Genomic DNA, 57671 nt, shown 5'->3' with positions numbered 1-57671 from the left:
TGATGGTAGATGACTAACTAATGTTTTATGGATAAATGTCAGGTAGATGAAATAAACGATGATAACGATAGGAAGATTAAAAGTTACAAATCCGACAAATGTATGACCAATTTCACCAGACGGCATTCCCCTAATAAAATACTCGAAATCAGGTGACATACTACCTAATACCATCGCTAAAAAGTTAATATATATGCTATTCCTCGAAAAAGGTAAAACTGCTGCTGGGTGAGCAAAAGTCAACGGCATGTATGTTCACTCCTAAAAAGATAAATTCCAAAAAGCACCTCTTCTTACACTTATCGTAACACATTAATCAGTTAGCTGAATTCATAAAGATTGTTGCTTTTTAATAAAAAGGGAAGCTGCTATCCATCTTACGTTACAATTGAGTGGGGAGTACCTTCTTGAACAAAAGGGGTAGTTTAGTTCAAAAAGAAAAGAAGCAACTATGCCTTTGGTTTATATGTTGGTGTTATTATGGTGCTTGAACTAATTCTGTAGAAAAGTTAAAATTAGTTATTGTAATATTCAGGTATTTCGGTGGATGTAATTTATTCCAAAAAGAAAAGGAGGGGAAAAATAAAATGAAGAAAATTATATATCTAGTGATGGCAATTATTATAGTTTCATTATCTTCTATCTTTATTTACACTAATTTTATATATTATAATATTTCTTATAATCCTATTGAGGAATATAAGTCTGAGAGCTATGTTGAATTTATAATCACCAAAAACCTTCCGGAAGGTGAAGAAGCTAATGCAAAATGCCAAGATCCAAACGCTTGTAAGAAAGTTTTGGAGTATCTCAGCAGCTTAAACTTAAAACCTTTAAAAGATAAGACTGCAATTGAAATGAAAAACAATGAAAGTAATACGTATTACACTGGAATGTTACAGTTCGGAGAATCTGTTGCATCTGATCAAATATTACTTTCTAATATAACTATAGATACGCCTAATGTAATTAGAATTGATTCCGACATTCCTGGTTTCAAAAGTGGATATTATAAGATTGAAGATTCAACTTTTGACTATAACTATATTTTGGATTTAATCGGGGAATCAGAAGAATAAACTGGGAATATAAATATCTTCAAACTTCTTTAACTACACTTTCAACATATAAAAACCCACTTGCACAGTAAGTTAAATGATATTGCGGATATTGGAAAGATTGTGAAATGATGTTCTTTTACTATCGGGGGCTTTAGTTAAACAACTGAGACAGCAAAAAAAGCTGTCTCTTTTTTATGGCATTAGCAACAATCCTTACGAAAACAGCCTTTTATAAAAAGGTATTATAAAAAACCATCTGAAGTGAGTTAAAAATCTCTCTTCAGATGGTTTCCAATAATAACACATTCTGCTGCTCGTTTTAGAAGAAAGGCACGCTCCTGTTCATTCTGTGTAAGCGATGCGGCTCGAGTGAACTCAACTCTCGCTTCCTCCCCTCGCTCTAGCTTTGTAAGCAAGTCCCCACGAACAGCTGGAAATAAATAATAATTTTTCAAGGACGGCTCCTCTTCCAATGCATCCACCATTTCCAATCCAGTTGCTGGCCCATAAGCCATCGAATACGCAACAGCGCGATTCAATTCCACTATAGGAGAAGGTACTACCTGTGCGAGGGCATCGTATAATGCGGATATTTCTTCCCAATCCGTTTCTTCTGAGGTTTTTGCTCTAGCATGACATGCAGCGATAGCAGCCTGTAGAGAATATGGGCCATAACCAGCCCCGATTTCCTCTACCCTCTTAAGGCTCGATAATCCACGTTGAATGAAAAGGTGATCCCATAGCGCTCTATTCTGGTCTTGAAGTAATATTGGCTCTCCCGATGGTCCAACCCGTGCTTTGAAGCGAGAGACCTGGATTTCCATCAGTGCAAGGAGACCATGCACTTCCGGTTCATCAGGCATAAGCTCTGCCAATATCCTACCAAGACGAATTGCTTCATTGCACAGTATTGGTTTAATCAAGTTCTGACCGGCTTTTGCAGCGTATCCTTCATTGAACAATAAATAAATGACATCCAGAACTGCTGACAACCTTTCCGAAAGCTCATGTCCGCCTGGGATTTCAAAAGGTATCTTAGAAACAGAAAGTGTACGCTTTGTCCTCACTATTCGTTGTGCAATTGTGGATTCTGAGACAAGGAATGCTCGTGCAATTTCATCAGTCTTTAATCCACAAAGCACCTTAAGCGTTAGAGCTACTCGAGCTTCTCGGGAAAGAACCGGATGACAAGTGGTAAAGATAAGGCGAAGGAGATCATCATCAATCTCCTCCTCACTACTTTCAAAGTCAGAACTCCAAGTGGGGTCCATGCTCAAACCGAGTACCTCATATTTCTGATTTCGCAATTTATTTCGACGCAGAAAATCAATCGCCCGTCTTTTGGCCACAGTCATTAGCCAGGCTCCTGGTTTGTCCGGAATGCCTGACTTTGGCCATTTTTCAAGCGCAACGATTAATGCTTCGTGTGCCAAATCCTCCGCAATCCCGATATCCTGAACAATACGTGCAACACTAGCTATAATTCTTGTCGCTTCAATTGTCCAGATTCCTTCAATCGTACGATGGGTTTCAGAGGTTGTCACTATAGCTTCTCTTGATGAGATTTCTCACGTAATTTAGCTGTCTCTTTTGCAAAACTCTCCATGTCTTCAACCACCTGACGTACTTCAATTTGCCCTTCTCCGAATCCTTGAGGGTCTGGCATCCTCATTGCCCACTCAATGGCTTCCTCCCTCGATTTCACATCAATTAATATGAATCCGGCAATTATTTCTTTCGTTTCGGTAAATGGACCATCCATCACGACGGGCTTTTCACCTGGTTTCGGAAATGAAATACGAATCCCATTCGCACTTGGATATAGCCCTTTCGCCGTAACCCGAACCCCTGCCTTTACTAAGTCCTCATTAAATTTACTCATCGCCTCGTTAAGCTCCAGTGGCGGGAGATTCCCGCCTTCAGAATTCTGTGAAGCTTTCACAATTAGCATAAATAGCATAATAATTCCTCCCTATTCCTTATTAGAAACCTTTCATGCTCGGTCTCTATATACATACGACGAATTGGAAAAGACAAAATCGACAGACGAAAAAAATTTTATTTCCATGTTAAATATGCCAATTAAAACTCCACATAAAAAGGGTGTTTGCTACTATCTAGACAGTACTCGACTCTTTTTCTAAAGTTTTCAATGGTGATCATCTGTAAAGCCTGTTCAACAGGGAAAAAGCCCACTTCCATACTTTCAGGTGAAGTGGTTAATTCGCCACCAATGGGCTTCGCTAAAAAAAGCGTATTACAGATGGATTTATTCACATTTTGAAACACCCCGCAGAATTTAAGAACCTCAATATCGATACCAGACTCCTCTTTGGTCTCCCTTATTGCTGCATCTTTCAGCGATTCCCCTACTTCTACGATTCCACCTGGCATTTCCCAGCCTCTGTCAGGACCTTTAATTAATAAAAGTTCATTTTGATCGTTGAGTACAATAGTAGCCGCAGAAACAAAATGCTTAGGAGGTGTATATGTTTGTTGTATATTAGCTCCCAAAGTATTCTCCTCATTCCCTTTTGTATTTAATAACTCTGCTAATCCTTTAATGTAGTAATACTTTTAAAATAGTTCCCCCAATGTGGTCTTGTCCCATCTATGTCATAGAAACCATATAATTCGGATAGCTCCCACGTACTTAAAACTTCACCATTTTTAGTCGCTATTGAAGGATCTAAGGCAAGGTTTTTTACGGCTTCACCAATATAATACGGAGATTCAGATGCAATGAAATGCGGATCAACCTTTGCTCCCTCTTTCCAATTTTCCTCGGTCACACCAAAAAGATCGAGCATAGCCTCAGAACGTAGAAAGCCAGGAGTAACTGCAATAGAAGTGATATCATACTCCTTTAAATCCTGAGCCATTGCTTGTGCCATATGAATGGCAGATATCTTTGCAAGACTATAATAAAAGCTGCCACGAGGCTGATAATCTACCCCATCCGTGATTTCAATGATAAGCCCACCTTTATTTGCTCGCAGCAATGGCACACTATAATGTGTAGTAATGATATGTGAATGAACGGCTTGTTTTTGCATCTGAAGCCCCTTATGTAAATCATGCTCGCCAATCGGCTTCCCCCATTCCGTAAGTGGATCACCGCCCCATATATCATTTACTAAAATATCAAGCCGACCTTGCTCCTTTTTTATTTGTTCAAATAAATGAATGACCTCTGATTCAACAGTATGGTCTACTTTTACAGGTATCCCTTTTCCACCAGCTCTTGTTACCATTTCTGCTGTCTCTTCGATTGTTTCCTTCCGTCCCATTGGTGACTGATTATTCCTGGTAGTTCTGCCGGTCACATAAATTACTGCACCAGCCTCTCCTAGCTTCACTGCAATACCTCGACCAGCTCCACGAGTTCCTCCTGCTACTACTGCGATTTTTCCCTTTAACGATGACATTTTGTCAATTCCTTTCGACACGCTTCTTAAACTTCATTCTATTAATATTCTCTATATTCCCCAGACTTCCTCTGTATTTATGAAACCATCTCGTGTTTAGTTAAAAATTAGAAGATGGGCCATCTTAAGTTCGCCAAATATACTATAAATAAAAGAGAAAGAAATGATGTCAGAGCAAGAGGTCGCGTATAAACGCAAAAAGACAGAACAAACGAAGAGACAAAGAGATGAAAAAAGAGTTAAAAAAAGTTGAGATAAATATAAGAAAAAATAGACAGAGGGGTATCCACTTCTCTGTCTTCATTTGTATACAGTTCTTCTAAGATATATATGATTGATCCACGACATTTTTCACATAATAGATTGTGAAAGCTATATATCAATTCACTCCAACAACTTGTTGATCAAAACGTTTTCTTAATCCTTCATGTACACACCAGCCTACTGATGAATAAATTGTTGCTGGAATTAAAAAGTACCAATCAAAAGCCTTAAAATCAATGAAAATAAATCTGGATTCAGTAATGAAAATAAATATGACAACGAAACTGATAGCGAAAAACAAATGGGTTACGAATGAAGCATATAATCTTTTCTTGCCCATTAATCTATTATTTATTTTATCGGATAATATTGTTACAGGGATTCCAAAGAATAAAACAACTGGAGCAGCAAAAATAAGGACGAATAACGTTAAGCCTGGTACCTCTTTTAAGTTACTCTGTTCTACCAGCATATAACAAAAACCAATAATGGGCGTGGAAATGAGGATCGTCCAAATAAATGAAAATACTTTCCTTTTAAACATGTTAGCAGCCCTCCTTTTTATTTTAATCCCTTTGCTACCAATGCAAATTTAATCACTATTACTCTCCAGGTACATACCCTATTACTTCTAACGTTTCAGGATCTACATAAATTGTGGGGGAAGCAACTGCATCCTCCATATGAACTTCATATATCTCTTTTCCTATATAAGTTTCGTCTACGAATTTATAACTGGCATCAACCGTTAACATTTCCACCCTTGCATGTTCCCAATCCTGTATAGTTGGATAATGTTGCTGACCCCAACCCTTTTGTTCTATATAGTCGATTACCACATTTCTTACCTCTGTGTAACTATCATTCTTTATGACTTTATCCTCTTCGACCTCATTATTTGCACACCCCATCACAAAGAATGACAAGAATAGAAGTAGGTTAACCAAAGTAAGTTTCAATTTCACTAGGACCCTCCTTTACATTAAGTCGGTTTAAGCTATTCCCTTCCACAGAAAAAGAGCTGTCAACGGACTTGGACAGCTTCTATTCCTTGAAAATCATGGTGTCTGCTATAAAAAACTCTTTGGTTTGCTTTTCTTTTTTTACTTCCCACTCCACCGTAATGCGTGCATCTTTGAATAACTCTTTCAATTCCATTTCATTAAGTCCTTTTGAATAAAAGATAAATTCCCTATGATAAGTAGCAAAATTTTCACTTTCATTATCCTGCGCGGATCCGCTCCCACCCCAATATCGATCCGGTCCATCATAACCATTGATTAAAAGAACCCAGTCATCAAACATTTCAATATTTCTTTTCACCCCAGAACCATGATCCATCGAAAAATCAAAGGTAAGCTTTTGAAAGTCCCTTTGGTCTGATTCACCGTATTGATTTGTTCCTCCTAATCGCGAAAATTCCTCAGCGGTAACATTGGAAATAATCGTATTCACTTGGATATCAACCTCTTTATTACTGCAAGCCGTTAATATGCTAATAAGACCTATTATTAACAATAAAATTCTTCTCATAAAATCCCCTTTGATGAATTAAATTTGACTAGCAAAATACTAATCAAGGCATAAAATGAATTTTTCGTAGTTTCTCGGCGGCTTCTGAATAAATTTGATTTTCCTCTTGATTGATTAATTGCTCTGTATTGATTTCTTTGAACACATCGTGAAAGAATAGTAATCGGTCCATCTGCTCAGCTGTTGGTTGGTCATAAACCATGTCACTGAGTATATCGATTATGTTTTCTAAAGTTACATGTAACGTTGGATTTAATTCTATCACCGTCCTCAATATCCCTTGAGCCTCATAAAAATCCGCTAAAATCGGTGCCACAGCCAGACTAATCTCCTCAGGACCCTTCTTTTCTTGAACTATTGGCATATTTGTTGTAAGAGTCATGTTCATCAAATTAAATGCATCCTGAAAGAAGGCATACGATACAGGCTGGTTATATTCATCATACATAGTTTCTTTTTTATAAAAGGTATTTTTTTGATATCCGTTTTCCTTTTTATCGTAGATGAACTTCTGTATTATTTTATCGGAATGGGATGTCCGAACCATCACAATCGCCGGTTTATTTTCCATTGTGGTCGTAGTAAAGCGAATGGAACCTAACTGAACATAATCATGAAAAAGTGGATACGTATTTTCTCCATCTTTCACTACCAACAACCAGGTCTGCCCATCATCCCAAGCAAATAATCCATTTTCTGATTTACCGGCATTTACATACAGTTCGATTAATTCCTCTTCACCATCCTTATCCAAGTCCCATGTCGCTTTCTTAAAAAGCGTCGTTGGGTATTCCCCAATGTCTTTGGCTAGAATCATCGAATTATCCAAACTCACTTCTTGAGCTATCTCTAACTCGCGTGCTTCTCTTTCCTCTTCTAAAGTCTTTAAAAGAATATCCTTTTCTTCGGTAAGCTGCTCAATTTGTTTTTCAAGCTCATCCATTTCGCCCGACTGGTCAGCTTTTGACTCATCTGTGCAACCGACAAGTATGACGGCTAAGCATACAATCCCAATTACGAACTTTTTCAATCTCTTTCCCCCTACAAGATTTTATTACCTAAAAATGTTAATAATAATTTTATTCAACAATATCTGTTTAAATCCTTTATTTTTCCAGTAACAAAAAAGCTGTAGAAGCGTGATAATCGCCCCTACAGCTTATTAAATATTATGCAGTTTTAAATGTATGCGTTCCCCTATCTAATAAAGGCTTCATACGTTTGAACAGTACAATCATGACCGTAGTCACAAGAATACCTTTAATAAGATTAAACGGCAGTAACTGAAGTAAGGAACAATATTTTGTGATGTCTTCTACTCAATAGCAAAATAACCATCAGTTAAGAAAGTAAAAATAATCATATTACTAACAATTTTCTTTGACATTTTAATCAAATCTGTTAAATAAGTAACATCTAAAAGAGTTTTGTACATTGATGAAATGAATTTCTATCTTTAAACTGAAGGTGTAGTAAATTATTAGATTCACAAAGAATCAACATACAAATTTAGGGGGAACCTATAATGACACGTTTACAAGGGAAAGTTGCCATTATTACTGGTGGCGCAGGAGGAATGGGTGCAAGTCATGCAAAGCGATTTATTCAAGAAGGTGCAAAAGTTGTGATTGCAGACTTAGCTACTTCAAATGCTGAGGAGTTCGTAAAAGAACTTGGTGAAAATGCAATTTTTGTAGTTACAGATGTAGCTAACGAAGCATCTTGGGAAAACTTAGTTGCTAAAACAATTGAAACATTTGGCAAAGTAGATATTTTAGTAAATAATGCTGGTATCTCTACTTCAGGGCTAATTGAAGATACAACATTAGAATCATTTCAAAAAGTTATAAATATCAATCAAGTAGGCGTATTTTTAGGGATGAAACACGTTGTACCTCATATGAAAGAAAATAAATCAGGTTCGATTATTAATATTTCTTCCATCTCCGGTTTACGAGGCACAAAAGCAGGAATTTCTTACGGTGCATCTAAATTCGCTGTTACAGGGATGACAAAGACCGTTGCACTTGAAGTTGCTGAATATGGCGTTCGAGTAAATTCTGTTCACCCAGGTGTAATCAAAACGAAAATGACTGATCCAGCATATTTAGATGAAGATACAGCAAAAGTCATCCAAACTTTTATCGATAAAATTCCGGTAAAACGAATGGCTGAGCAATCGGAAGTTACGAACTTAGTACTTTATTTAGCATCAGACGAATCAAGCTATTCAAACGGCGCTGAATTTGTTGTTGATGGTGGAACCACAGCACAATAATTTCAGCATTTCTTAAAACATTATTCTAAATAGAATTCTCTAAATATCATAAGGGCTGCCAGATACGTGAATCTACAGCCCTTATGTTGTCTATTTATACAGTAATCCTAGTCCCACAACACTATTTAATTTGAATTTTCCCTAGTGAATATTGAAAGACTTTCACAAGTTCATTCGAAAATTCTTCTGGTTCTTTAGGGAAATCGTCCATAATCCACTCAATAATCAACCCCATTAATCCATATGCATAATATCTATTTAACATATCATTAATAGTTTTATCTTCACTTGGCAGATCCATTTTAAAGTCCTTTAAATAGGTAGTTATCATCTCATTCGTTAATTGAATGCTGAACGGACCTTTTATATTTTCTCTTAATAGAATTTGATAATACTCCCCATATTCCTTGAAATGAGTCAGCATATATATTGGTTCATTTACTAGCTCTTTAATGTTAATACTATCCGTATTTTCATACGGGATTCTTTGTGCTTTTTTCGCTTCATGAAATAGGTGATCTATAATTTCATCTAATAGCTCTTCTTTATGTTTATAATGTGTATAAAACACTCCCCTACTATAACCAGCAAGCTCGACTATGTCTTTGACTGTTATTTGTTCATATTTTCGTTGCTTTAACAATTCAAAAAATGCATTATATAAATCTGATCTTGTTCTTTGGACTCTCTTATCTAAAAATTTAAATTCAAACATAGTAATTCCTCACAAATTTCTTTTAACGTTTGCTTAATTAGTGGACTTCTGTTCTTTTTAACCCGTAATTTCATTGTACTAACATGCAAATATTTTAACAATAAAATATAAGAAAGATCTAAAGAGACCAATATCAGAGTAGTTGCTGAGTCTACCTTATATACTCATGAAAAAACGAAAATATCGTTCCCACTATTACTCCGACCGGTTCTATTACTTGAGTGTGGATGATTGAATAATCCTTGCTTAACTGCTGATTTGTCTCTAACTCAAATGCTTCCCTTTCTCCCTCTAGCATATTTATTAATTCATCTCTTTCTAGTGAAAGCTGATCAAGTTGACTTATAGGTCAACCCCAGCTTTTTGGTGATGAACGATATATATACATAATTTAATCATAAAGACATCATTCAAAATAATTCATATACTGATGTATTAAAGAAAAAGCAATAATATAAAAATTGCTAAATAAAAAAGCTGTAGAAGCGTAATAATCGCCCCTACAGCTTATTAAATATTATGCAGTTTTAAATGTATGCGTTACCCTATCTAATAAAGGCTTCATACGCTTAAACAGTACAATCATGACCGTAGTCACAAGAATACCTTTTATAAGATTAAACGGCAGAATACCGAAAATGATTGTATTAAATAATGCTGTCCCTGTTTCCATCGGGAAATTTAAGAAGTACGTATACATTGGTAAGAACACTAAATAATTAAGCAAGCTCATTCCAATTGCCATTGTAATTGTTCCTGCCACCAGTCCATAAGCAATTCCTTTAGAGGAAGCAACCTTACGGTAAATTAAATATACTGGTGTAACAAATAGAATACTAGTGACAAAGTTTGCAATGTGTCCTACTGGTACTCCTGTTGGACTGCCAGAAAACAGCCAATCCAGGACGTTTTTCAAAAACGCTACTACTATTCCTGCTACAGGTCCCATCGTAATAGCTGCAATTAATGCAGGAATGTCACTAAAGTCTACCTTTAAGTATGCAGGTAACACTGGTAACGGAAATGCAAGTAGCATTAAAACAAAGGACAAGCTACTTAGCATGGCGATTGCAATAAGCATTCGCGTCTTGTTCTTCTTCATAAATCCTCTCTCCTTTTGCGATTCACTCCACAAGAAGAAAGGTTCAGCACGTTTAGTATTTCCTCACGAAAAATCCCTTAAGTAACGAGCACTTAAGGGAGTTAAAAGGTACACTTAAATAAGCGTATCCGTATGAGTAAAATACGAAAAACGACTGCACCTTCACCTTCTCCCATCCAGACTATACTGTCGGCTTTGGAATTTGACCAAATCCTGCCATTTACGGCTCGCGGGCTCAAGAAGTTTCCTTCTACTACCGCCGATCGGGAATTTCACCCTGCCCCGAAGATGAATCATATTATTTTGTTGTCGATTCATACTTGAATCATGAATATTTTAACAAAATTTTAACCTTATTGCAATAGAACTAGCTTACGACTTATTGTATGGACCTATTTCTATTTCAACTAGTGAAACCGTTTAGACGGATTGTTAAGTTTGGTTAAGCGCATGCCCAGTACATCGCCTGTCTTGGATCGAGTATCGTATGTAACCACCGGCTAACTGGAAGAAAATTCTGTAGGTATGCAAGTATTATCCATACAGCTCTCGTATTTAACGTGTGACTTCGATTTTTTCCATTTACTTCCGTTTTGCAACTAACTAGTGGGCTACCGCAACTAAATTATCTAAAAGTGCAACTAAATCACTCATAATCGCAACTAACCTCTGAGTCTATCGCAAATATTTCCTTCTAACCGGGGCCAATAAATTCCTTTTAGTGATTAAATGGGCGATAAAAGTGACTAACCACCTCACGAAAGCGACTAAATGGATGGTGAAAGCGACTAAACTACCCTCGAGGGCGACTATTCCATCAGTGAGCGTGACTAAGATCATCACCAGCGCACGTATTCCTATTTCTCTTCCAATTTCAAGTCATTCTTTGTTATCCACCTTCAAACTAAAACCAATTATTCCCTTTATTTAACAAATAAAATGTATTTATCACCAATAAATTCCACTTATTAATTGCCACCGCAAGTAAACTGACCAAAATCGCAAGTAACGAAGCCGCTATCGCATGTAAGTAGCGTCCCAGCGCAAGTAACAGCATCACAACCGCAAGTAATGACGAGATTACCGCAAGTACTTCCTTTAAATTCCCAATTAGAAGCCCCTTGTTCTATTTATCGCTATCTTCGCGTCTCCAACCCTCCCCCTACCTACCACCCAACCAAAAAAAGCCGAATTCGAGCGGACTCGAATTCGACTTTTTTAATTTTCCATCATATAACCGTTTGGGCCAACAGGTCTGGGAAGGACATCTGTGAAATCGTATTGATCCCAAGAGGTTTGCACTACGTTCTCTAGCTTTATATTTAACCCAAAGCTACCGGCAGTAAGTGTTAGAGCATCGATTAATCTATTTGCTTCTCCCTCGTCCATTTTACTGAGGTCAAGCGGCTTATCAAAAGTTATAATTCCATTGGTTTTTTGCTCTGTATACTGAAAGGTAACGTCATTTGGTATAGGTGAGCTGTATAAATTTCCTTGAGGCTCGTTCAAAGCGAAAAGTGCTTGCTCCGCATTTTCATAAAAATTCACAGTTGGAGCTAGATAAGTTTCGCCGTTTGTCGCTTCATATACGTAGTATGCTTGTCTTGGATACTGTCCCGTTAAAGGGGTTGGTTCGCTGAGCAGACCCACTTGGTCCCACTCGATAGGAGTCCCATCTTCATTCACTCTTTTTAGCTGAGCAAAATCAACAAATATTTCATTGATGGAAGACAGGTATGGAACCGTTGTACCTGAAGCCATATCGTAGCCATGGTCAGCAGGTAAGTGATGCACTAGCGTATCACCTTCTGCGAAAAAATAACCTTTGTAAGGATGATAGTCATCAAAGGCCAACGCAGCTTCGTCTATTCTTCCTGCATATTGGTTATATAAGTCTAGGCTGCTTGGCTCCATGCTTGGGAAGTCTGCCACTATCTGATCCTGTGGAATAATGATGGTCACCGGAACAGACATCGCATTTTCTAAAAAGGAAAAATGAAAGGCAGTACCACCATTTAAATCTTCCTCATATATAGCACTAGAACTCTCTAGCTTATAGAGATTCAAGGTTTCATCAAATCCCATCATCTTCGTTTGGTCCTCTGGTGGAACTGATGTAATACTAATTTCAGATTCCCCCGAAGGATCTTGTTGCATTTCTTTATTCTCCAAGGCTGGAGAATCCTTTACCAAGTCCGAAGATGACTCCTGTTGCGCATTGTCCATAAAGGATGGAACCAATACGGCTAATAGGAAAACGGAGGCAATGGAAACGAGTATAGGCATCCACCTTGCTGTCCCGCGTGGCATTCCTTTACCTACGTCTTTAGCTTTCTCATCAGCTTCCAAATCCTGAAGGAGACGATGAAGCACTTCCTCTTTCGAGCGAATGTCGTAAAATTTGGGCATGCTACGTAGCAGTTCATCCAACTCAGTATTCTCTTTATCTTTGGTCATGGTTGAATATACCCCTCCTTTTCTTTGACAGTTAATCGTTCGCGAAGTGCTTTAATTGCACGGTGCTGGGTGGTTTTCACCTTACCCTCCGACCACTCTAGCACTTGTGCTGTTTCTGAGATGGATAAATCTTGAAAGTATCTCATGATTACCACAAGCTTTTGATCTCCCGTGCAAGTATCTAATGCTTTTAGCATAGCTCTCATCTCATCGCTTAACACGACTAAATCCTCTGGAAGCATATCTGGAGAGCTCAGCTGCATCGTTTCCCAATCAAATGAATCAAATGCCCTTTTTTTCCGAACGCTTTGCTTCCGGAAATGATCAATCGCCACATTTTTAGCGATAGAGAAAAGCCAGGTTTTTTCTGAGCTTTTCCCTTCAAATTTGCTATAAGCTTTTAGAACACGAACATACACTTCTTGAACCAAGTCTTCCGCAGTTTGTCTGTTTTTTACCAAGTAAATCAGAAACTGAAATACATCTTGATGATAATGATCATACAAGTGATGGAAAACGGAGTCATTCATATGCTCCCCCCGTTCAATATATTAGTCGTTCTATCTACTGATTTGTTACATTAGTTAAGGGTAGCTTTATAAAAAATGTAGTACCCTCTCCAACTGTGCTTTCCACTGACAGATGTCCTTCATGTCGCTCCACAATATTCTTGGCAATCGCAAGACCTAGTCCTGTACCACCTTTTCCTCTAGTTCGAGCTTTGTCTGCTTTATAAAAGCGTTCAAATACATACGGAAGGTCTTCCTTAGGAATTCCATAGCCCGTATCTGCAACCGATATGGTTAAATGCTTTTCTAGCTGTTCCACATGCACTGTGACAGACCCATGCTCAGGCGTATGTCTTAGTGCATTATCAATTAAGTTAGTCAATACCTGCTCCATCCGATCTTCATCTATCTTTAGCAACAGACTTGGATTGGTGGAATATTGCAAACTTAGTTGAATCTGTTTTTCTTTTGCAATTTTTTCGAATTTTTGCGTGATGCGTTCAATTGTCGGGATAATGAAAACATCTTCTTTGTAGATGCTTAAATAGCCCGACTCAAGTCTAGCTAAATCTAGAAGCTCTGTTACGAGTCTTCCCATACGATTTGATTCATCGTTAATAATACGGATCATTTCGTTTTTCTCTTCCTCTGATGTCACCATATCATCCAGAATTGCTTCGCTATATCCCTGCAGTAAGGATATCGGAGTTCTTAGCTCATGAGAGACGTTGGCAATGAAATCCGACCGCATTTTATCCAGCCTGTGCTGTTCTGTCATATCTCGCATTACGACCACCGCACCGCGAATCGACTCGTTACTGTATAGCAAACTAATAGATACAGAGAAATAATAGCCTTTAATTTCTACCTCTTCCTCTATTTCTTCTTCTTCATGGAATACATGCTCTAATAGATGCTGTAATTCCGCTGGGATATCTGAATCGCCAGTTAGCTTTTTGTTTTCGTACCATTTTTGTAGCAGTTCATCCGCTTGCGGGTTACTCACCAATACTTGGTAGTCCTTATTGAATGTGAGTACAGCATCCGTCATCGAGGTGAGAATATTCGATAACTGCTCTTTTTCTTGATTAATAAGCTCTACATGGTGCTTTAGGTGTCTACCCATCCTGTTAAACGCTGCTCCAAGCTCGCCAATCTCGTCTCTTTGAACAATCGGTACCTTTGTTTCAAAGTTGCCCTTTGCAAGCTCTAAAGCCGCTAGACGCATAGATCTCAGAGGAGACGTAATTCTTGAGGAAAGGAAGAACGTCAGCAAGGTTGTAAGTAACAAGGCAATAAAACCAGATAAAAATACAATTTTAGCCGTGCTATTGGATGTTTTGTCCACGACATCTAAGCTTTGATAAATGAAGACAGCTCCATGGTTTTCTTTGTCCGATTCTAGAGGAAATGCGAGAATAATATAATTCTCCATCCGTTCCTCCTCCATCATCGAGGGCATCAGCATTTTCCTAATAATTGTATCATTAGATGTGTAAATTTTGGAAAGTTCTTTGTCATTTAGAATTTTTTCTGTTATGACTTCCTTATGAAGTCCATCGTGTACAGAAAGAAAGACTGAATCGGCATTCCGGACGATTAGTGTATTTGTTTCTGTACCTAATATATCTTCAATAATATCAATAGATGACTCTACGTCGTCGTGCTGTTCCACAATTTTACCGATAGTGGCAGCCTCCTGACGTAGAATTTCTTCTGCTTGCTCGGTATGGAAATCCTCTAAAAACTCTAACATTAAAACAGTCACAATGAACAGTACAAATAAAACGAGAAGCAAAATGGTTCCCCACAGCTTCCCGACTACACTATTCCAGATTCTATTCATTGGCTACCTCAAATTTATAGCCAACGCCCCATACGGTGACAATCATCTTTGCAGCCTTCTCTGAGACTCTGTTAAGCTTTTCTCGTAACCGTTTGACATGCGTATCCACTGTACGTAAATCACCAAAGAAATCATAATGCCAAACCTCTTTTAGTAAGTGTTCACGATCGAATACCTTATCTGGAGATTTTGCAAGGAAATATAAAAGCTCATACTCTTTAGGTGTTAAGCTTACCTCAATCCCATCAGCAGTTACTCTATGTGCATCATGATCAATCGTCAAATGTGGAAACACCACAATATCCTTCGAAATCGACACTCCTTGAGCAGCTGAATAAGCAGAGGATCGTTTTAATAACGCCTTCACACGAAGGACAACCTCTCTAGGACTGAACGGTTTTACGATATAATCGTCCGCACCAAGCTCAAATCCTTCTACCCTATTTGACTCTTCTCCCTTTGCAGTTAGAAGAATCACTGGCGTATCTTTATGCTCACGTAATTCTGTTATTACTTCTATACCATCTTTTTCGGGCATCATAATATCTAAGAGGATACAGTTATATTCATTTTCTAATGCAAGCTGTAAGGCAATCTTCCCATTCTCAGCTTCTTCGACAATATATCCTTCTCGCTCTAAATACATTTTTAATAATCGACGGATACGTTCTTCATCATCTACTACTAAAAGCTTTATCATATCTGACATTTTATTATCATACCCTTCTATCTACTTACTTATCATTCATATTGTACAATTACTAGATGCAAATTGGAAGAAAAGCATCAAACTAACATCTTATTTTGATAATCGTTTTTGATGGTTTGCCTTTTATTCTATCGCTATATTATCGCATAACCTAGACTCTAAGTTTAATTGTTCCAAGTTCATCACAGTTTCTCTTCCGCCTTATTGCAGCAAAACAGTGACAATGATGGATTATTAGCTCTAAAACTTTCTAACAGAGTAGCAAGTTTCGATATATATCGCCATATAACTAGCGTACTCCCCTTTATTCTTCCTTCTACAAACTAGCTGATATTTATGTATATATTTTTTATATCATAATTCTTTTTTATCGTATATGTATTCGAACAAATTTTATCCTATAAAAATAGCCGAAGTCATCATTGACCTCGGCTATTTAACCAGCAGTTATTTACGCATAAGAATGTAAGCCAGCAATTATTAGGTTTACTGCAATTAGGTTAAACATAATGATAATAAAACCGATCAATGCAAGCCATGCTGATTTTTCTCCATCCCAGCCCTTTGTGAGGCGAAGGTGTAAGAAGACAGCGTAGAATAACCAAGTGATTAATGCCCATACCTCTTTTGGATCCCAGCCCCAGAAGCGTGCCCACGCCTCGTGTGCCCAGATCATCGCAAAAATCAGCGCTCCTAATGTAAAAACAGGGAAGCCGATTAATACGGAACGATAGCCTATCTCATCCATTAGCTGAGAATTAGATTTTTTCGCAAGAGGCTGTAAGACAGCAGCCACACGTTTACGAAGGATTAATCGTAAAGCGATATAAATGATTGTACCAAAGATTAAAGACCAAACAACCGTTGTCAGCTTTTTAGCGTTCACAATCGGTGGTGTTTCCACGAATGGTTCCATGACACCCTCTGTGATAGCCTCCGACTCATTCATACCAAAAAGCGGTGGCATATGGTAAACGATTGTTTCTTGCGTCTCTTCCTTACTAATATAAGAGAACTCTGCCTCATAACCGACAATAGCAAAGGTAATAGTGGAAACGACAAACCCTACTACTACAATTAGTAGATACATAACCGCTTCTATCCAAAAGCGTTGTTTAGATGGCTTTGTTAAATCGATGTTTTTTAATAGCCATACAAGTCCTGCAACCGCACTAATCGCTAAAATAGCCTCGCCCATTGCAGCTGTGATAACATGGATTGTTAGCCAATGACTATTTAACGCTGGAATAAGCGGTGAGATTTCTGTTGGGAACATCGTTGCATAAGCAATAATGAGCACTGCGATTGGCAACGCAAACAGCCCAAGTGCAGGTGTTTTATAAATAAAGTAAATAAGTATAAATGCTCCTACAATCATCATGCCGAAAGCAGTTGTAAATTCAAATAGATTACTAACAGGAGCATGCCCAGCTGCTATCCAACGAGTAATAAAATAACCTAAATTACTTATAAATCCGATGATTGTAATTGTTATAGCAGCTTTGCCCCATCTATCAAAGGACTTATTGTCAGAGGAGCTAGAGCTTTTAACAGCTCCCCCGAATAATATGGTTCCCAATAGATAAGCAACGAATGCCACGAATAATAAGGAACTACTTAAAGATACCATTGTCATTTTTCATTTTCCCCTTCCATTTTTTCCTCTTTAGCATCTTCATCCTGTTGGTCTTCATATGGTGGAAGTTCCGTAACCTTGGAAACCTCATCTATATCTCTCTTCACGCTTAGCCAGTTTTTATTGGTATGAGCTGCAATCGCAATTTGACCATTTTCTAAAACCTGAAGCCAGATACGTCGGTGGTTCCAATAAGAGCCTTGTACTACCCCAATCATGAAGATTAAACCACCTAAAGCAAGGATCGGAAGTGTTAAATCTTTACGAATCGTAAGACCCGAAACATCTCGTGTTTCTACGCTTTGGAATGCAATCTTATGCTTATTTTCTCCAAGGGGCTCTAGCGTTTCTTGAATCATGACAAAGCTAGTCTCTCCTTTTGGGAATTCAGGTGTATACATTTTGACCAAAAATGCTGGATTGTTCGGTACAGGAGATTGTGATTGTGGCTCTCCATCTTCGAATCCTGTGAAGTCAGCATAATAATCTACAATTTCCACCTTATAGCCTTCTTCTAGCTCATACATTGGCTGTGGATTTGCAAGGTCAATTGTAAATTCCCCATAGGACTGAGCAGTTTCTTTATCTTGTAGCTGGAATGTCATAGACTTTAATTCATCTAGACGGAAATCCATTTGAAAGACAGAGAAGTTATCAAATTTTAGTGGTTTATTTACTTGTATAGAGTACTCTTTTTCAAATGTAAGCTCTTTCGAATTGCTAGGAAGGGAATCTTCTGGTCCCTTGTAAAGGATAGCATCTGTTTGATAGTTAGAGGCAATCGTACCTACTCGGTCAATAGCTTCTCCAAACACCTCGGAAGATTCGTCCTTTGAATACGTCTCATAAATAAAACCCTTATTTTCTAGATAATATCCATCCGTTTCAGGAATATAGAGTGTTTCCCCTTCTCTAATCCACATACTTTCATCCACATAAAAGCCAGGAAAAGCTCTAAGCATAACTCCTCCTAAGAATATGATCAAACCTAGGTGGTTCACGTATGGACCCCAACGTGAGAATCGGCCCTTCTCCGCTAAGATAGCAGTGCCTTCTCGCTTCACTTTATAACGCATGGATTTTAGCTTTTCTTCTGCTTTTGATAGAGAATTTTCTGGATTTTCAATTGCTCCGATTCCATAAATACGTTGGCGCTTCAAGAAGCTTATATGGCGTTTAGTTTTTTGTTTCTTTAAAGATTTATATAAAGGAATCACACGGTCTAAACTAGCAATTACTAAAGAGATTCCAAGCATTCCAACTAAAATCTGGAACCACCAAGAGCTATATAAATCTGACAAGCCAAGCTCATAATAGATCGTTCCAAATATCCCATAAACTCTTTCATAGTAAGCAGCAATGTCTGCTTCGTTTGTTGCAGGGACATAGAATACCTGTGGCAGGATCGTACCAATGGCAGCTGCAATTAAAATAGCTACAATAATCCACATACCAACCTTAACGCTAGAGAAAAAGTTCCAAATCTTATCGATAATTGTTTTATTGTAAGTTTGGGAACGTCGTGCAGACCCTTCATATCTCATATCCACAAGCTTTTTTTGCTTCGTTTCCTGACTTAAAGGACGTCCGCAGCTTTCACATAGCTCTGTGCCGACTGGATTGATATGCCCGCATTCACATTGTATCTTTTCCATTTAAAAGAACTCCTTCATGAAGGTTTAATTTCTTCCATAAAATTCGCGATATCTTCTTCCGTCATTTCCCCTTTAATAATCTTCACAATTTTCCCTTCTGGGTTTATGAGAAAAGTTGTAGGAAGAGGGTCGATATTATAGGATTCCTTCACGCTTTTATTGTGATCGATTGCAATTGGAAAAGATAAATCATATCTTTTTGCAAAGCTATTAACCTTCAAATCAGATTCTGCAATGTTCACCGCAAGGGTTTGTACCCCTTGGTCTTTATAAATTTTGTATTGGTTGTCCATCGCAGGCATTTCTTTCGCACATGGCTTACACCATGTGCCCCAGAAATTTAAGAAAATACCTTGTCCTTTATAATCTGACAGACGGTGCTGCTCTCCGTTCATATCTGTTAACACAAAATCAGGAGCTTGATCTCCAACCTTTAAAACAGCATTCTTTTCTTTCGTTACATTCGTAACAACTGTAAATATAATGGCAGATGCTAAAAGCACTAAAATAACTGTTCGTATATAAAAGCGTTGTTTTTTTGATTGAGCCATACTAATTACCCCCCCTTTTTAAACATACCGTCAATATTATACCAAATAATTCTATGGAAATTGAGATATACATATGAAGGGTTTGTGAACTTTTTAGCCTATTTCCCTATTTTTCCCGTTTCCGCTAATACACGAAGCTGTTTTACTTCATGAGTCGTTAACTCTCTCCATTCACCAGCATTCAAGCCATGAAGCGTTAAGAAACCAAATTTTTCGCGTTTTAGCTTTTGTACAGGGTGTCCAATTGCATCAAACATTCTTCTAACTTGCCTGTTTCGTCCCTCATGTATGGTAATTTCCACAATGGCCTTATCTGTCTTCTTTTCGCTAGATAATAGTTTCACTCTTGCAGGCGCAGTCTTCCCATCCTCTAGCATGATCCCTCTTTCCAGCTTTCTCAGCTGCTCCTTTAAAGGAATTCCTTTTACACGCGCAACGTACGTCTTATCCACTTTAAACTTTGGGTGTGTTAGTGCATAAGAAAAATCTCCATCGTTTGTAAGCAATAAAAGTCCAGAAGTATCGTAATCGAGCCTTCCTACTGGGTATAAGCGCTCAGTCACGTGAGGAAGAAGATCCGTTACCGTTTTTCTCCCCTTGTCATCACTGACAGCAGAAATAACTCCTCTAGGCTTGTAGAGTAAATAGTATACCTTCTGCTCTTTCTCCAATTTTACCCCTTCTACCTCCACGATATCAGAGTTTGACACCTTTGTACCTAGCTCCGTTACTACTTTCCCGTTAACTGACACTTTACCTTGTAAAATTAGCTCCTCTGCTTTTCTGCGTGATGCCACTCCAGCATGTGCTAATACTTTTTGTAATCTTTCCAAGTAATTCACCTCGTCCATTCTTTCCAATCATCCTGAGTGAATTATGTCACACTTCCCGAAAAAATAAAAGAAGACAGTCTTTTATAAAAACTGTCTCCTACCTATTTTACTTGATTTTTTTTACATTAAATTGGAGTGCCGGCTCATTGTCAATCATTATCTTCCAGAGATATGGACGGCTTTCCTTACCCTTTCTTGGAATAATCAGCACATTCTTCAGCTTTTCTTTTTCCTCTTTATTGATTAATAAATAATGGTCTTGCTCTACCTTGATGACATCCTTCTGGAAAAGGCGGTATTTCCCCTTGCTCACAACCTTTACAGTCTCATATGTATCAAACACTTGCTCAGCCAATGAAACATGCGTAGCCCAATCATTCGAGTGGTTCAGGGTCACCACAATTACTTCCTTATCCTTTTCCTTCAAGTAGGTGACAAGGGTCCTGCCTGCTCTCTTCGTGTAACCTGTCTTGCCCGCTATGGTATTTTGGTTAAAATGCATAAGCTTATGCTTATTTCTCCATTTCACGGACCTTTCTTTCGGCACATAGGTTTTCGCAGAAGAAATCTTCACAAAATCCTCATTTTTTAGCGCTAATCGAAACATATTCGCCATGTCCTTCGCCGAAGCATAATGATCATCGTGATGTAATCCAGAAGGATTTGTAAAATGGGATTTCTCCAGATTGGCGATTTCCATTTTTTCATTCATCAGTTGAACGAACCCTTCTATTGACCCGCCAGTATGCTCTGCGAGTGCATAAGCTGCATCATTGCCGGATTGCAGCATCAGTCCATGCAATAAAGAACCGACTGTCCATTGCTCTCCTGGCTTCAAATAGAGGGAGGACCCCTCCTGCACAGAGGCTGCTTGAGAAATGGTGACTAACTCGTCTAATTCTGCGTTGTCCAGTACAGTTAGTGCTGTCCAAACCTTTGTTAGGCTTGCGATTGGAAGCTCTTGCTCGGCGTTGCTACCAATAAGCAGTCTGCCGGTTTTTGCATCAATCACTGCATAGGAGCTAGAAGCTTCCGCAGGCTGAATGTTCCAGACCAACAAAAATAAGATGAATAAGATAAAAGACTTTTTATAAATTGCCAATACTCCTTTGTAATTTATTTCATCCCTCAAAGGTTTCTTGAAACTTCGTCATAAATAAATCCGTGTCATCCATCTCGTCTACCTCAATATCCTCTGGAAGTGGAGGTAATGAGTGTAAATCCTTCAGACCAAAATACTGAAGAAATTCGTTTGTCGTACCGTATAAAATAGCTCTCCCTGTTCCCTCTGCGCGTCCAACCTCTTGAACCAGTCCCTTCGCTGAAAGTGTATGGATCGGACGTTCAGACTTCACTCCTCGAATGTCCTCTATCTCTACCCTTGTAATAGGCTGCTTATATGCAATGATGGCCAAGACTTCCAGAGACGCCTGGGATAATGATTGTACTGTCGGATTCTCCACCAGCTTTTGAAGGTACTCAATATTTTCTTCCTTTGTCACCAGCTGATAAGTGCCAGCTAGCTGCTTTAGCTGTATCCCCCTCGTTTCATCATCCTCATATTCCATCATCATCTGATCAAGTGCTTCTGCGATTTCCGCCTCCGTGCTGTCGGTCAAAAATGCAAGCTGTTTTTTCGTTAAACCATCCTCTCCAGTTACAAATAGGAGGCTCTCAATCTTACTCTTCAAACGTGTCATCAAAATCTATTTCCTTTCCTAACTCTACTACTAGCTCTTCAAAATTATGCTGTTGTTCTACTTGTACTACTTTACGTTTTATCAACTCTAGTAATGCAAGAAAAGTAGTGACAATGGTTGTTTTATCTCTCGTCGGAAATAAATCATAGAAGGATAATCTACCATTGTGCTTTTGAAGAGTAGTTACTACATTATGCATTTGCTCTTTTATCGATACTTCCTGTCTACTAACTCTTGTATGTAAAGGGGCGCTAAGCTGCTTTCTTCTAAGCATTTTTTGGAACGCACCAAGCATATCATAGACATTTACATCTAACTCGAATAAAGCAAGCTGCTGACTAGACTGGTATTCACTAAGATCTGTCGGCGCCTTTGTAAAGAAAAGACTTCTATTTCCTTCCAGCTCCTGTAGATTCTCCGCTGCCTCTTTATATTTCTTGTATTCTATCAGCTTTTGCACTAACTCGTCCCTTGGATCCTCATAAGGGATATCAAAGTCGGCGTCCATATCCTCATCCTGATGAATCGGTAAGAGCATTTTGCTTTTAATGGATAATAGGGTCGCCGCCATTACTAGATACTCACTTGCCTCATTCAGCTCTAATACACTCATTGCGTGTATGTGCTCCATATATTGCGTCGTGATTTCTGCCATCTTTATATCATAGATATCTATTTCCAAACGATTGATTAAGTGCAATAATAAATCAAGCGGGCCCTCAAAAGCTTCCGTTTTTACTTCATAAGACATAAAACTCCACCTAAAATTCATTTTTAATCATTATTATAGAGGAAAGGTGAGCTTATTGCACCCTACATTACATCCCAATTTTATTCAGTTTATAAAAGAGTTTAATAGAACCTTCGATTATTTTGAATGTCACGAGCTTTTAGAGGAGTATTGGAAGGAGGTTGCCCCCGGAAACAAGGAACATCCGGCAGCGGTGTTCGTTCTCCTTTCTACCTCCATGTACCATTGGCGAAGAGGTAACTTTGCCGGGGCTAGAAAGACGATGAAAACCTTTATCCAACGTATGGAGAAAATCTCCTTATCACCCTTTGACCAGTACATCGACTTTCCTGAACTAATAGAAAAGGCGCAGCAATCCTTGTCCGCCATTGAAAGACAGGATGCCTTTCAACACTTTCTTCTGCCAATAAAAGATCAAGAGCTAGAGCAGCTTATCGCACAGGAAGAGCTAACTCTACTAGATACGGAATATCTTACTCATAAGCATATGCTCCGAGACCGCTCTGAAATACTAGCAGAACGAGAAAAACAGAAAAAAAGACGAAGCGAGTAGGGTCATGGGAAAGCCGTTTACAGAAAAAGAGAACCGGTCAAGTAATATGTACATATAAAGTGAAACTTTGATTGGGTGGGTGGTTCTTTCATCCCCCACCAATCATTAGTTGAACCAATCGGGCTTTTAGGGACAGTTGATCTCCCACTTAGCTGTCTCATTTCTTTTGCCATCTTGAAGTGGGAGTCTTACTGGCCCTTAATGCGGGATAAATAAAGAGTCCTATGAATTCCTAATGGCAAGCGGAATTTGTAGGACTCTTTTTATGTTTGGGGGCTTGGAGTTTGTCACCATGAATTGCTTTTCTAGCTGGCAAGCGATCCACCATTTCTGACTGAGAATAAATGGGCGCTTTCCGAGAGTAAATCTCCCCTGAACGAGAGTATTCCCCTCGAATGAGAGTAAAAGTGGGCTATCCGAGAATAAAGTCTCTCTATACGAGAGTATGCGTTGGCTATCCGAGAGTAACTGATCCCCAACTGAGAGTAACGACAAAATGGGGGCGGCTTCGCCTGTTTGGCAATCGAGTTGCTTTGATACATGGGCCCCTTCTCCTGCTGGCAAGCGTTTTGCCGTTTCTGACTGAGAATAAATGGGCGCTATCCGAGAGTAAATCTTCCCCGAACGAGAGTATTTCCCTCCAATGAGAGTAAAAGTGGTCTATCCGAGAATAAAGTCTCTCTATACGAGAGTATACGTTGGCTATCCGAGAGTAAATGACCTCCAACTGAGAGTAACGACAAAATGGGGGCGGCTTCGCCTGTCTGGCAATCGAGTTGCTTCGATATATGAACCACTTCTACTTTTGGCATGCGGGCAACCGTTTCTGAGTGAGAATAAATGGCGGCTATCCGAGAGTAAATCTTCCCCGAACGAGAGTATTTCCCTCCAATGAGAGTAAAAGTGGTCTATCCGAGAATAAAGTCTCTCTATACGAGAGTATACGTTGGCTATCCGAGAGTAAATGACCTCCAACTGAGAGTAACGACAAAATGGGGGCGGCTTCGCCTGTCTGGCAATCAAGTCGCTTTGATACAAGGACCACTTCTCCCACCGGCAAACGGTTTCTATTGTAGGCTCAGTAAAAAGTAATCTTCCAAAATAAAAATAGAGTGCTAAATCGGTAGATTCAGCACTCTTGTAACTTTTTTTGTTAGATTTCATTTTCGTCCGTTTCCTGTTTACACTTATCAAAAAAAGCCTGGACCTGCTCGGCCGGGATGATTTTGGCGTTTTGTAGTTGAGCTGGTAAGGAATGGATCATTTTTTTGGCGATTCCTTCTCCTCTATGGGAAGGGTTCACAGAGATATGCTGCAAGATAGCAGTATTGTTTTCCATGCGGATACCAATAATCCCTACAACATCCTCGCCTTTTTTCCAAACAAATAAATGCCAGTCAGGATTTGACTCGTATTGTTGAATTGTTTCTAGTAATTTTTTTACGTCCTTTTCCTGTGGCATGAATGATAATAGACCCATCGATATTTTCTCATATGCTTTTTTATAGCGATATAACATGTATATAACCCTCTTTTAATTTCTTTAAAAGAACTTTACTACCAATTACTTAGGTTGTCTAGCTCTAAATATCAGCGTTCGGGGCGACAAATAACCAGTAGGCTACTCCCCAAGCAATTCCCGCAAGAAAAAGTATTAGAAATAATATTATATTAAACTTCTTCAAATAAATCACCCTCTCTCCATCGTAAAAGGAAGATCCAGATGAACAATATCCTCTAAAGTTTCTCTTCTTACAACTAATTGATGCTTTTGATCTTCCACAAAAACAACTGCCGGTCTTGCAATTCGGTTATAATTACTTGCCATTGAATAGCCATAAGCACCTGTACAAAATACCGCAAGAATATCTCCTGGTTCAGCCTTTGGAAGCTTGACGCTTTCAATTAGCTTATCGCCAGATTCACAGCACTTACCTGCAATAGTATATTCAATTTCTTTATTTTCTGTCATTTTATTTGCAATCATGGCATCATAAACTGCTCCGTATAGCGCGGGGCGAATATTATCTGACATTCCACCGTCAACAGATAGGTAATTCCGGATGTCTGGAACCTTTTTTTCTGAGCCGATTGTATATAAAGAAGTTCCTGCATCGCCTACAAGGGAACGACCAGGTTCTATCCATATTTCCGGCATCGAAAAAGATGTTTTTGCCACCAGTTCCTTCACTACCTGAACCATTTCCTTGACATAAACAGAAGGCTCTAGCGGAGTATCCTCCTCTGTATATTTTATTCCAAAGCCTCCCCCAAGGTTTAAAACGGTGCAAGTGTACTGGTATGTACTTTTCCATTCAATCATTTTTTTGATAAGCTTTTCAGCTGCTACTTTGAAGCCACTTGTTTCAAAAATTTGAGACCCAATATGACAGTGGAGACCTAAAAGTTCTAAATATGGATTCTGATAGACCTGCTTAAATGCTTCGTCAGCTTGTCCATTCAGTAAATCAAAACCAAATTTCGAATCCTGTTGGCCTGTCGTTATATAGTCATGTGTATGTGCCTCTACTCCTGGTGTGACACGGAGTAATATGCTTACTTGTTGCTTTCGTTGGGCTGTTAGCTCTTGTAACAGCTCTATTTCATAAAAGTTATCTACTACTATACAACCAATGTTATGCTCCAGTGCTAGTAATAATTCTTCCTTGCTTTTATTATTCCCATGAAAATGAATACGCTCTACAGGGTAGCCAGCCTTTATTGCAGTATAAAGCTCTCCAGCCGAAACGACATCTAATGATAAATTTTCTTGGTTCATCACCTGATACATCGCCACACTGGAGAATGCTTTACTCGCATAGGCAACTTGTGCAACTACATGCAATTCTTTGAATGTATTTAGGAATGCTTGTGCTCTTTTTCGAATGAGAGAAAGGTCATATACAAAAAGTGGTGTCCCATAAGTTTTGGCAAGCTCTACGCTATCTACTCCACCTAGTACGAGATGACCTTTTTCATCGATTGTATGCTCTGATACGGTAACCATGTATCTCGCCTCTTTTCCATGAATTCTATAAGAACTTTACCATAGGAAAGGAGGAAAATGCAATTGTACCTAGGAACGTTTACGAACAAGTGCTCGTGTAATAAATGGCCTTTTCGCATTTGTCGGCATCGGAAAGCGTATAATCGTGCGAATAAATGCAATCGGATAAAATGGAAGAAACGGCCATAAATAAGGCACATTTAAAGGTTTTACGCTACATAAGTACCAAAGTAAAATAACCGAAGCGATGAAAAAGCCATTTATCCCAAAAGCTGCAGTACTTATTAATAGCCCCGTTCGGAAGATTTTCGTTGCAATGCTTATCTCGTAGGAAGGTATCGCAAATGTAAAGATGGCTGTTAATGCTGTATATAGAACAACCTCTGAAACAAACAAGCCAACATTCACCGCCATGTCACCTATGATTAAAGCGGCTATGATTCCCATTGCAGTCGAGAGCGGGGTCGGCGTATGAATGGCGGCCAGTCGCAAAAACTCTATTCCTAAGTCCGCGAAGATAATCTGCAAGAGAAGCGGGATGGAACTCTTTTCGCTGGGGCCTAAAAACTCCAATGCTTTCGGGAGTATTTCCGGATGCTTGGCTAGCAAATACCAGAAAGGGAGCAAAAACAAGCTAAAGAAAACACCAAAATAGCGAATCCACCGAACAACGGTACCGATCGCAGGAGCCTGTCTATATTCCTCTGCGTGCTGCAGATGATGGAATAGGGTTGTAGGAACGATGATAACGGAAGGAGAAGTGTCTACCACTAGAATGATGTGTCCTTCTAGCAAATGTGCCGCAGCTATGTCAGGTCGCTCTGTGAACCTTACAAAGGGCACAGGATGAAACCCTTGCTTGAAGAGCCATTCCTCCAACGCCTTATCACTCATCGTAAATCCATCATGCTTAATCTTCTTTAATCGCTTGCGAATCAAGTCTAAATTATCATCATTCGCAATACCTTTAATGTAAGAAATCGCTACATCCATTTGACTTAGCTTCGAAATACGATGCATCTCAAAGCGAAGATTTGTATCTCTAATCCTCCGTCGAATGAGTCCTGTGTTTTGGATAATATTTTCAGTGAAGCCATCCCTTGAACCACGTACTACCTTTTCATTATCCGGCTCCTCTGGATTTCTTCCAGGATAGCTTCTGACATCGAGTGTATAGACAGAACCATTTTTCAGAATAAAGGTCACCTGACCGCTGAGTAAAGCAATTAACCATTTTTCCTTATCATCATACTCAGAAATGGAGTAGAAAGGAAAATAGTGTCTCATGATTTCTTGCTCATCCACAGCGGGCTCAGGATAGTCTCTCTGTGTTCTTGTTAAAATATCGGTTAACAAATGGCCGTCAATAAGTCCATTGATATAGACCAATAAAACCGGGAACTTGTATAAATGAGTATGGAGCAATCCAAAATCGTATGTTTCATTCTCTCCAAACTTTTCTTTCAAAAATGCTTCTGCATCTGACATGCTTTTGAACAGTGGTTTCGTGTTAATCACCTATCTTTTGCTTTTGATTTCGTAGAAGCTCCCACAGGAACAAGCCAAGTCTTGAGCTGCGAAAGAATCTTCTTCTCCAAGCGTGATACCTGTACTTGGGATATGCCTAAGCGTTCTGCTATATCACTCTGAGTACAGTCTAGGTAATAACGCAAATAAATAATCATCTGTTCTCGTTTTTCTAATTTTTCCACTAGTTCTCTTAACGGAATATGGTCAAAGGACTTCTCCGAGCGTTCGTCTCTCATTTGATCCATTAGTGTCAATGCATCACCACTATCATTCTCATATAGTTGCTCCTGCAAGGATGCTGGATCACGGAGAGCATCTGTCGCCATGACGATTTCCTCTCTAGACACTTCTAAAATAGCTGCTAGTTCTAGAATCGTTGGCTGACGCTCATGAACCTTTAAAAAGTCGTCTGTAGCATGTCGAATCTTAAAATTTAGCTCTCGGATGGAGCGGCTAATCTTCACCATTCCATCGTCTCGCAAGAAACGCTGTATCTCTCCTATAATCATCGGTACCGCATAAGTAGAGAACTTCACCTCATAAGAAAGATCGAACTTGTCTACCGATTTCATTAATCCAATACAGCCAATCTGAAATAAATCCTCTAGATCCGCTCCCCTCGAAGCAAATCGTTGAACGATGGACCAAACCAACCTTGTGTTACCTTCAATCATTTGCTGTCTAGCAAACTTATCGCCTGCCTGTGCCAATGCAATGAGCTCTCTCATTTTTTCTTGGGTGAGTAATATTGTTGGTTTATTGTTGATCATTAGACTATCCTGCAAGATTCATGAATTGGTACAAATTTCTTCGTAATAGTTACAGTCGTCCCCCTATCAGGAAGAGAGTAGATATCTACATCATCACTAAAGCTCTCCATAATCGTGAAGCCCATTCCTGAACGCTCTTGCTCAGGTTTCGTTGTATAAAGGGGCTCACGAGCTTGTGTAATGTCCTTGATTCCTTTCCCATAGTCAACAATCGAAACTACTACCTCTCTATCGGTTCTGTGAGCATGCATCTCAATCTTGCCAGTTCCATCTTCCTCGTAGCCATGTACAATAGCATTGGTGACAGCCTCTGAAATAACGGTCTTAAATTCAGAAAGCTCCTCGATCGTCGGATCTATAGCAGATATAAAGCTAGACATTACCATTCTCGCTAATGCTTCATTTTCACTTTTGGCAACAAACGTTAATGTAATTTCATTGTCCATAGACGATTCCCCCTAATCTTGAAATTATTTCAATTTCTGACTCACTGTAGATATATGGACTTAAACCTGCAAACTGAAAGATTTTACTCATAGTAGGAGATGGATTCACAATAATCGTTTGTCCATCAATAGGCGCCAATTCTCGCATTCTACCTAGTATTAGTCCTATCCCTGAGCTGTCCATAAATAGTAAATCTTCTAAATTCCAAACTATCACTTTGATAGAGCCATTTTTAATCATCGGTACAATCTCATTTCGAATATTATTCGTACTATGATGATCAAGCTCACCCTTCAATCGAATAATAATAATTTCATCACCAATTTTTTCTACTTCATGTATCATATAGTTTCGCCTCCTCTGATAGCGCAATTCCACACTTCCATCCTGAATTCCTTGCACATGACAAAAGTAGAAGAAATGATTGTTTATTAGTCTCTATTCGACATAGGAGATATACATTTCTAGTATGAGATTATTTTGGATTTTCTAATCAAAAAATAGGCATCTCCCAAAAGTTTTTAAACCTTTGGAAAATGCCTATGAAGGGTATCGTACTATTCAGTTATTATTTCGTAAACTAATGGAGGAGCATCCTTTTTCTCTGCTTCGATATGAATATTTTCATTCAGTTTCGTCAGCACTTGCCCTACATCCTCTGTATTCGCATGTATCGTCGCAATGGATTCTCCCTGCTCCACTCGATCTCCTACTTTTTTATTCAGAACGATTCCAACTGCTAAATCGATTTCTGATTCCTTCGTCGCACGACCAGCACCTAGTAGCATGGCTGCCGTTCCGATTTCATCTGCTTCCATATAAGTGATATATCCGCTTTTATTTGCAGGAACCTCGAATGTAAATTTCGCTTTTGGCAATAAAGAAACGTCATCCACTACGGCATCATTTCCACCTTGCCATTTGATAAATTCCTTGAAGATGCGTAATGCCGAGCCGTCCTCTATTACTTTTTCAAGCATTGCTCTAGCCTCTTCTAACGTAGATGCCTTTCCACCAACAACAACCATTTGGCTGCCGAGTGTTAAGCAAAGCTCCGTTAAGTCCTCAGGGCCGTTTCCTTTTAGTGTATCGATTGCCTCGATAACCTCCAAAGAGTTACCAATTGCACGTCCAAGCGGTTGAGACATATCAGAGATGATTGCCATCGTTTTTCTACCTACGCTATTACCAATTTGAACCATCGCTTTTGCAAGTTCTCTAGCATCATCAGTCGTTTTCATGAAAGCCCCTTCACCGGTTTTCACATCTAAAACGATTGCACCTGCTCCTGCAGCAATTTTCTTACTCATAATAGAGCTAGCGATTAACGGGATACTACTAACTGTAGCTGTCACATCACGAAGCGCATATAGCTTTTTATCCGCTGGAGTTAAGTTTCCGCTTTGCCCTATTACAGCAAGCTTCAGCTCATTTACCTGCTTCACAAATTCTTCTGGAGAAAGCTCCACGTGGAAACCTTCGATTGCCTCTAATTTATCAATCGTTCCACCAGTGTGGCCAAGTCCTCGTCCGCTCATCTTCGCAACTGGGACACCACAAGCTGCCACAAGAGGTCCTAGAACAAGCGTTGTCGTATCGCCAACTCCACCGGTAGAGTGCTTATCGACCTTAATCCCTTCAATAGCAGACAAGTCGATTTGCTCTCCAGAGTTCACCATCGCCATCGTCAAGTTCGTACGTTCTTCTTCATTCATTCCTTGCAGGTAAATTGCCATTAAAAGCGCACTTACTTGATAATCAGGGATAGAGCCGTCCGTGTATCCGTTTACAAAGAAATTAATCTCTTCCTTCGTTAATGCGAAGCCTTCTCTTTTTTTCTCAATAACATCAATCATTCTCATACAAACACTTCCTTTACTTTAATAACGATAAAAAGCTCTCTCCAAATGCCGTTTTCTCTACGCCAAAGTTGTCGACAACAGTTGCACCAATATCAGCAAACGTCATTCGTAGAGGCAGCTGTTTTGGCTCTTTAAAGCGTGTGGAGTATACAAGTAATGGCACATATTCACGCGTATGATCTGTACCAGGCATAGTTGGGTCATTTCCATGGTCTGCGGTGATAATCAGTAAATCATCATCCGTCAATTTAGGAAACACTTCTTTAAGTCGAGCATCGTACTCTTCTAATGCTTTCCCATATCCTAATGCATCTCGTCTATGTCCGTACAGCGCATCAAAGTCTACAAGATTCAAGAACGATAAACCGGTAAATTCTTTTTTTAATGTTGCAATAAATTTGTCCATACCATCCATGTTATCCTTCGTTCTTTCACTTGCTGTAATACCCTCACCATTATAGATATCATGAATCTTTCCTAGTGCAATCACATCATAACCAGCATCTTTTAGCTCGTTCATCGCTGTGCGACCAAACGGCTTTAATGCATAATCGTGTCGATTGGATGTCCGTACAAAAGCTCCTGGTTTTCCAACAAATGGACGAGCTATGATACGACCAACTAGAAACTCTTCGGTTAGCGTAAGTTCACGAGCAATTTCACAGATACGGTATAGCTCCTCTAAAGGAATAACCTCTTCATGAGCAGCTATCTGAAGAACTGGATCAGCTGAGGTGTATACAATGATAGCCCCAGTTTTCATATGCTCTTCTCCTAGCTCATCTAGAATTTCTGTACCGCTAGCAGGTTTGTTTCCAATTACCTTTCTGCCAGTCTTTTCTTCCAAGGCAGCAATTAGCTCTTGAGGGAATCCGTTTGGGTAAACCTTAAAAGGTTTGTCAATATTTAACCCCATGATTTCCCAGTGACCAGTCATCGTATCTTTTCCAACAGAGGCCTCTTGCATCTTTCCGTAGTATGCAATTGGACTATCTACTGGGTCGATCCCTTTTAAAGGCTCAATATTCCCAAGTCCAAGCTTTTGCATTTCTGGCATTTGAAGTCCATTCATCTCTTCTGCGATATGACCTAGTGTATGAGAGCCTTTGTCCCCAAAAGAACCAGCATCGGGAGCTTCTCCGATTCCAACAGAATCCATTACAATTACGTGTACACGTTTAAAATTTCCCATAAATACATAACCTCCTAGTTACCCGTTAATTATATCAAAAAGCCACAGAATTTACATGTCAGACTTCTGACCTTATGCACGCGGATGAAATTGCTTATACACTTCTTTTAAGCGTTTCTTGCTCACGTGGGTATAAATCTGTGTGGTTGAAATATCTGCATGTCCAAGCATTTCTTGAACTGACCGTAAATCTGCTCCATTTTCGATTAAATGGGTGGCAAATGAGTGCCTTAGAACGTGGGGGGTAATCTCCTTATGGATACCAGCCTGCTGAACATGCTTGTTTAATAATTTCCATATCCCCTGTCTGGTTAGTCGCTTGCCTCTTTGATTAATAAAGATGGCATTCGTACGAGCATCTGGCTTTACTAGCTTCGGCCTACCTTCTTCTAAGTATAAAGAACAAGCCCTGATCGCTGCCCCGCCAAGTGGAATGATGCGCTCCTTACCACCCTTTCCAAAAACACGAACAAATCCCATATTCAAATGAAGATCTTCCATATCTAAGTTTACGCACTCACTTATACGCATACCACTTGCATACATCAGTTCAAACATCGCAAGGTCTCTTATTCCCTGTGGTTTCGAAGTATCAATTGCCTCTAACAGACGATTTAGCTCCTCCACAGATAAAAAGTTTGGTAACTTTTGATCAATTTGGGGCTGTTCCAGATGAATGGTCGGATCTGTATTCGTAACTTTTTCTCTCAGTAAAAATTGATGAAAAGATTTAATAGAAGATATATGTCGAGCAATCGACCTTGGCGATTTCCCACTTTCCTTCAAATACCGCAAGTGCATCACAATATTTGTTCTATCTACCTCATCTAAGCTTTGTAAATGCTGTCGCTCCAAGATAGAGTTTAAATAATCAGTCAAATCTTTTTTATAAGACACTATAGTATTTTCCGCTAACTGTCTTTCAATCCTCAAAAAATGCAAATAATCCTCTAATTGAGATAAACCTTCCTTCATAGAATCCCTCCTACTCTTGCTGTTGGTATGTATAAGGTCACTGATTATTTATTCTACTCCTTACTATTCGGCTCGGCTAATGTTGTAATTCGGAGTGTTAATGTTGTAAAAATGAGACGTAATGTTGAAATTCCTCTCCGCCCAAGCAGTCTGCTCTCCTAATGTTGTAATTTTTAGCTTTAATGTTGTAAAAAGAGAGCAGTATGTTGTAAAAATGAGAAGTAATGTTGTAATTTCTCTCTGGCTAAGCAGCAGATATTCCATTAATGTTGTAATTCTGAGCCTTAATGTTGTAAAAACAGACCAGTATATTGTAAAGATCCAACATAATGTTGTAATTCCTCTCTCCACTCTACTCGCCAGCCGACTCACTAATCCATAAGTTATAAACTCATGAAACAAAAAAAAGATAGCCAGCAGCTATCCTTTTCTATTTATCTTGGCAACGATGACAAATTCCGTGAAACGTTAACCGGTGGTCTTTTATAAGGAAGTTCCATCTTTCCTCTACAATAGCTTCCACGTCTTCTAGCAGATCTTCCTGAATTTCATCCACCGCTCCACATTCAATGCAGACAAGATGATGATGAAAATGGGTAGCTCCCTCTTGTCTTAAATCATATCGAGAGACGCCATCACCAAATTGGATTTTATCTACGACATTTAGTTCATTTAATAATTCAAGTGTTCGATAAACTGTTGCAAGCCCAATATCTGGAGATTTTTCTCTAACTAGTAAGAAAACATCTTCCGCACTTAAATGATCTTCTTCATTTTCAAGCAAAACTCTCACTGTCGCTTCACGCTGTGGCGTCAGTTTATAGCTCGCACCAGATAATTGTTTTTTTATACGCTCAATACGGCTTTCCATATGACGCCTCCTTAACTTCCTCCATTATACCAATAATTGATTTCCTCTGACAAGAGATTCAACCAATAATAATTATAATTTAATATTAATTATTAGGTAGTATAAATGGCAGTAACAAGAATTCTATTATTATAGTAATTCCATAGATGGCGATTGTAAACAAATTAATCTTGTGCGAGAGCACGAGTAGTAGTAAGCAATAAATCAGTTGAAATGGGAACCACCAAAATACATAGGGAAAGGTGGAGTCTTGTATTTGTAGCAGGTAGCTGGAACAGAAGCCGTAGAAGGTTATTTTAAAGGCACAGATTAGTAATACGGCTCTTTGCAGATAACGATGCTGATAAAACAAGAAGAACACGATGGCTACGAGTACGTGTGGAAGAATGGTATCAAGGAATGACGGTTGTCCCTCTAGTAAAACTCTGGAGTCTAAGAGGTTAATGATCCATTGCTGCTGTTCTGGTGTACTTTTTTCGAAAACGAGTAGGCCGCCAGCGAAGCTGCTGACAAGTATGCATAATGAAATGAGTATAGTGAAAGTCTGGTTCATCTTGGAACACCCCCTGTCTATTCCCATCCTATGCTTGTACTATTTTAAACATGATAGATTTGAGATAGTTTTTGGGGGACTGCTAATTTGCTTGAACGTAAACTACTATTTAAATACCTTCTTTTAGATTAACTGATGATGTTAGAATATAGGTGCTTCTTGGCAGACGCTCTCTGTTAGGCCCACAGGATGTTGGTCAGGAAAAAGTTGTCATACGATGGGACGTTCATAGTTTTCCAACCTGTATGAAAAATAAAGTCTAAAATCTTCTGTAACCCAACTTTAAATACCTTCTTATAGATTAACTGCTGGTGTTAAAATATAGTCGCTTCCTGGCGGACGCTTTCCGTGGGGTGAGCGATGAGCCAGCACCGGCCGCTTACGCGTGTCGGTGTGCTGTCTCATCTGTCTCACTCATCCCACAGGAGTCGCCGCCGGTCGCTTCTTTTCATAAATATAAATACAAAGTGTACAAAACAAAATACTACTGGAAAGTTAATTGCAAAGGCCCTTAAAAACTATGTGGCTACATTACTAGATTAATCTGGAGCTACTTAAAAGATGGAATATCGGGCGTCCCCAATATTCCGTCTTTAATTTTATCTAGTCCCAAAAAGGATATGCTTAAATTTACCTTCTTTATCAAAATGGAACACAGTCAAGGCATATTCGCCCGTGTCAGGCATTTCAATATAATAACTGATTTCTGTTGCCTCAGAATGCTTATTGAAGAAACCTATGAACATCGGTTGTCCCGCAAGATTAATGGGAAAAGGTATATTGTCGCCTGGTTCTTTAAAGTGTATAAAGTTGTCTTTTACTTCAAATACATCTCCATATTCTGTTCTTAAAGTTTCAAAATCTTCTTTTGCAATTAACCTCATAATCCTTCTGGAATCTCTATCAGTCGTTTGCAAAGAGCTGCTATAATCTCCTTGCATTTCAAGCAGTTCATCTTTTAATTTTTCATTTTCTTTTTTTAAGTTATCAATCTGTTCTTCATACTCAGAAATTACTGTAGTGTATTCCTCTTCATTTGAACAACCAACCAAAAACAACAAAATTAAACTTCCTAGGATTTTTATTTTCTTCAATCTTTACCCCCCTATCTAAAACAGCATTCAGAACACTAATTCTATTAGGTTCGTTAGTACAAATGTGAACAAAGTAAACAATAAAATCTCTCTAATAAATAGCCAGTTGCTCGCTGGTCTTTTATAGTCTTTATCAAGGAGTACTCTTAAAAATGTAAATCCAGCTGCAAAAATGAACGATTCTATTACTCCCATTTACATAATCCCCTTAGATTCAAAGTGAGGCTTATCCCCATCTGATTATACCATAATTTTCCATAAGAGTCAGACTTCTTAATCAGCTATGTTCGAAAATACAAACCATTCCCCACTTTGGATTTCCTATTTACTTATTCCTATTATTATTCCATTATTCATTCTGTTTTTTTTGAACAATTTGACGATAGTCTACTTAGACTATATAATAGGGAAGTTTAATTAGACTATTGAATAAAGGGATGGAAATAGTATGATAAAATCTTTTAATGATAGGGCAATCAAATATGGTAGGTTGAGGATTCTTGCATGAAGTCGACCCTATTTATAATTGTTTTTAATCCTAAGCCTTTTCTATCTTTACTGTTAGTCGAATAAGGTTAACTCAATTCCATGATTTATCCCTTTTTTTTACAAATTGAAGAATTAAAAAGTTAACCCAAGTTATTATGGGAATAGCAAATATCAAGACATAAAGACCAGAATGCCCAAAACCAAATATTTTTGCTTCATCATCTATACTATATAGAACCCATGTTGTTCCGGATAAAAACAAAAAATTTATTATAAACGCTGAAAACATGCTAATCCATTTGTTACTTTTCTTTTTTAATATCCAAACAGATACAATCGTCGAAAGGAAGAAAGAAAATATTATTATGACGAAATTCAACTTTCCCCCCTATATTCTTTTAAACCAGCTGCCCCGCAAGTATAAGAACATTATTCTCCACATCTGAAATAATACACAAAGTTACACATGCTTAATTCCCCAAATAATCCTTTAACCAAATGTAAGCAAAGGCTGTTTTGGCGTCGTAGATTGCGCCGCTTTTTACTAGCTCTCCCATTTCTTCGATGGAAAGATGCATTAGTTCCACGAATTCATCTTCATCCATTGCGCGTGGAAATTCTACTTTTTCGATATCTTTGGCGAAATATAGATGGATAATTTCATCTGCGAAGCCTGGAGAGGTCGCAAAGGATTGGATGTATTCTAAATGGGATGTGGTGTAGCCGGTTTCCTCTTCTAGTTCTCGGAGAGCAGTTTTCTCAGGTGCCTCCCCTTTATCAATTTTGCCTGCTGGGATTTCCACGATGGATCTTTCTAAAGCTTTTCTATATTGCTCGACTAGGATGATTTTATTGTCTATTGTCAGAGCGATAATCGCTACTGCTCCTGGGTGCTTGACGATTTCTCTTTTTCCCTGCTTTCCATTCGGAAGCTCCACATCATCTACTTGTAATGTAATAATCTTCCCGTCGTAAATTTTTTCCGTTTGGATCGTTTTTTCTTCAAATTTTTTCATTCGAAACTTCCTCTCTGTTGAAAACCTTGTTACTGTCATTGTACCATGGAGGAAAGGATGTGATAAATCTTGGAAAAGAGACAGCTTGGAAAAAGTTCATTACAAGTATCAGAAATAGGATTAGGTTGTATGTCGCTACCTACTGACCTAAAAGCGGCAGAAAAAATTATCGACATTGCACTCGATGCCGGTATTAATTATTTTGATACCGCGGATTTGTATGACCGTGGAAGAAATGAAGAAGTGGTTGGAAATGCTTTACGTCAAAGACGCCAGGATATCATACTCGCTACAAAGGTTGGGAATCGCTTAAATGAGGACGGAGAAGGCTGGTATTGGGATGCTTCAAAGGAATGGATCCAATCGGCCGTTCACCAATCTCTTAAAAGGCTACAAACAGACTACATTGATGTGTATCAATTGCACGGTGGCACGATGGAGGATAATATCGATGAGGCTATTGATACCTTTGAGGCGCTCAAAAAAGAAGGTTTGATTCGAGAGTACGGCATTTCCTCTATCCGCCCTACTGTTATTCAACAATTTTTAGAGAAAAGTAATGCCGTTTCCGTGATGATGCAGTATAGTCTTTTGGATAGACGCCCAGAGGAATGGCTATATTTGCTCGAGGATAAAGGGGCGTCTCTTCTGACAAGAGGTAGCCTTGCGAAGGGTTTATTGACCGAGGAAGGTTTAGCTCGTGCTAGTAAGATGGGGCAATATCTCACGTATTCAGAAGAGCAATTACAGAATACAATTACGGAATTAAAGGAGCTGGGAGTGCCATTAAATGCACTTGCGATTCAATATATCCTTCAGCAAAATGTCACTGGGTCCGTAATTGCAGGCGCCAGCTCACCTGAGCAACTGCAGGATACGATTGCTGGATATGAGCAATCCGTTTCTTCTGAGGTATTACAAAAAGCAGCGGAAATCACGAAGCAAGATATATATGAAGAACATCGATTAGATTAGTACAAGGGAATAGAGATAAATTTTTGTAAACCCTCATAAATACTGGCTTTGTGAGGGATGGAAGCCCCGAATGATAACAAAATGATAATGGTTTTTAAAAAGAGCCGTTTTTATATGTGTTAGACCAAAAATAAGACCTATCTGAATCGAAAAATTTCAGATAGGTCTTTTTGTTTTCTTTTGTTTTTATTCTATTATTTTCTTCACAATACTCTCAGGATATGTATATCTCCACTGATCATATTCTTCTTTCGAAATTTCCCCGTCAGTTTGGTTATTTTTTTTGACAAGCCAAGGGTACAATTTATTGAGCATGGTCAAATAGGCTTTGGAGTCCTTGTTCAGACACAAGCAAACTTTCTCCGTTTATTTCGCCAATTTCAAGTCCGTAGAGGTCTTCGATTAGAAAAAGTGTATGCATCAGATGATTATTGGCGTTGGGTTTAATATTGCAACAATAATGGCGTATTTGTTTTGGGTTTTATTGATTACAATGACTATTATTACAATTCGCACCCTTTTAAAGAGAAAAAATGAATGAAGGATTCGTTGAAAGATTTCCAACGTGTGCAGAGGTTTTTTGGACCGGAAAGAATCGCAGAAGTGACAGGATTTCAGAAGCGCAAAGAGGCAGAAAAGCGAACACAGAAGATAAAAATACCAAGCCATGATAGATAAAATACATGTGGTTTGATGGAAAAGTGATTGAAACTCTTTTGATAAAAGGTAGAAGATCACTTTTTCTTGTGGATAAAAAGGAAGAATGTATAATAATTATTATACCAAAAAAGTGTTTGATAAAATCAATGATTAAAGGGAGGTATAAAACATGAAATTGTTTAGTAAAAAAAAGAAAGTTTCCGTAGATGATATGTCTATGCAGATGATGATTGCCGCAGTTGAAGCTATTGGCAAACTTAGAGGGTTTGATGATGTAGATGATGTGCAGTCCATGGCGGTTAGCGCGGGATATTTTTATGGTTTTTTGAAATTGCATCTTAATAGCATAACAAGTTTAGATACGGTAAACACCATTATCAACAAATCGATTACCAACTTTGAAAACGCAACAAAAGGGAAACCATCATTTGAAAATTTCGGATATATAGTTAGAACTATGGCAAATAATGCCTCAGCAAATATGCAGTATGCAATGAAAGAAACAAAAGACCCATTTATGGGCATGGCAGTATTCTATTTGAATGATTTGTATAACTCAACCACAATTGATATAAGCAAAATGGAAGTCGCTGAAAAGAATATGCGGTTGTTATACGGAATGATGTCCAATTTAACAAAAGATATCAAAATAGTGAAATAAGAAGTAAACAAATTTGAATGGTGCATCTGGGTCTGGAACGACAACATTAGGAAAAAAGATTTACGAAGAATTAGGATATACATTTATGGATACAGACAATTATTTTTGGATGCCTACCAACCCCCAATTCACACATAAGAGTCCTATTAATGAGCGAATAGAATTGATGAGAAAAAATATTATGCAGTCAAATAATGTTGTGATTTCTGGTTCGCTAACAGATTGGGGAGATGTGTTGATTCCGTATTTTACCTTAGCTGAAAGATAGAAATGGAACAAGAACTTCGCATTGTCTGAGAAAAGAGGAACATAGCACGGATAAAGGAAAACTTGAAATATAGGTGATAATAATTTGATAATAGAAGTTCAAATAGCCAATGAGTATTAGATAATACATAGAATCGGAGTCAAATAGAATTAAAACACTTAAACAAAGTTGTTTAATACATATTCAAAATTTTCGAGTGGGTGCTGCCAGAGAATGGTGGCACCTTTTGATATTTTCTCCAATTTTACAAAAATTAATGTTACGATAGTGTCTAATAAAAAGAATGTCAAGTTAGGAGAGAGACATGAGAATTTTATTAGAGTTAATACGAATAATTTTACTATTTATGTTCGTCGGCGGATTTTTTGGATATATTTTATTGAATATCTATGAGGGGTTTCATGCTGAACAATATGGATTGCTAGGTGGTTTGGGCATACTTACTCTGCTGTTCATTCTCTATAGAAATAAACTTCAATTTAGTGGATGGTATCAAGGACCGGGGAGAGAAAAGTTTTCAAAACCAGTAACCCGTTTACTTATTTCCATATCCATTGTTTTGTTAGTAGCCCCTTTTGTTCTGAGATCTTTTTTAAACTAGAATCAAATAAAAGATATCTCACCAAATGGATGATATAAATGATCACTGTACAAACATATATATCAAATCCGAGTATTAACAGACCTGGGTATGTGGGCTATGAACATATGAAAAAATATTATCTTGCAATAGAAGATAACGAGAATAGAGAGAAGATAAGAAATATATTTGAACGTGGCGGAAATATCTACGGTTGCATCCTAATCACTTCTGGTGACCAAGTAATAATGGACGATGAAATCATAGAACGCTTTCCTTTGTATTGGATAATTTGGGTGGATCTAATTGGTGATTACTTGACTATACTACCAGAAGAAACACAAAAGGTATCGAGAGAGCCATACTTTTCCCTGAAAAAAACGGATGATAGTCATATTATCTTTAACTACTCTGATTACTATGTAAGTAAAGTGCCAGAAAAAGAATTGTTAAAATCCTTACTATTAGCCGCGAAATTTTTCTTCCAATTGTATCAGGAATTTAGTGGAGATTATGGTGACCTACCCACTTCTCAGAAAATTAATCGGTTACTTCCATTAGTAGATAACCTTTAAGAAAACGATTATTACGAAATCATTTAATAAGGATATATCTCTATCCTAATACTACTGAATTAATTGAAAATAGAGATTGGTATGTTATAATATGGGTAAGGTAAGAGTATATTAAAAAAGACTGCTGGTGCGTCAACACCAACAGTCTTTCGCAACATCATAGTTCGCTTCAAAGGCGAACAGCACATGATCTAGTAAACCGACCACTTGCTTAGAGGCTATGGGCGGTTTACTTTTTTTTCGTAAAAGTAAATGACAAAGCAACGATTGCTACGATTAACGTGGCAAACGAAATCATCAGATTTAATGCTTGTTCTATTGTCATCAGCAACACCCCCTCCCTCTCACTGAGAAAGTGAGCGAAAAGAAAGATATGCTGCCGCCCATGAATGCCTATGGTTGCTCCCTAAATTATACCACTTTTTGTGAATTTTAAATTATTTATCATGAATATCTCTTCCAACATTCCTCTAATTATTAATCCTCAAGCTCATTAAAGTAAGAGAAGAAAAATATGTTCCAAAAATTTCAATTTTTGTACCACAAGTCTCTAATAACCATTGAATTAATTGAAAATAGAGATTGGTATGTTATAATATGGGTAAGGTAAGAGTATATTAAAAAAGACTGCTGGTGCGTCAACACCGACAGTCTTTTGCAACATCATAGTTCGCTTCAAAGGCGAACAGCATAGCGTATAGTAAACCGCCATTGCTTGGAGGCTATGGGCGGTTTACTTTTTTTTCGTAAAAGTAAATGACAAAGCAATGATCGCGACGATTAACGTGGCAAACGAAATCATCAGATTTAATGCTTGTTCTATTGTCATCAGCACCACCTCCTCCCTCTCACTGAGTAAGTGAGTGAAAAGAAAGATATGCCGCCGCCCATGAATGCCTATGGTTGCTATCTAATTATACCATATTTTGTCTTACTACTTTCCATGTTTCTCCTTCTATGTATTGCGAATCTTTTAGCTAAACCTAAGGTTAGTTAACGAAACAGGTTATTTTATTTTCTTTCTTTAGAGAGAAATTATATAAATCTCCATCATCAAATCCTGTTACCAAGACTATTTCTTCAGGAAATTTTGAAGGATTGGCAATCAGATATGTATTGGCAAAAATGATAGTTGACGAAAGGGTTAGAAATAATCCTACGTAAAACTTATCATCCCAAAAATCATACAAATCATGATAGAGAGTTATACGAGGATACCTACTTTCAGGGAAATAATCATTATTACTTGCCCAATCATCATCGTCGAATTCCCATTCTGTGGAACCTGTAATATAAAGCTGAATGCCCTCTTCATTTTCAAATAGACCAAAAAGAAAAGCTTGAATACCCTCTTGTACTTTCTCTTGCTCAAATAATTGAGTAAGCCAATTCTCGAATTGTTTATAGCTAGTAGATAGTTGTTTGTTAAAGTTACGTAAATCTACTGTTTGATTCATTTCCCTTACATACTCTTCTATTAAGTCATACCCATTTGTTAAAGTTGGGGTTTCTTGTATGAATGATTGTACCATTTCATCTACTTTTTCCATATCTAACATAGCGCACCTTCTTGAACGTATAATTTTTTTTACTGCTTACTCCAATGCCTTCGCTCGCTCTATCCAAGCCTTCAAATCCTCTTCGTTATGTAAATAAGAAATAGCAGAATCTCGTTTATCTATCCCACTAATTAATATTAGCAAATCCCAAACATTTTCATCTTCAATCGTTGGTTCATCAGCCATTACATAAGACAAAGCCCAATCAGATACTTCTTCCCTTGTCAATTCGCCATTTAGCACTAATTCCACTCTATCAATTATTTCCCTTAGGGTTGGCTGATCCATTTATCATCTATCCTACCTTTCTAAGTTAAGTACCGTAGCTTATTGTATATTTCCTTTAGCAAAATCGTCGCTAAACTCCACAAATTCATCTAGAAAGTCTTCTATTTCCCCTCTCACACTCTTTAAGTCTCTATAAATTTCATTTTTGGCTAAATAAAATGCATCTGATAAATAGTGAATTTCCATCTCTATCGGTTCGCAGTTCTCTGGTAGATACTGAATTAACTGATCCATTTTTTCAACCACAGTACTTATATCTTGTTGTCTATCTAGGGTATCACGTAATAAACCCAATAGTATCTTAGGAGGTAGATCCTGTTCCACTTCTCCTTTAATCGACTCTAATTTCCACATAAATTTCTCCGTATTTAATTTGGAGGATAAAGATAAATCAATTATTTCATAGGGTGGATTATCAAGGATTTCAATCACGCTATCTGCCCACTTTATCACTTCTTGTTTCGTAAAAAAGCCAATTACAAGCCCTATTCTATATACTTCTGCTGCTAATTTTACATTCACCATAAATCTCCTCAATTAAATTAAAAACATTCCATCTTAATCATATAAGACTTGTTGCTAGTTATAAGCATATGTTAATTGCACAAAAAAGAAACGGCAGATTTTTAATAACATTATGCCATATCTGCATGAAGTCGATGTTGTTTACAGCAATTGCACTTAAACAAATAACCTTGTAAATCACCGCCAACTTCTAGAGTATCTTTAAATTCTTGGTATGTTAATTGATAATCTTCACAAATTTTATCGATGTCGTCTTTTAACTCAACTTCTAAATGTTTTATTTCGTCCCATCCAACAAAATCAATAATGGAACAGAAGTCACCACAATGACTAAGCCAATATTCTTGTTGCCATCCTGTATAACCTGGAGTTCTATAAATAAGCTCATCTACATAAGCCTCTTGATCAACTTTTTCGCATGAATGTGCATCCTGAAACTCGCCATCATATTTTTTTGCTGCAGAACCATCCGCGATGCACCAAGGACAAATGCCTTCCATTTCTTCTACTGAAAAAAAGGGCCCTTCATAGACGAAATCTCTTTTTTTCTTGCAAACAGGACATATCGTTTCTTCTTCTATTATTACTCCTAATTTAATCGGATTAGGATTGTATTTAAAAGTTGGTAGCTTCACTGTCGTTTCCCCTATCTATTTGTTAAGTTCATCTATTCAAATTAACATATATTCTTTCTATACCAAACGTGCTAAACTTATCAAAAATATAGAATAATATGTTATGAAAGGGATAAGGAAAGAGTGTATTAAAAAAGACCATTGGTGCGGGAACACCAACAGTCTTAGCAATAAGAATAGATCGCTTCAAAGGCGAACAGAACAAGCAAACAGTAAACCGTCCACTCGGTAATACTTAGATTTCTCCTCCGAATATATAGGAGAGGAATACAACAAACAAAACACCCAACGAAATAGACAGGAGCGAAATGTATTTAATAAAACCTTTTTCTTTCTTAATGAAAGCGATAATTCCAAGTGCTACACCAGTTAAATAGATAGCAAAACCAATGGGGATGGCAACCATAGACCACTTACCAAAAGTTAAATTGACAGGCGGAAAAATCATGTACGCAATAAAAATCCCAACGACAATTAGAATGATTGAATACTTACTATATTTCTTCTCCAATTTTCATATCCCCCTTAGTAAACAACTGCTACTTTCATGTATGGGTGAACCTTCATAAACTGTTATCACTTTAACATAAATATCCATTTCAAGAAAACGAAATTTAATCGATGTTGGATTCGTGTAACAATAGCATTTCACTCTAGTCAAAAAGAAAAAGTCCTATAAAGTATCTGAAATAAATATGATAACCACTGAATTCATTGAAAATAGTGATTGATATGATATAATATGGGTAAGGTAAGAGTATATTAAAAAAGACTATTGGTGCTGTAACACCAACAGTTTTTTGCAACATCATAGTTCGCTTCAAAGGCGAACAGCACAGTAAACAGTAAACCGTCCACACGCGTGCTAGGCTGAGGGGCGGTTTACTTTTTTTCGTAAAAGTAAATGACAAAGCAAGTATCGCGACGATTAACGTGGAAAACGAAATCATCAGGTTTAATGCTTGTTCTATTGTCATCATCACCCCCCTCTCTCACTGAGAAAGTGAGCGAAAAAGAAAGATGTGCCGCCGCCCATGAATTCCTATGGTTGCTCCCTAAATTACAACATATTTTGAGAATGAATATTATTTATAATCAATGTCCTTCGAGAGTGATTAAAAACTTTATAGAACGGCTATATTCCTTGATACGTCAATCCCCTAACATTCGCAATTTATTTATTGATCAACAAATGAATTTGTGAATTCCTTTATTTCTTTGTTCATTTCCTTATAACGTGTCCAATGAAGATAGTGATGGCCCTGTAAGACTTCAACTTTACTTGCAGGATTATTAGTTAACTGCGTCTTATAAAAAGACACGTTATTCTTGCCATCCTCTGTTACCTTTTCATCTTCCGTTGTAAAGATTAATACTGGAAGATTAGATGGGAACTTCATATCAACGGTTTTGTTAATGTTATCTTTTAATTCATTGGCTTCAGCAACAACGTTTTTGTTGTAACCCTTCCAAGCGGAAATCGCCTTGGTCATTTCTAAATTTTTTTCAGAATAAATCCCATCATCAGCAATAGGTAGAAAACCTTCCGGATTAATATATAATGCTAATCTAGCGATTCCGGTTGGTGCCAGATATCTTAAAAACTCAGGCATGGAAGGGGCATCCTCACCAAAATATTCTAAAGCTTGTGGTAATGTTGGGTCAATTCCTATGATACCTTTCACTTCCTCTGGATATGTATTAGCAAAATACATACTATAAATTCCTGAAACCGAATGTGGCATTAGAATATACGGTCCTGGTATGTTTGATTTTTTTAACGCTACTCTTATTTCCTCTACCATGTTTTCAACTGTTCGTTCTTTTTTGGTACTATCACTCCATCCGTATCCAAATGGCTCAACCACTACTACTTTATTATCTTTTGACAATTCATCTATTAAAGGAGCAAAATCTAAAGCTGGTGCTGCTGTTCCGAGCCCGCTTAATAAAACGATCGTGTCATCACCCTCACCCTTTGTATAAATGTGCATATTTCTACCATCAACTTCCACTAATTGTCCGATGGGGTTGTATTTCTTTTGTTCGTAGACTGTCATGATATTGCTGAAAGCAACCCAAATAACTAACACTGCTAGGAGGGATAATGAAATATTCCTTATAACTTTCCAAATTCGATTCATATTTATCTGTGACCCACTTTCTTTTTTTCTAGCATAAGTTACGAACAAGATAATAATAATGAGCTTAAGGAGGAATTTAAGTTAAGTCTCTAGCCTTACAAACCTCTACTCCCTGTATTTTACATCAACTTCCTCCCCTATATTCTTCACGGTGTGGCTCTCCTTTCACTAACTTGGTACCTGAAAATGGTTCAGCCATCCTATAATCTATTTCAAAATTTCTTGTAGTTTCCACCATTGGAAAAAAGAACGGTGAAGCTGCATGACCAATTTCTATTTCTTCTTGATCCCCTATATATTCTAGCTCTGCATAAATGTTTACAGGTTTACCCTCCTCGTATTCTGATTTTCAGTCACGAGTCGATAAATAAAATCGTATTCCTTAATCTCTGCGCTTGTTTTTATGTGCTGTGTAGCAGAAAATTTATTCTCTTCTTGTTCGTTCTTGCTTTGTTGACAGCCCATTAATCCGATTGATAAAAGTATTAAGGACACAGTTAGATTAAGTTTTTTCACTATCATCCCTCTTTCTTTATAGTAAATAAACGTAGGGAAATGATTTACGTTTCAACAGATTGCTCGTAACTTGTTTGACTAAACTGCAACTTTCATTTATTAAAAGAAAAAGACTTTACTCCTTCTGAAGTAAAGCCTTTTATTTGAATAGCACATTTTTTGTATGAACAAGAGTTACTCCTGCTTCGATATAACTTCTGATTAGTTTCCAATCGGTGTTGTTATCTTTTCTAAAAGTTTGGAAGAATAAATTGGCTGTTTCTAAACGTTTGCCTTGAATCTCCAAGGTTGCTGATAAAATAGCCATGGTTTCTTCTTCTCTTAAAGGAAGAATGGAAATTACTCTTATATCCCATTGAGCCTTATTTTCTTTTGCAAAATGAAAGCCCTGTTCCCATCCACTTACTGATTCTTCATAGCCAAAGTCAACGATTTTCCCACCAGTTATTTCTCTTGCTTGATAATCTGGAGAAATTAGCTCTGCTAGCTGTTCTAAGGAGGAGGTTCTCCAAGCATTTAAATAATTGTCTAGAAACATAGAAAATGAGTGATCCATTAAAAACCTCCTAAAAATATGTTTGTATGTACTTTCTATAAATAAAGATATCATCCTTTTTCAACTACTGTCTTACTAACCCTTGTTAAACCCCCAATAACAAACATTTCTTCATAAACTCCCAAAACCCTTTTTATTCAACTAAACTGACTTTTTACTTCTTAGAATTACTTAATGTTTACTTTTAGAACGAGGTCTTTGTCTGATATCTTGCTGAGTTTAACTAGCTTATCAGTGTTTGGAGTGTTTACAGCAGGTTTGACTGTTGCAGTAGCTACATATTTTCCACCTTTATATCTTACTTTTAAATCCTTTGTTATATATTCATTGGGTACTGAATCGCTGTTGTAGTAGATGAACGTATTCTTTTCATCTTGAAACACACTAAAACCATAGTTTTTATAATTGTTTTCTATTGCATTCTGTATAAAAACAGGAGAATCTTCATTCGATAACACCTCATGCTCTACTCTCTTTCCAACATTCATGTAGAAAAATAGCAAAATCAATATAGCACTTAATGAAATCATATGGAAACCGTCTCCTTTTCCAAAAAAGGCATTAACCTTTTACGATCAATGCCTCCTATATTCAAAGCTCTTTTCTTGACCCCATAAACACGTAGCCACTTAGAAATAACTGAATAATACTTAAAGCTAAAAATGGATTCGTTACAATATAGGTTTCCCCTACAATAATGCGCTGAATAATTAAGCCAAGAAAAAAGATTGCTCCCATTAATCCAGAAATATACCATGAACTATTATTTCTATTTTTTAAACTAAGTACCGCAGCAATCACATTACCTACCCCAAATATAACAATTGCAAGTATTCCCGGCATAACCCAGCTGTCAAATGGAAGCTTGGATGCCCAACTATCAGGATATGCTTCTCCGAAGATTGTTCCGTTACGTAACATCACCATCTGAATTCCCAACCAAATTGCACCTGTCGCTAAGAATAAATCATAACCGGTCAACACTTTTGATCTTATTGTTCGCTTCATCTTTTCCCCCCGTGTTATCAGTGCTCCGATGAACTCCAGATTCATCTAATTATTTCATTTCCATTAAAGACGAAACCAACTCTTATAGAGTTCGATTTTTCTTACAATTAATAACACGCTACAAACTTTAAGTTCTACGGGTGCATACCATATTTTGTTCAGTCTTTACTTTCTACAATCCACTTTTATTATCCAAAGCATATTTTTATACAATAAGAAGTTCAAAATAAAAGAAAGATCCCAGTTCTAGTAAAACGGCTAGAATCATTAAAATTTAAATATACAAAAAAACAGAGCCAGACAAGCTGTTTTTTTCACAGCATTGTCGACTCTGCGTTAAAGCGACTGATGATATAGCTATACTACTGTAGCTTCTTCATCTCTCTTACTCTCAGCAAAGGACTCTTTATACTTAGGTAGTAGGTAGCGGTAGATGACGAACGCATGAATAAGACCAATTCCTACAAAGAAAGCCCGCACAATCCATTCCTGCCAAATTAGCGAGATTCCGTTCATATCGCCACCACCAAAAAACTCACTAAGCATACTCAAATAGATGGGATCAAGTAGTAGCATGACTAGTGAGGTGTACCAAGCAATCGTGCGAAAGACCTTCGATTTCGCTGCACAGATTCGTCTGCTCAAAATAATGAGAAGCCAACCGCAAACAAAGGTTGCCATTGCACCGGCCAGACAGAAGATTCCCATCTGATAATCCGTCATCTGAGTATGATATACATCCACCTGAATACCAAGCCCCATGAAATTAACCTGCTTAAAGACACCATATTGTAATGCTACTAGAAGGTGAGCCCCTTCATGGATTATATAGTAAATAACAATTGCTGCTAGAATTCCAATATATTGTCTTACATTTCTATTCATAATAGTAATCTTCCTTATCTTCGTTACAAAAATTTTTATTAAACAATAACAAGTAACTATGCATTATTATCGTGAGGCAGTATCTTTTAAAAGTTTGTGCGTTACTTCACAAACGTATTATAAAATAACAGCGAGTAGGATTCTATACTTTTAATTGGATAATCCTTACATATTTACTTTATAATTTTGATCATTATAGTAAATGTAAATCCATCAAATAGAAAAATCACACCTCTACTTGGATATGATTTTTCTTTGGCTTTTTATTTCTTTTTTTCTATTATTAATTGTTTGTAGCTTGTAGCCACTGGTCCGTTGCTTGTATGATTTCATTTTGCTGTTCTTTTGCGGTGATCGTTGCCTTACCATCCCCTTTTTGTTCCCCGTACATAGCGAACTGGGCATGGTTTCCGCCTTTTATTTCATACAGGGTAGTGTCTGGAGATAGCAAATGTTTGGTTTCCTCTATTTTCTCTGTTGTTGTTAACCCATCATGCTCGGCGTAAAGAGAGAGGATTGGCATTTCTGTCTTAGAAAAATCCGCGGAATTGCTCGGGTAAGAAGCTAAAAAGATGATTCCACTCACCTCTTTTAGGTGATCGTAGGCATAGGAAGCAGCCGCCACTCCGCCAAGCGAATGGCCACCGACAAACCAGTTGTCTATACTACTAAACTCTTTTCTAATGAGATCCGCTTGGTCGACATCGAAAATTGCAAAGTTTAAAGTAACCTTTGGTATGACGACAGTGTAGCCGTTATCTGCCAACCCTTGAGCATAGTAACTGTATGCTTCCGGCTCAACTTTTGCACCCGGATAAAGAATGACACCGCCTTTTGTCTCCTCCATAGGTTCGAAAACGAGCCAATTCTCTTCATACTGAATCTCATCAGTATCTATATAAGTATAAAGTTCCTCAGAAGCCTCGTACGTTTGTTGCGACCAGATATAAAAGCCTGCAAATCCAAAGCCTCCAATTAGAAATAGGAGAATTAAACTGATTTTAAGTATTTTTTTCATAAAGATCCTCGCTAACATAACATTATTACTATTTTTTAAAGTTTAACGTATAATCTGGGAAGTATATATGGAAAATTAATGAACATACGTGAACATTTGAGGAAAATGAGAATGGTTTTTTATCTTCTTTTTAAAGGGGAGAATGATACTTCTACCTATAAAACATTATTCTATCAAACTTAACTTCATGATATTTGTATTCTTTCGAGGTAAACCTTACACAATAAGGTTTAATTAGGTTATGCAATAACTAGGGTTTCATGGGCGGCAGCGCATCTTCATTTCCACCCTCACTCTCTAAGTGGGAGTAAGGAGGTGTAGCTGATGAAAGTATTTGAAGTAATAAGCATTATGATTGAATTTTCAGTGCTAATTGTTGCGGTAATTGTTCTGTTATTTACTTTTACTCAAAAAAAAGTAAACCGCCCCCAACTTTCAAGCAAGTGGACGGTTTACCATTCATAAGCTGTTCGCCTTTGAAGCGAACGATGTTATTGCTAAGACTGTTGGTGTTCACGCACCAGCAGTCTTTTTAATATACTCGTTTCTTATCTACATTATAACATAGCCACTTCTATTTTCAATTAATTCAATTTTTTATGGTAGGCAAATGAATGTTAATGAAGAACACAATATACCTTTGTCTTTCTATCTTTATCAAGCTGCAGCTCCTATAACCCACCTGTTTTCCATTTATCCACTATAACTTTTCTATTGAAAAATGCTTTCAAAACAAAACAGCGAAAGGATTTCCCCCTCGCTGTGTGTTTTTAAAATTTAGACCCTTCAAAGCCGTATTCATCTAATAGCTCTTCAAAGGTTTTATTTTTTTCTCGTTGTTTTTTCTCAAAGGCTAAACGCGCTTGTCTTTCCTCTTCCTTTTGCTGCTCCGCTGTTACTAGCTGCTTCTTTGTTTCCTTTAATTTCGCTAGAATGTCAGAGGAAAGCTGATCGGAAAGTGCGTTGCCTTCTTCTTTGACTGGTGCAGCTTTCACCCCAGGCTGCTGTCTTTTTTGTTTCTTTTTAGCCAAATAGTCCACCTTCTTTTAACGTTTTACGATGGTCGCTACTCCTTGGCCTCCTCCGATACATAGTGTTGCAAGACCTGTTTTTGCATCTCGCTTCTTCATTTCATGTAATAGCGTAACGAAGATTCGAGCGCCGCTTGCTCCGATTGGATGTCCAAGGGCAATAGCTCCTCCATTTACATTTAGTATATCATGATTGAAGGATAACTCTCTATCTACTGCAATAGATTGCGCTGCAAAAGCTTCATTTGCTTCGATTAACTCGATATCCGACATCGATAAATTAGATTTTGATAGTACCTTTTTCACAGCCTCCACTGGTCCGATTCCCATCACTTGCGGATCTACTCCTGCAGACGCATTTGCCACGATAGTAGCTAAAGGCTCAAGCCCTAACTCCTCCGCTTTTTTCTTGCTCATCACGACAACAGCTGCTGCTCCATCATTAATACCAGAGGCATTTCCAGCTGTCACAGATCCGTCCTTCTTAAAGGCAGGACGTAGACCAGCTAGCTTTTCCTCCGTAGAGCCCTTTTTCGGATATTCATCCTGTGCAAATACGATTGGGTCTCCTTTGCGCTGTGGAATTTCTACTGGCACGATTTCGTCCGCAAATTTTCCGGCTTCCATCGCTGCTACTGCACGTGCTTGAGAGCGAGCAGAGAATTTGTCTTGCTCTTCTCTCGTAATCTCGTAGCGATCACATAGATTTTCAGCAGTAATCCCCATATGGTAATCATTGAATGCACACCATAAGCCATCAGAAATCATGCTGTCTACTACCTTTTGATCTCCCATTCGGAAGCCTTCACGAGCATTTTTCAATAAATACGGTGCCTGGCTCATATTCTCCATACCGCCTGCTACGATGATATCCGCATCTCCAGCGATGATCGCTTGTGTTGCAAGGTGGATTGCCTTTAGTCCAGAGCCGCATACTTTATTAATCGTAAGAGCAGAGACAGCCTGAGGTAAACCAGCTTGAAGAGCAGCCTGTCTAGCAGGGTTTTGCCCTAGTCCGGCTTGAAGTACGTTCCCCATTATTACTTCTTCCACCGCATCCTTCGACACGCCAGCTTTTTCTAATGCTTTTTCAATCACAATTGCCCCTAACTTTGTAGCAGGCACATCCTTTAAAGAGCCTTGAAACGATCCAATTGCAGTTCTTACTGCACTCACAATGACTACTTCATTTGACATTCTTTAGTCCTCCCCTAATTTTCCCCTAAATAATTTGCTAGTTCATCCCTTCTTTCCTTAAAATAGGAATGGGAGGGATGATTATGTTTATTTTACCAAATAAAGTGACAATTATCGAGGTTGGTCCACGTGACGGACTACAAAATGAAAAAAAGGAAGTACCGACGGAAGTTAAATTAGATTTTATTCGAGGATTACAACAGTCCGGTGTGCAAGAAATGGAGATTAGCTCCTTTGTTTCGCCAAAGTGGGTACCACAAATGAAAGATGCACCAGAAATAGTGTCAAATGTAGAAAAAGTGGGTAGACAATTTGTACTTACCCCCAATCTAAAAGGCGTAGAGCTGGCAAAAGCAGCTGGTGCAAAATGCCTCGCTGTATTTGTAGGAGTATCGGATAGCTTCAATAAAAAAAATATCAATAAAACAACCAGAGAAAGTATGGATGAATTAAGGCCAATTGTGGAAACGTTATTACAAGAAGGATATTTTGTTCGTGCTTGTATATCCACTGCCTTTTATTGCCCATATGAAGGGAAGATAAATCCTGAAAGAACACTTGCTCTTTGTAAAGAATTTGTCTCTTGGGGAGTTCACGAGCTGAGCGTAGCGGACACGATTGGCATGGCAAATCCTCTTGAAAGCTATACGTTATTTGACCTGCTAATAAAGGAGTTCCCTGAAACACTGATTACCGCACATTTCCATGATACAAGAAAAATGGGACTGGCAAATATTTTTGCCGCCCTTTCTGCAGGAGTTACTCGATTCGACACTTCCGCAGGAGGCTTGGGAGGTTGTCCTTTTGCACCTGGCGCAACAGGAAATGTAGCAACAGAGGATGTTGTGAATATGCTAGAACAAATGGGAATTGACACCGGGATTGACTTGGACCAGCTGCTACATGCAGTGGAAATTGTTGCGCCCCATGTATCTCGCCCAATAGAAACGGGGATGTATCGATTATTTAAAAGTAAGTAGGAGTTGACCTTATGCGAAAGAGAGTAATCGTTTGGACGAGTATTTTTACGAGCATCCTTACAGCAATAGCCACCGTATTTGGTTTCTTTTTGACCAACAAGCTTATGTACATTAAAAAGAAAGAGGATGATTTTATTCTCAACAGGGAAATTACCGCTAAACGACTTGATGAGGCTTGGTACAACAGCGTGAATAAAACAGAACGCTGGGTGGAGTCGATTAATGGGTATGCCCTGAAAGCCATCTTTATAGAGCCCCTTCAGACAAATAAATATATGATTATTTGTCACGGAGTCACAGAGAATAAGATTAATTCTATCCGATTCGTAAGAATGTTTGAACGTCTTGGTTTTAACTGTGTCGTTTATGACCACCGAAGACATGGGGATTCTGGCGGGAAAACAACAAGCTTCGGCTTTTACGAGAAGCTAGATTTACAGGCCATTGTGCAAGCGGTAAGAGAACGTGCAGGAGAAAACGCCATTATTGGGATCCACGGAGAATCTATGGGTGCAGCCACAACCCTTTTATATGCTGGTTCAATTATTGACGACGCAGATTTTTATATTTCCGATTGCGCCTTCTCGAACTTTGAGGATCAGGTCTATCATATTATGACGCAGACCACTCCCTTACGTTCTACGCTAGCCATTCGATTTGCAAACTTATTTTTAAAAATACGAGACGGCTATACGTTAAACCTCGTATCCCCTCTCGATGTGGTAGACAATATTGAAAAACCTGTACTATTTATTCACAGCCTAGAGGATGATTTCATTTTGCCAAAGATGACAGAGGATCTTTATGAAAAGAAAAAAGGTCCAAAGGAATTAAAGCTATTTGAAAAAGGGGCACATGCTAAGTCGTTCAATGAAAATCCAGAGGAATACGAAGAAATTGTGAGCGAATTCTTAAAGAAATACAATTTGTATGAGGAAAGACCTGAGCCAGAGCTGAAGTCCATTGTGTAAAATCTGAACGATGAATATGGTGCGCTATTGACAGGTAAACTACATGATTTAGTAAACCGCCCCCTTTTTTGCTAAGGCTGGGCGGTTTACTTTTTTCCCTAAAAATAAATGACAGGGTCTATCGTCATGAGCACCACCCCCCTTTTTTTATTATTTTTATTGTAAAATAACTTTACCGTGCTATAATGAGAACAATTCAATTTCATAGACTCGTATAAAGGCAGGGATATGGCCTGCAAGTTTCTACCAACTTTCCGTAAAAAAGTTGACTACGAGTGGCGTGGTTACATGATTGGGACACATTTGTGTCGCCATTTCTTTTATTATTCGAATAATACTCGAATGCCATCGCTCCACTCGTAGGAATGGAGCCTTGTCATTCGAGTTTTTTTATTTTAATTCTAAGGAAAGAAGGAATCGCCGTGAATTTGCTAGAGGACAAGATTGTAGAGTTAGGAAAAGTTTTATCGAAAGACGTACTAAAGGTAGATGTTTTTTTAAATCATCAGATCGACCCTGTCTTGATGAAGGCAATTGGAGAAGAAATTGCGGATCGCTTCAAGAATGTTGGGGTCACAAAAATCTTAACTATTGAGTCTTCTGGAATCGCTCCTTCTATTTTTGCAGGACTTGCACTTGAGGTACCCGTTGTGTTTGCAAGAAAAAGCAAATCCGTGACGCTTTCTCAAAACTTACTTACGTCCCAGGTTCATTCCTTCACGAAAAATATTACAAGTGATATATCCGTTTCCAAGGACTTTCTCCATTATGGGGAAAAGGTTTTAATTATCGATGACTTCCTTGCAAATGGACAGGCAGTGCTTGGATTGCTGGACATCATCGACCAGGCTGGAGCAACAATAGCTGGTGTTGGAATTGTAATTGAAAAAGGATTCCAACCAGGCGGAAAATTAATTCGGGAAAAAGGGATCCGCGTTGAATCACTTGTGATTATTGAGTCACTAGAGAATGGCAAAATAGAATTTGCAAAAGGAGCGCCTATCTATGAATAATCTATTTAAGAACACAACACTCGGGTTACAGCACGTGCTCGCGATGTATGCAGGTGCAGTTATTGTCCCTCTTATCGTTGGAGGCTCTCTAGGGCTCAGTGCTGAGGAGTTAACTTATCTAGTTGCCATCGATATTCTAATGTCCGGAGTCGCTACTATTTTACAGGTGATGAATAATCGATTTTTCGGTATCGGTCTTCCAGTCGTTCTAGGATGTACGTTTACTGCAGTAGGCCCCATGATTGCAATTGGCGGAGAATACGGTATTTCTTCTATCTACGGAGCAATTATCGTCTCTGGTATTATCGTCATTTTAATCAGCGGCTTTTTTGGGAAGCTAGTCAAATTTTTTCCGCCAGTTGTAACTGGTTCAGTCGTTACTATTATTGGAATCACCTTAATTCCTGTGGCAATTAATAATATGGGTGGTGGTCAAGGAGCGGAAGATTTCGGTTCACTTCAAAATGTTTTATTATCATTTGGAACGCTCATTTTCATCGTATTGTTATATCGATTTTCCCGCGGCTTTATAAAAGCTATTTCTATCTTAATAGGAATCATCGCTGGAACAATTGCAGCATTTTTCATGGGAATGCTAGATTTCACTGCAGTAAAAGAAGCAGATGTGTTTCATATGATTCAGCCTTTCTATTTCGGAATGCCTACGTTTGATTGGTCCCCTATTCTTACAATGACACTGGTAGCAATCGTATCGTTAGTGGAATCAACTGGCGTGTACTTTGCGCTGGGAGATATGGTCGGGAAGAAAATACAGAAGAAAGATTTAACAAAGGGGTACCGTGCAGAAGGGATCGCTGTTTTACTTGGAGGTATCTTTAACTCTTTTCCTTACACGACTTTTTCACAAAATGTAGGTCTGATGCAAATGTCCGGTGTGAAAACTCGTAAGGTTATATACATAGCTGGTGGGATGCTTATCCTGCTTGGATTTATTCCGAAGATTTCCTCTCTAACTACCATTATTCCTGAGCCCGTTTTAGGTGGAGCGATGATTGCCATGTTCGGGATGATTATCTCTCAAGGGATTAAGATGCTCAGCACAATCATTTCAGACTCTAAGTCCCCTGATAATGCGATGATTATTGCATGTTCAATCGGTATTGGTCTAGGCGTAACGGTTGTGCCAGATCTGTTTCAATCCTTACCTGGCAGTCTTCAAATTCTAACAAGTAACGGTATTGTTGCAGGAAGTTTCACTGCAATTTTATTGAACATACTGTTTAATATGATTCCTTCGAGAAATAAAGACAAGATAGCTTAGCTTAGTGAGAATGGCTGGTTCTAGATTCTCTACCTTCAAGGCGGATTAACAAGTAGCTCTCTTCTAGCTTTTGCTTCGGAAGAGGGCTGTTTTTTTTAGTGAGAGTTGATAGTACAACCTTATGGTATGGGCTAGTAACTTTCATCAATGTTAAGGGCTACTGCGCGGTACTGAGTGTTTACTGCGCGAAAATGGAGGGCTATCGCTCGGAAATGAGGAGGTATTGCTCGATAGCAGAAACACTGTTGTTCTACTGCTCGGTAACTCGACCCTACTGCGCGGTACTGGGTGTCTACTGCGCGAAAATGGTGGGCTATCGCTCGGTAATGACGAGGTATTGCGCGATAGCAGAGACGCTGTGGGGCTACTGCTCGGTAACTCGGCTCTACTGCGCGGTACTGGGTGTCTACTGCGCGAAAATAGAGGGCTATCGCTCGGAAATGACGAGGTATTGCTCGATAGCAGAGAAGCTGTTGGGCTACTGCTCGGTAACTCGGCTCTACTGCGCGGTACTGAGTGTCTACTGTGCGAAAATGGTGGGCTATCGCTCGAAAATGACGAGGTATTGCTCGATAGAGGGAACGCTATTGGGCTACTGCTCGGCAACTCGGCTCTACTGCGCGGTACTGAGTGTTTACTGCGCGAAAATGGAGGGCTATCGCTCGGAAATGAGGAGGTATTGCTCGATAGCAGAAACACTGTTGTTCTACTGCTCGGTAACTCGACCCTACTGCGCGGTACTGGGTGTCTACTGTGCGAAAATGGTGGGCTATCGCTCGGTAATGACGAGGTATTGCTCGATAGTAGAGACGCTGTGGGGCTACTGCTCGGTAACTCGGCTCTACTGCGCGGTACTGGGTGTCTACTGCGCGAAAATGGAGGGCTATCGCTCGGTAATGACGAGGTATTGCGCGATAGCAGAGACGCTGTGGGGCTACTGCTCGGTAACTCGGCTCT

General features: G+C 38.4%; 66 protein-coding genes and 2 riboswitches (1 of these 68 running past the window's edge). Of the genes, 13 read left to right on the top strand and 53 right to left on the bottom strand.

Annotation, left to right across the window (positions count from 1 at the left end; all coding sequences use genetic code 11):
• On the bottom strand, positions 1 to 249 hold the beginning of the coding sequence (locus AC1ECF_RS11280; RefSeq protein ID WP_480389517.1) for a DUF4184 family protein. Its footprint begins 513 nt before the window's first position; the window shows 249 of its 762 coding nt (coding positions 1–249); the start codon lies at positions 247 to 249; its stop codon lies beyond the left edge, outside the window.
• Between the two features lie 338 nt (positions 250 to 587).
• Between AC1ECF_RS11280 and AC1ECF_RS11275 the strand changes: the two genes are divergently transcribed.
• Complete coding sequence (locus AC1ECF_RS11275; RefSeq protein ID WP_480389516.1) at positions 588 to 1079, top strand: hypothetical protein; 492 nt, start codon at positions 588 to 590, stop codon at positions 1077 to 1079.
• Between the two features lie 248 nt (positions 1080 to 1327).
• On the opposite strand, the gene AC1ECF_RS11270 is transcribed toward AC1ECF_RS11275, so the two are convergent.
• From AC1ECF_RS11270 to AC1ECF_RS11235, 8 genes are all read right to left on the bottom strand, one after another.
• On the bottom strand, positions 1328 to 2605 hold the full coding sequence (locus tag AC1ECF_RS11270) for an RNA polymerase sigma factor (RefSeq protein ID WP_480389515.1): 1278 nt from the start codon (positions 2603 to 2605) through the stop codon (positions 1328 to 1330).
• On the bottom strand, positions 2605 to 3021 hold the full coding sequence (locus AC1ECF_RS11265) for a YciI family protein (protein ID WP_480389514.1): 417 nt from the start codon (positions 3019 to 3021) through the stop codon (positions 2605 to 2607). The genes AC1ECF_RS11270 and AC1ECF_RS11265 overlap by 1 nt, the downstream gene beginning before the upstream one ends.
• A gap of 122 nt (positions 3022 to 3143) precedes the next feature.
• Entirely contained in the window at positions 3144 to 3575 is a 432-nt protein-coding gene (locus tag AC1ECF_RS11260) for an NUDIX hydrolase (RefSeq protein ID WP_480389513.1), read from the bottom strand.
• A gap of 38 nt (positions 3576 to 3613) precedes the next feature.
• Entirely contained in the window at positions 3614 to 4489 is an 876-nt protein-coding gene (locus AC1ECF_RS11255) for an SDR family oxidoreductase (RefSeq protein WP_480389512.1), read from the bottom strand.
• A 379-nt stretch (positions 4490 to 4868) separates the two neighbouring features.
• Entirely contained in the window at positions 4869 to 5297 is a 429-nt protein-coding gene (locus AC1ECF_RS11250) for a hypothetical protein (RefSeq protein ID WP_480389511.1), read from the bottom strand.
• 58 nt (positions 5298 to 5355) lie between these two features.
• Positions 5356 to 5718: a hypothetical protein gene (locus AC1ECF_RS11245; protein WP_480389510.1), complete on the bottom strand. Its 363-nt coding sequence runs from the start codon at positions 5716 to 5718 to the stop codon at positions 5356 to 5358.
• Between the two features lie 79 nt (positions 5719 to 5797).
• The gene (locus tag AC1ECF_RS11240) at positions 5798 to 6286 is read right to left on the bottom strand and encodes a hypothetical protein (protein WP_480389509.1); all 489 of its coding nucleotides are present in this window, start codon (positions 6284 to 6286) and stop codon (positions 5798 to 5800) included.
• Between the two features lie 43 nt (positions 6287 to 6329).
• Positions 6330 to 7316: a hypothetical protein gene (locus tag AC1ECF_RS11235; protein ID WP_480389508.1), complete on the bottom strand. Its 987-nt coding sequence runs from the start codon at positions 7314 to 7316 to the stop codon at positions 6330 to 6332.
• 495 nt (positions 7317 to 7811) lie between these two features.
• On the opposite strand from AC1ECF_RS11235, the gene AC1ECF_RS11230 reads away from it, so the two are divergent.
• Positions 7812 to 8564 carry an SDR family NAD(P)-dependent oxidoreductase gene (locus tag AC1ECF_RS11230; RefSeq protein WP_480389507.1) on the top strand — a complete coding sequence of 251 codons (753 nt, stop codon included), beginning with the start codon at positions 7812 to 7814 and terminating at the stop codon, positions 8562 to 8564.
• Between the two features lie 121 nt (positions 8565 to 8685).
• On the opposite strand, the gene AC1ECF_RS11225 is transcribed toward AC1ECF_RS11230, so the two are convergent.
• From AC1ECF_RS11225 to AC1ECF_RS11165, 13 genes are all read right to left on the bottom strand, one after another.
• Positions 8686 to 9279: a TetR/AcrR family transcriptional regulator gene (locus tag AC1ECF_RS11225; protein ID WP_480389506.1), complete on the bottom strand. Its 594-nt coding sequence runs from the start codon at positions 9277 to 9279 to the stop codon at positions 8686 to 8688.
• A gap of 517 nt (positions 9280 to 9796) precedes the next feature.
• The gene (locus AC1ECF_RS11220; protein ID WP_480389505.1) at positions 9797 to 10381 is read right to left on the bottom strand and encodes an ECF transporter S component; all 585 of its coding nucleotides are present in this window, start codon (positions 10379 to 10381) and stop codon (positions 9797 to 9799) included.
• A 160-nt stretch (positions 10382 to 10541) separates the two neighbouring features.
• Positions 10542 to 10675, bottom strand: a riboswitch (FMN riboswitch).
• A 924-nt stretch (positions 10676 to 11599) separates the two neighbouring features.
• Entirely contained in the window at positions 11600 to 12838 is a 1239-nt protein-coding gene (locus tag AC1ECF_RS11215; protein WP_480389504.1) for a hypothetical protein, read from the bottom strand.
• The gene (sigX, locus tag AC1ECF_RS11210; protein ID WP_480389503.1) at positions 12835 to 13368 is read right to left on the bottom strand and encodes an RNA polymerase sigma factor SigX; all 534 of its coding nucleotides are present in this window, start codon (positions 13366 to 13368) and stop codon (positions 12835 to 12837) included. Before sigX ends, AC1ECF_RS11215 begins: the two co-directional genes overlap by 4 nt.
• A gap of 34 nt (positions 13369 to 13402) precedes the next feature.
• Positions 13403 to 15193 carry an ATP-binding protein gene (locus AC1ECF_RS11205; protein ID WP_480389502.1) on the bottom strand — a complete coding sequence of 597 codons (1791 nt, stop codon included), beginning with the start codon at positions 15191 to 15193 and terminating at the stop codon, positions 13403 to 13405.
• Positions 15186 to 15902, bottom strand: a complete 717-nt coding sequence (locus AC1ECF_RS11200) for a response regulator transcription factor (RefSeq protein ID WP_480389501.1) — start codon at positions 15900 to 15902, stop codon at positions 15186 to 15188. The genes AC1ECF_RS11205 and AC1ECF_RS11200 overlap by 8 nt, the downstream gene beginning before the upstream one ends.
• Positions 15903 to 16353: 451 nt before the next feature.
• Positions 16354 to 17538: a c-type cytochrome biogenesis protein CcsB gene (gene ccsB / locus AC1ECF_RS11195; RefSeq protein WP_480389500.1), complete on the bottom strand. Its 1185-nt coding sequence runs from the start codon at positions 17536 to 17538 to the stop codon at positions 16354 to 16356.
• Positions 17535 to 19193, bottom strand: coding sequence for a cytochrome c biogenesis protein ResB (resB, locus tag AC1ECF_RS11190; protein ID WP_480389499.1), 1659 nt, complete (start codon positions 19191 to 19193; stop codon positions 17535 to 17537). Before resB ends, ccsB begins: the two co-directional genes overlap by 4 nt.
• A 14-nt stretch (positions 19194 to 19207) precedes the next feature.
• Positions 19208 to 19744 carry a thiol-disulfide oxidoreductase ResA gene (gene resA, locus AC1ECF_RS11185; protein ID WP_480389498.1) on the bottom strand — a complete coding sequence of 179 codons (537 nt, stop codon included), beginning with the start codon at positions 19742 to 19744 and terminating at the stop codon, positions 19208 to 19210.
• A gap of 98 nt (positions 19745 to 19842) precedes the next feature.
• Positions 19843 to 20577 carry a pseudouridine synthase gene (locus tag AC1ECF_RS11180; RefSeq protein ID WP_480389631.1) on the bottom strand — a complete coding sequence of 245 codons (735 nt, stop codon included), beginning with the start codon at positions 20575 to 20577 and terminating at the stop codon, positions 19843 to 19845.
• Between the two features lie 106 nt (positions 20578 to 20683).
• Complete coding sequence (locus tag AC1ECF_RS11175; RefSeq protein ID WP_480389497.1) at positions 20684 to 21679, bottom strand: D-alanyl-D-alanine carboxypeptidase family protein; 996 nt, start codon at positions 21677 to 21679, stop codon at positions 20684 to 20686.
• Between the two features lie 19 nt (positions 21680 to 21698).
• Positions 21699 to 22277: an SMC-Scp complex subunit ScpB gene (gene scpB, locus AC1ECF_RS11170; RefSeq protein ID WP_480389496.1), complete on the bottom strand. Its 579-nt coding sequence runs from the start codon at positions 22275 to 22277 to the stop codon at positions 21699 to 21701.
• Positions 22258 to 23028 carry a segregation/condensation protein A gene (locus AC1ECF_RS11165; RefSeq protein ID WP_480389495.1) on the bottom strand — a complete coding sequence of 257 codons (771 nt, stop codon included), beginning with the start codon at positions 23026 to 23028 and terminating at the stop codon, positions 22258 to 22260. The genes scpB and AC1ECF_RS11165 overlap by 20 nt, the downstream gene beginning before the upstream one ends.
• Before the next feature lie 55 nt (positions 23029 to 23083).
• Between AC1ECF_RS11165 and AC1ECF_RS11160 the strand changes: the two genes are divergently transcribed.
• Entirely contained in the window at positions 23084 to 23581 is a 498-nt protein-coding gene (locus AC1ECF_RS11160) for a DUF309 domain-containing protein (protein ID WP_480389494.1), read from the top strand.
• A 1153-nt stretch (positions 23582 to 24734) separates the two neighbouring features.
• Here the strand turns inward: AC1ECF_RS11160 and AC1ECF_RS11155 are convergent.
• From AC1ECF_RS11155 to AC1ECF_RS11090, 14 genes are all read right to left on the bottom strand, one after another.
• On the bottom strand, positions 24735 to 25100 hold the full coding sequence (locus tag AC1ECF_RS11155) for a GNAT family N-acetyltransferase (RefSeq protein WP_480389493.1): 366 nt from the start codon (positions 25098 to 25100) through the stop codon (positions 24735 to 24737).
• A gap of 171 nt (positions 25101 to 25271) precedes the next feature.
• Complete coding sequence (gene lysA / locus AC1ECF_RS11150) at positions 25272 to 26588, bottom strand: diaminopimelate decarboxylase (protein ID WP_480389492.1); 1317 nt, start codon at positions 26586 to 26588, stop codon at positions 25272 to 25274.
• A 69-nt stretch (positions 26589 to 26657) separates the two neighbouring features.
• Complete coding sequence (locus tag AC1ECF_RS11145; protein ID WP_480389630.1) at positions 26658 to 28076, bottom strand: spore germination protein; 1419 nt, start codon at positions 28074 to 28076, stop codon at positions 26658 to 26660.
• Positions 28077 to 28102: 26 nt separating this feature from the next.
• Positions 28103 to 28888: a SigF/SigG family RNA polymerase sporulation sigma factor gene (locus AC1ECF_RS11140; protein ID WP_480389491.1), complete on the bottom strand. Its 786-nt coding sequence runs from the start codon at positions 28886 to 28888 to the stop codon at positions 28103 to 28105.
• Positions 28888 to 29334 carry an anti-sigma F factor gene (spoIIAB, locus tag AC1ECF_RS11135; RefSeq protein WP_480389490.1) on the bottom strand — a complete coding sequence of 149 codons (447 nt, stop codon included), beginning with the start codon at positions 29332 to 29334 and terminating at the stop codon, positions 28888 to 28890. The genes AC1ECF_RS11140 and spoIIAB overlap by 1 nt, the downstream gene beginning before the upstream one ends.
• The gene (locus AC1ECF_RS11130) at positions 29324 to 29680 is read right to left on the bottom strand and encodes an STAS domain-containing protein (RefSeq protein ID WP_480389489.1); all 357 of its coding nucleotides are present in this window, start codon (positions 29678 to 29680) and stop codon (positions 29324 to 29326) included. Before AC1ECF_RS11130 ends, spoIIAB begins: the two co-directional genes overlap by 11 nt.
• A gap of 212 nt (positions 29681 to 29892) precedes the next feature.
• A complete protein-coding gene (locus AC1ECF_RS11125) occupies positions 29893 to 31197 on the bottom strand; it encodes a pyrimidine-nucleoside phosphorylase (RefSeq protein ID WP_480389488.1) in 1305 nt (434 codons plus the stop codon).
• A gap of 13 nt (positions 31198 to 31210) precedes the next feature.
• Positions 31211 to 32389 carry a phosphopentomutase gene (gene deoB, locus AC1ECF_RS11120; protein ID WP_480389487.1) on the bottom strand — a complete coding sequence of 393 codons (1179 nt, stop codon included), beginning with the start codon at positions 32387 to 32389 and terminating at the stop codon, positions 31211 to 31213.
• Between the two features lie 72 nt (positions 32390 to 32461).
• Positions 32462 to 33364, bottom strand: coding sequence for a site-specific tyrosine recombinase XerD (gene xerD, locus AC1ECF_RS11115; protein WP_480389486.1), 903 nt, complete (start codon positions 33362 to 33364; stop codon positions 32462 to 32464).
• A gap of 430 nt (positions 33365 to 33794) precedes the next feature.
• Positions 33795 to 34235 carry a ferric iron uptake transcriptional regulator gene (gene fur, locus AC1ECF_RS11110; protein WP_480389485.1) on the bottom strand — a complete coding sequence of 147 codons (441 nt, stop codon included), beginning with the start codon at positions 34233 to 34235 and terminating at the stop codon, positions 33795 to 33797.
• 85 nt (positions 34236 to 34320) lie between these two features.
• On the bottom strand, positions 34321 to 34788 hold the full coding sequence (locus tag AC1ECF_RS11105; protein ID WP_480389484.1) for a hypothetical protein: 468 nt from the start codon (positions 34786 to 34788) through the stop codon (positions 34321 to 34323).
• Between the two features lie 599 nt (positions 34789 to 35387).
• Entirely contained in the window at positions 35388 to 35882 is a 495-nt protein-coding gene (locus tag AC1ECF_RS11100; protein WP_480389483.1) for a hypothetical protein, read from the bottom strand.
• 27 nt (positions 35883 to 35909) lie between these two features.
• The gene (locus AC1ECF_RS11095) at positions 35910 to 36077 is read right to left on the bottom strand and encodes a hypothetical protein (protein ID WP_480389482.1); all 168 of its coding nucleotides are present in this window, start codon (positions 36075 to 36077) and stop codon (positions 35910 to 35912) included.
• Positions 36078 to 36841: 764 nt separating this feature from the next.
• A complete protein-coding gene (locus AC1ECF_RS11090) occupies positions 36842 to 37387 on the bottom strand; it encodes an NUDIX domain-containing protein (protein ID WP_480389481.1) in 546 nt (181 codons plus the stop codon).
• Between the two features lie 69 nt (positions 37388 to 37456).
• Here AC1ECF_RS11090 and AC1ECF_RS11085 point away from each other — a divergent pair, with 69 nt between their 5' ends.
• From AC1ECF_RS11085 to AC1ECF_RS11065, 5 genes are all read left to right on the top strand, one after another.
• Positions 37457 to 38362, top strand: coding sequence for an aldo/keto reductase (locus AC1ECF_RS11085; RefSeq protein WP_480389480.1), 906 nt, complete (start codon positions 37457 to 37459; stop codon positions 38360 to 38362).
• 537 nt (positions 38363 to 38899) lie between these two features.
• On the top strand, positions 38900 to 39040 hold the full coding sequence (locus AC1ECF_RS11080; protein WP_480389479.1) for a hypothetical protein: 141 nt from the start codon (positions 38900 to 38902) through the stop codon (positions 39038 to 39040).
• Positions 39041 to 39191: 151 nt separating this feature from the next.
• Entirely contained in the window at positions 39192 to 39683 is a 492-nt protein-coding gene (locus AC1ECF_RS11075; protein ID WP_480389478.1) for a hypothetical protein, read from the top strand.
• Between the two features lie 13 nt (positions 39684 to 39696).
• On the top strand, positions 39697 to 39951 hold the full coding sequence (locus AC1ECF_RS11070) for a P-loop NTPase family protein (RefSeq protein ID WP_480389477.1): 255 nt from the start codon (positions 39697 to 39699) through the stop codon (positions 39949 to 39951).
• Positions 39952 to 40590: 639 nt separating this feature from the next.
• Entirely contained in the window at positions 40591 to 41106 is a 516-nt protein-coding gene (locus AC1ECF_RS11065) for a hypothetical protein (RefSeq protein WP_480389476.1), read from the top strand.
• A gap of 229 nt (positions 41107 to 41335) precedes the next feature.
• On the opposite strand, the gene AC1ECF_RS11060 is transcribed toward AC1ECF_RS11065, so the two are convergent.
• The 15 genes from AC1ECF_RS11060 to AC1ECF_RS10990 all read right to left on the bottom strand — a co-directional run bounded on the left by AC1ECF_RS11060 (position 41336) and on the right by AC1ECF_RS10990 (position 50240).
• Positions 41336 to 41431, bottom strand: coding sequence for a putative holin-like toxin (locus AC1ECF_RS11060; RefSeq protein ID WP_480389475.1), 96 nt, complete (start codon positions 41429 to 41431; stop codon positions 41336 to 41338).
• A gap of 408 nt (positions 41432 to 41839) precedes the next feature.
• Positions 41840 to 41935 (bottom strand): putative holin-like toxin, encoded by a 96-nt coding sequence (locus AC1ECF_RS11055; protein WP_480389474.1) that lies wholly within the window; start codon positions 41933 to 41935, stop codon positions 41840 to 41842.
• 160 nt (positions 41936 to 42095) lie between these two features.
• Positions 42096 to 42665, bottom strand: coding sequence for a hypothetical protein (locus AC1ECF_RS11050; protein ID WP_480389473.1), 570 nt, complete (start codon positions 42663 to 42665; stop codon positions 42096 to 42098).
• A 36-nt stretch (positions 42666 to 42701) separates the two neighbouring features.
• The gene (locus AC1ECF_RS11045) at positions 42702 to 42953 is read right to left on the bottom strand and encodes a DNA-binding protein (RefSeq protein WP_480389472.1); all 252 of its coding nucleotides are present in this window, start codon (positions 42951 to 42953) and stop codon (positions 42702 to 42704) included.
• 39 nt (positions 42954 to 42992) lie between these two features.
• Positions 42993 to 43475 carry a hypothetical protein gene (locus tag AC1ECF_RS11040; RefSeq protein WP_480389471.1) on the bottom strand — a complete coding sequence of 161 codons (483 nt, stop codon included), beginning with the start codon at positions 43473 to 43475 and terminating at the stop codon, positions 42993 to 42995.
• A gap of 113 nt (positions 43476 to 43588) precedes the next feature.
• Positions 43589 to 44113: a CbrC family protein gene (locus AC1ECF_RS11035; RefSeq protein WP_480389470.1), complete on the bottom strand. Its 525-nt coding sequence runs from the start codon at positions 44111 to 44113 to the stop codon at positions 43589 to 43591.
• A gap of 235 nt (positions 44114 to 44348) precedes the next feature.
• Positions 44349 to 44624, bottom strand: a complete 276-nt coding sequence (locus AC1ECF_RS11030; RefSeq protein ID WP_480389469.1) for a hypothetical protein — start codon at positions 44622 to 44624, stop codon at positions 44349 to 44351.
• A 142-nt stretch (positions 44625 to 44766) separates the two neighbouring features.
• Positions 44767 to 45090 (bottom strand): putative holin-like toxin, encoded by a 324-nt coding sequence (locus AC1ECF_RS11025; protein ID WP_480389468.1) that lies wholly within the window; start codon positions 45088 to 45090, stop codon positions 44767 to 44769.
• A gap of 201 nt (positions 45091 to 45291) precedes the next feature.
• A complete protein-coding gene (locus AC1ECF_RS11020) occupies positions 45292 to 46257 on the bottom strand; it encodes an alpha/beta fold hydrolase (RefSeq protein WP_480389467.1) in 966 nt (321 codons plus the stop codon).
• Positions 46258 to 46575: 318 nt separating this feature from the next.
• Positions 46576 to 46773: a hypothetical protein gene (locus AC1ECF_RS11015; RefSeq protein WP_480389466.1), complete on the bottom strand. Its 198-nt coding sequence runs from the start codon at positions 46771 to 46773 to the stop codon at positions 46576 to 46578.
• Positions 46774 to 46912: 139 nt separating this feature from the next.
• Complete coding sequence (locus AC1ECF_RS11010) at positions 46913 to 47329, bottom strand: flavoprotein (RefSeq protein ID WP_480389465.1); 417 nt, start codon at positions 47327 to 47329, stop codon at positions 46913 to 46915.
• Between the two features lie 167 nt (positions 47330 to 47496).
• Positions 47497 to 47859 (bottom strand): hypothetical protein, encoded by a 363-nt coding sequence (locus AC1ECF_RS11005; protein ID WP_480389464.1) that lies wholly within the window; start codon positions 47857 to 47859, stop codon positions 47497 to 47499.
• Positions 47860 to 47920: 61 nt separating this feature from the next.
• On the bottom strand, positions 47921 to 48337 hold the full coding sequence (locus AC1ECF_RS11000) for a hypothetical protein (RefSeq protein ID WP_480389463.1): 417 nt from the start codon (positions 48335 to 48337) through the stop codon (positions 47921 to 47923).
• A 357-nt stretch (positions 48338 to 48694) separates the two neighbouring features.
• On the bottom strand, positions 48695 to 49222 hold the full coding sequence (locus AC1ECF_RS10995) for a hypothetical protein (protein ID WP_480389462.1): 528 nt from the start codon (positions 49220 to 49222) through the stop codon (positions 48695 to 48697).
• Positions 49223 to 49505: 283 nt separating this feature from the next.
• Positions 49506 to 50240: an alpha/beta hydrolase gene (locus tag AC1ECF_RS10990; RefSeq protein WP_480389461.1), complete on the bottom strand. Its 735-nt coding sequence runs from the start codon at positions 50238 to 50240 to the stop codon at positions 49506 to 49508.
• A gap of 324 nt (positions 50241 to 50564) precedes the next feature.
• Here AC1ECF_RS10990 and AC1ECF_RS10985 point away from each other — a divergent pair, with 324 nt between their 5' ends.
• Entirely contained in the window at positions 50565 to 50705 is a 141-nt protein-coding gene (locus tag AC1ECF_RS10985) for a putative holin-like toxin (protein WP_480389460.1), read from the top strand.
• A gap of 305 nt (positions 50706 to 51010) precedes the next feature.
• Here AC1ECF_RS10985 and AC1ECF_RS10980 read toward each other — a convergent pair whose 3' ends face one another.
• The gene (locus tag AC1ECF_RS10980) at positions 51011 to 51280 is read right to left on the bottom strand and encodes a YqkE family protein (RefSeq protein WP_480389459.1); all 270 of its coding nucleotides are present in this window, start codon (positions 51278 to 51280) and stop codon (positions 51011 to 51013) included.
• A 6-nt stretch (positions 51281 to 51286) separates the two neighbouring features.
• Positions 51287 to 52468: an acetyl-CoA C-acetyltransferase gene (locus AC1ECF_RS10975; protein ID WP_480389458.1), complete on the bottom strand. Its 1182-nt coding sequence runs from the start codon at positions 52466 to 52468 to the stop codon at positions 51287 to 51289.
• Positions 52469 to 52551: 83 nt separating this feature from the next.
• On the opposite strand from AC1ECF_RS10975, the gene AC1ECF_RS10970 reads away from it, so the two are divergent.
• From AC1ECF_RS10970 to AC1ECF_RS10955, 4 genes are all read left to right on the top strand, one after another.
• The gene (locus AC1ECF_RS10970; protein ID WP_480389457.1) at positions 52552 to 53448 is read left to right on the top strand and encodes a hydroxymethylglutaryl-CoA lyase; all 897 of its coding nucleotides are present in this window, start codon (positions 52552 to 52554) and stop codon (positions 53446 to 53448) included.
• Positions 53449 to 53459: 11 nt separating this feature from the next.
• Positions 53460 to 54419 (top strand): alpha/beta hydrolase, encoded by a 960-nt coding sequence (locus AC1ECF_RS10965; protein ID WP_480389456.1) that lies wholly within the window; start codon positions 53460 to 53462, stop codon positions 54417 to 54419.
• Positions 54420 to 54609: 190 nt separating this feature from the next.
• A riboswitch (purine riboswitch) is annotated at positions 54610 to 54711 on the top strand.
• Between the two features lie 130 nt (positions 54712 to 54841).
• The gene (locus tag AC1ECF_RS10960; protein ID WP_480389455.1) at positions 54842 to 55432 is read left to right on the top strand and encodes a xanthine phosphoribosyltransferase; all 591 of its coding nucleotides are present in this window, start codon (positions 54842 to 54844) and stop codon (positions 55430 to 55432) included.
• The gene (locus AC1ECF_RS10955) at positions 55425 to 56714 is read left to right on the top strand and encodes a nucleobase:cation symporter-2 family protein (protein ID WP_480389454.1); all 1290 of its coding nucleotides are present in this window, start codon (positions 55425 to 55427) and stop codon (positions 56712 to 56714) included. Before AC1ECF_RS10960 ends, AC1ECF_RS10955 begins: the two co-directional genes overlap by 8 nt.
• Positions 56715 to 57671: the final 957 nt, after the last annotated feature.

Source organism: Psychrobacillus sp. Z3-81 (assembly GCF_056620325.1).
The sequence above is the reverse complement of the archived record's forward strand: the minus strand, read 5'-3'. Positions and strand labels throughout refer to the sequence as shown.

Bases quoted from the DNA above. Each gene is read 5' to 3' on its own strand.
- deoB (WP_480389487.1), bottom strand. From the start codon at position 32,389: ATGGGAAATTTTAAACGTGTACACGTAATTGTAATGGATTCTGTTGGA.
- resB (WP_480389499.1), bottom strand. From the start codon at position 19,193: ATGGAAAAGATACAATGTGAATGCGGGCATATCAATCCAGTCGGCACA.
- AC1ECF_RS11205 (WP_480389502.1), bottom strand. From the start codon at position 15,193: ATGAATAGAATCTGGAATAGTGTAGTCGGGAAGCTGTGGGGAACCATT.
- AC1ECF_RS11225 (WP_480389506.1), bottom strand. From the start codon at position 9,279: ATGTTTGAATTTAAATTTTTAGATAAGAGAGTCCAAAGAACAAGATCA.
- lysA (WP_480389492.1), bottom strand. From the start codon at position 26,588: ATGGTTACCGTATCAGAGCATACAATCGATGAAAAAGGTCATCTCGTA.
- AC1ECF_RS11125 (WP_480389488.1), bottom strand. From the start codon at position 31,197: ATGAGAATGATTGATGTTATTGAGAAAAAAAGAGAAGGCTTCGCATTA.
- AC1ECF_RS11145 (WP_480389630.1), bottom strand. From the start codon at position 28,076: ATGTCAGATGCAGAAGCATTTTTGAAAGAAAAGTTTGGAGAGAATGAA.
- fur (WP_480389485.1), bottom strand. From the start codon at position 34,235: ATGGAAAGCCGTATTGAGCGTATAAAAAAACAATTATCTGGTGCGAGC.
- AC1ECF_RS10995 (WP_480389462.1), bottom strand. From the start codon at position 49,222: ATGAATAGAAATGTAAGACAATATATTGGAATTCTAGCAGCAATTGTT.
- AC1ECF_RS11200 (WP_480389501.1), bottom strand. From the start codon at position 15,902: ATGTCAGATATGATAAAGCTTTTAGTAGTAGATGATGAAGAACGTATC.
- AC1ECF_RS11220 (WP_480389505.1), bottom strand. From the start codon at position 10,381: ATGAAGAAGAACAAGACGCGAATGCTTATTGCAATCGCCATGCTAAGT.
- AC1ECF_RS10970 (WP_480389457.1), top strand. From the start codon at position 52,552: ATGTTTATTTTACCAAATAAAGTGACAATTATCGAGGTTGGTCCACGT.
- AC1ECF_RS11095 (WP_480389482.1), bottom strand. From the start codon at position 36,077: ATGGGAGTAATAGAATCGTTCATTTTTGCAGCTGGATTTACATTTTTA.
- AC1ECF_RS11075 (WP_480389478.1), top strand. From the start codon at position 39,192: ATGAAATTGTTTAGTAAAAAAAAGAAAGTTTCCGTAGATGATATGTCT.
- AC1ECF_RS11090 (WP_480389481.1), bottom strand. From the start codon at position 37,387: ATGAAAAAATTTGAAGAAAAAACGATCCAAACGGAAAAAATTTACGAC.
- AC1ECF_RS11050 (WP_480389473.1), bottom strand. From the start codon at position 42,665: ATGTTAGATATGGAAAAAGTAGATGAAATGGTACAATCATTCATACAA.
- AC1ECF_RS10985 (WP_480389460.1), top strand. From the start codon at position 50,565: ATGAAAGTATTTGAAGTAATAAGCATTATGATTGAATTTTCAGTGCTA.
- AC1ECF_RS11155 (WP_480389493.1), bottom strand. From the start codon at position 25,100: ATGTTATATCGCTATAAAAAAGCATATGAGAAAATATCGATGGGTCTA.
- resA (WP_480389498.1), bottom strand. From the start codon at position 19,744: ATGGCTCAATCAAAAAAACAACGCTTTTATATACGAACAGTTATTTTA.
- AC1ECF_RS11010 (WP_480389465.1), bottom strand. From the start codon at position 47,329: ATGGATCACTCATTTTCTATGTTTCTAGACAATTATTTAAATGCTTGG.
- spoIIAB (WP_480389490.1), bottom strand. From the start codon at position 29,334: ATGGACAATGAAATTACATTAACGTTTGTTGCCAAAAGTGAAAATGAA.
- AC1ECF_RS10990 (WP_480389461.1), bottom strand. From the start codon at position 50,240: ATGAAAAAAATACTTAAAATCAGTTTAATTCTCCTATTTCTAATTGGA.
- AC1ECF_RS10955 (WP_480389454.1), top strand. From the start codon at position 55,425: ATGAATAATCTATTTAAGAACACAACACTCGGGTTACAGCACGTGCTC.
- AC1ECF_RS11250 (WP_480389511.1), bottom strand. From the start codon at position 5,297: ATGTTTAAAAGGAAAGTATTTTCATTTATTTGGACGATCCTCATTTCC.
- AC1ECF_RS11240 (WP_480389509.1), bottom strand. From the start codon at position 6,286: ATGAGAAGAATTTTATTGTTAATAATAGGTCTTATTAGCATATTAACG.
- scpB (WP_480389496.1), bottom strand. From the start codon at position 22,277: ATGACACGTTTGAAGAGTAAGATTGAGAGCCTCCTATTTGTAACTGGA.
- AC1ECF_RS11255 (WP_480389512.1), bottom strand. From the start codon at position 4,489: ATGTCATCGTTAAAGGGAAAAATCGCAGTAGTAGCAGGAGGAACTCGT.
- AC1ECF_RS11265 (WP_480389514.1), bottom strand. From the start codon at position 3,021: ATGCTATTTATGCTAATTGTGAAAGCTTCACAGAATTCTGAAGGCGGG.
- AC1ECF_RS11080 (WP_480389479.1), top strand. From the start codon at position 38,900: ATGAAGGATTCGTTGAAAGATTTCCAACGTGTGCAGAGGTTTTTTGGA.
- AC1ECF_RS11105 (WP_480389484.1), bottom strand. From the start codon at position 34,788: ATGAACCAGACTTTCACTATACTCATTTCATTATGCATACTTGTCAGC.
- AC1ECF_RS11065 (WP_480389476.1), top strand. From the start codon at position 40,591: ATGATCACTGTACAAACATATATATCAAATCCGAGTATTAACAGACCT.
- xerD (WP_480389486.1), bottom strand. From the start codon at position 33,364: ATGAAGGAAGGTTTATCTCAATTAGAGGATTATTTGCATTTTTTGAGG.
- AC1ECF_RS11275 (WP_480389516.1), top strand. From the start codon at position 588: ATGAAGAAAATTATATATCTAGTGATGGCAATTATTATAGTTTCATTA.
- AC1ECF_RS11130 (WP_480389489.1), bottom strand. From the start codon at position 29,680: ATGATACATGAAGTAGAAAAAATTGGTGATGAAATTATTATTATTCGA.
- AC1ECF_RS11230 (WP_480389507.1), top strand. From the start codon at position 7,812: ATGACACGTTTACAAGGGAAAGTTGCCATTATTACTGGTGGCGCAGGA.
- AC1ECF_RS11165 (WP_480389495.1), bottom strand. From the start codon at position 23,028: ATGTCTTATGAAGTAAAAACGGAAGCTTTTGAGGGCCCGCTTGATTTA.
- AC1ECF_RS11060 (WP_480389475.1), bottom strand. From the start codon at position 41,431: ATGACAATAGAACAAGCATTAAATCTGATGATTTCGTTTGCCACGTTA.
- AC1ECF_RS10975 (WP_480389458.1), bottom strand. From the start codon at position 52,468: ATGTCAAATGAAGTAGTCATTGTGAGTGCAGTAAGAACTGCAATTGGA.
- AC1ECF_RS11000 (WP_480389463.1), bottom strand. From the start codon at position 48,337: ATGAAGCGAACAATAAGATCAAAAGTGTTGACCGGTTATGATTTATTC.
- AC1ECF_RS10965 (WP_480389456.1), top strand. From the start codon at position 53,460: ATGCGAAAGAGAGTAATCGTTTGGACGAGTATTTTTACGAGCATCCTT.
- ccsB (WP_480389500.1), bottom strand. From the start codon at position 17,538: ATGACAATGGTATCTTTAAGTAGTTCCTTATTATTCGTGGCATTCGTT.
- AC1ECF_RS11215 (WP_480389504.1), bottom strand. From the start codon at position 12,838: ATGACCAAAGATAAAGAGAATACTGAGTTGGATGAACTGCTACGTAGC.
- AC1ECF_RS11020 (WP_480389467.1), bottom strand. From the start codon at position 46,257: ATGAATCGAATTTGGAAAGTTATAAGGAATATTTCATTATCCCTCCTA.
- sigX (WP_480389503.1), bottom strand. From the start codon at position 13,368: ATGAATGACTCCGTTTTCCATCACTTGTATGATCATTATCATCAAGAT.
- AC1ECF_RS11025 (WP_480389468.1), bottom strand. From the start codon at position 45,090: ATGACAATAGAACAAGCATTAAACCTGATGATTTCGTTTTCCACGTTA.
- AC1ECF_RS11055 (WP_480389474.1), bottom strand. From the start codon at position 41,935: ATGACAATAGAACAAGCATTAAATCTGATGATTTCGTTTGCCACGTTA.
- AC1ECF_RS11045 (WP_480389472.1), bottom strand. From the start codon at position 42,953: ATGGATCAGCCAACCCTAAGGGAAATAATTGATAGAGTGGAATTAGTG.
- AC1ECF_RS11005 (WP_480389464.1), bottom strand. From the start codon at position 47,859: ATGATTTCATTAAGTGCTATATTGATTTTGCTATTTTTCTACATGAAT.
- AC1ECF_RS11140 (WP_480389491.1), bottom strand. From the start codon at position 28,888: ATGATCAACAATAAACCAACAATATTACTCACCCAAGAAAAAATGAGA.